This window comes from Mycobacterium sp. (assembly GCF_046330795.1).
GTDB lineage: Bacteria > Actinomycetota > Actinomycetes > Mycobacteriales > Mycobacteriaceae > Mycobacterium.
Window position 1 is genome coordinate 57,672 of sequence record NZ_JAXLSA010000009.1, and the last position, 56,090, is coordinate 113,761.

Consider the following 56,090-nt stretch of genomic DNA (forward strand, 5'->3'; position numbering starts at 1 on the left):
GGCGTAGGTCCGCCGGTAGGCCGTCGGCGCCATCAGTGCGCGGGCCCGGCCGGAGGTGGCCTCGGCGTCGGGCACCTGCAATCCGATCGCGGCCACCTGCGGGCGCTGATCGCGGGCCTGCTGCTCGTTGAGTACGACACGGGCCTGACCCGCGCACCACAGCGACACCGGCTTGCTGCGGTGCCGCCCGCGGGGCGTGAACCCGAGCTGCCCGAGCAGGACCTCGACCTCGCCGGTGTCCTCGGCCTTGATCTCGACGAAGTCGAATCCGTTGGGCGGCTTGGCATCCGGGATGTCGATCAGGTGCAGTTCGTCCTGCAGCCAGCGCAGGGAACGCAGTGCGTGCACGGCAGTGCGCTGCGGGTCGGTCTGCCGGAAGGTGTCATTGAACACCTCGAGCGACAGCGGGCCGTCGTAGCCGGTGGCCAGCACATGCCCGACGAACGCCGTCAGGTCGAAGGCGCCCTCGCCGGGGAACAGCCGATGGTGCCGGCTCCAGGACAGCACGTCCATGCGCAGCGCGGGGGCGTCGGCCAGTTGCAGGTAGAAGATCTTGGCGCCGGGGATGTCCTCGATACCGGCCGGGTCGTGGCCGCGGGAGAGGACGTGGAAGCTGTCCAGGCAGACGCCGACGGCCGGGTGGTCGGCCAACTGCACGATGCGCCAGGCGCGCCGGTAGTCGTCGACGAAGCGGCCCCAGGCCAGGGCCTCGAAGGCGATCCGGATGCCATAGGTCGCGGCCAGGTCGCCGATGCGCCGCAGCTGGCTGGCGGAGACGTCGTCGTCATCGACGGTGGCGGTGGCCCCAGCGTTGCTGCACACCAGGACGGTGTCGATGCCGAGGCGCTGCGCGGTGACGAAGGTGGCGCGGGCGCGGCGCAGGTTGTCGGCGAAGGTGGTCTCGTCGACGCCCTCGAGATCGCGCAGCGGTTGGTAGAGATTCAGGGACAGGCCGAGCCGCGTCGCCAGGGCGCGGATCTCCTCGGGTGAGTGGTCACCCGCGATCAGATCGGGCTCGAAGATCTCGACGCCGTCGAAGCCGGCGGACGCGCACGCGTGCAGTTTCTCCACCAGTGAGCCGGACAGCGACACCGTCGCAATGGAGGTCCTCATCACAGCAATGTACCAATTAGTTAATTTGATGGGAAGGGTGCGCTGCGCCCGGTAAGCTCCCCGTCGTGGTCAAGGAGGTGAAAGCGTCCCGAGACGCCGAGCGCACGAGGGCCGAGCTGTTGGCGGTGGCCACCGAAGTGTTCGCCGAGGCCGGGTACTCCGGCGCCCGGGTCGACGAGATCGCCGAGCGCACCCGCACCACCAAGCGGATGATCTACTACTACTTCGGCGGCAAAGAGGGCCTCTACCTGGCCGTTCTGGAAAACGCCTACCGCGGCATCCGCGACGCAGAGCAGAAGCTGCGGGTCGATCACACTGATCCGGTGGAGGCCATCCGGCGCCTGGCCGAGGTCACCTTCGATCACCACATCGCCCACGACGCGTTCATCCGGCTGGTGTCCATCGAGAACATCCACCGGGGTGAGTTCATCCGCCAGCTGCGCGAACTGCCCGAGCTCTCCCGGCCGGCGACGTCGCTGCTCGACGAGATCCTGCGCGACGGCCGGGCCGCCGGGGTGTTCCGTGACGACGTCAGCGCGCTGGACGTACACCTGGTGATCAGCTCGTATTGCGTGTTCCAGGTGGCCAACCGGTACACCTTCGGGTACCTGTTCGATGTCGACCTGGCCGAGACGTCACAGCGCGCTCACCTGCGCCGGATGATCGGCGACGTCGTGGTGGGCTGGCTGACCCACCGCCCGTAGCCGCTCGGGCACCCCACCCCATCTGTTCAGCAGTCACCGACACGACGTGCGAGTAGACCTCGCAGCCAGCACTGAACAGATCCCGGAGACCCGGATCACATTTTCCTCTTGACGCGACGGCGGGCACAGTGCTTCACTCTTCACTAACGTACTAGTTCGTACATTAAGGACCGGGTGACCACCATGCAGAACTCCTATCTCGTCGGCCTGATCGGAACGGGCGTCGGCCCGTCGCTCACACCGGCGATGCACATGGGCGAGGGCCGGGCCCAGGGCCTCGATTACGTCTACCGGACCATCGACCTGAACACCCTGGGCATCTCCCCCGACCGCATCGGCGAGGTGCTGTCCTGGGCGCGCGACCTCGGCTTCGACGCCGTCAACGTCACCCACCCGTGCAAGCAGCTGGCACTGGCCCACCTCGATGACATCGACCCGGTGGCCGCCACCCTGGGCGCGGTCAACACCGTGCTGTTCACCGGCGGCCGCACCGCCGGATTCAACACCGACACCACCGGCTTCGCGCACGGCTTCGCCGAGGGCCTGCCCGGCGCGCAACTCGACGACGTCGTCCTGGTCGGAGGGGGCGGGGCCGGCACCGCGGTGGCCGACGCGCTGCTGCGGCTGGGCACCGGCCACCTCACCATCGTCGACCTCGACGTCGACCGTGCCGCCCGGCTGGCCGCCGAACTGGCCGGCCGACACCCGAACTCCCGGGTGGACGCATCGTCCTTCGACAAACTGTCCGCCCTGCTGCCCGACAGCAACGGCGTGGTCCACGCGACGCCCACCGGAATGGCCGAGCACCCCGGCATCGCGTTCGACCCCGCGCTGCTGCACCCCGGGCTGTGGGTGGCCGACATCGTCTACCGGCCATTGGACACCGCGCTGCTGCAGGCCGCCCGCGCGGCGGGCTGCCGGACCCTCGACGGCGGTCACATGGCCGTGTACCAGGCCGTCGACGCGTTCGCCCTGATCACCGGACGCACCCCGGATGCCGCCCGGATGACCGCCCATTTCCGCAATCTCGTCACCAATTCGTAATCCGCCCAGCACAATTCACCAACAAGGAGCCCACCATGACGACACTCGAGCCGCCGCCGGACGCGATTCCGGCCAAGACACCGCGACGGGCCGCGCTGGCCAGCTTCATGGGCAGCGCCGTCGAGTACTACGACTTCTTCCTGTTCGGGTCGGCGGCAGCGCTGATCTTCCCGCACATCTTCTTCCCGAAGGACGACACGGCGGCACTGGTCATGTCGTTCATGACGTTCGGCTTCGCCTACGTCGCACGGCCCGTCGGTGCGGTCATTCTCGGCCACTTCGGCGACCGCATCGGACGCCAGCGCGTGCTGATGTTCACCCTGGTCCTGATGGGCCTGTCGACGTTCCTGATCGGCTGCCTGCCCACGTTCTCCACCATCGGCTGGGCCGCCCCGGTGCTGCTGGTGCTGTGTCGTCTGATGCAAGGCTTTTCGGCGGCCGGCGAGCAGGCCGGCGCCAGCTCCCTGACGCTGGAACACTCCCCCGACGACCAGCGGGCCTTCTACACCTCCTGGACGCTGACCGGCACGCAGGGCGGCCTGATCCTGGCGTCGTTGATCCTCATCCCATTCATGGCCCTGCCCGATGATGCGAAGTACAGCTGGGGCTGGCGGGTGCCGTTCTGGTGCTCGGCCGTCGTGGTCGTCGTTGCGTACTTCATCCGCCGCCAGCTGCACGAGACCCCGCAGTTCACCGCGGCCAGCGAAAAGGGCGAGTTGGCCGCCGTTCCGCTGGTGCCGCTGCTGCGCAACCACTGGCGCGACGTGCTGCGCGTCATCTTCTGCGCCTTCATCGCCGCTGTCTCAACGGTTTTCGCGAACCTGGCCCTGGCCTACGGCAAGAAGGTCGGGCTGCCCGCCGACATCACCCTGTGGCTGGTGGTGGTCGCCAACGTGGTGGCCCTGTTCACCCAGCCGATGTTCGGCAAGCTCGCCGACCGGATCGGCCGCAAGCCGGTGTTCATCTACGGCGCCCTGGCGTCGGCCGTCCTGATGCCCTTCTACATGCTCTCCATGAGCGACGACAACCAGTGGGTCACCTTCGCGCTGGCCGTCGCCACCTTCTCGTTCGGCTACGCCGCCGCCAACGCGGTGTGGCCGTCGTTCTACGGCGAGATGTTCTCCACCGAGGTCCGCTTCTCCGGCATGGCGATCGGCACCCAGCTCGGGTTCCTGATGGCCGGCTTCGCCCCGTCGATCGTGACCGCCCTGGGCGGTGTGCGCGAGGGCGGCTGGACCGTCATCGCCGGGTTCACCGCGGTGGTCTGCCTGATCGCCGCCGGTTCGGCGTTGACCGCACCCGAGACCAAGGACGTCCCGACCGAACTGCTCGGCCGGTCCGCCGATGGCACCAAAGAACTTGTCCACCACTGACTTTCAGGAGTACGACATGACGATCCTCAACACCGATCCGGACAGCGCGTCGGCCAGCCAGGCCGAGATCAACACCGAGATCGCCGCCATAGGAATTGAGGCGTCCGCCCATGGGAGGTCCGGCATCGAGGAAACCCAGCCCCGGCTGAACTACGCGCCGTATCGCAGCAGCCTGCTGCGCCACCCGACCAAGGACGCCCACCACGCCGATCCCGAGGGCATCGAACTGTGGACCCCGGTGTTCGGGACCCGTGACGTGCACCGGCTGGAGTCGGATCTGACCATCCAGGGCGGCGGCGAACCGATCGGCGAGCGCACGGTGGTCACCGGGCGCATCGTGGATGGCGAGGGCCGGCCGGTGCGCCGCCAGTTGGTGGAGATCTGGCAGGCCAACGCCGCCGGCCGATACGTGCACAAGCGCGATCAGCACCCGGCACCGCTGGACCCGAACTTCACCGGCGTGGGACGCTGCCTGACCGACGACGACGGCACCTACCGTTTCACCACCATCAAACCCGGCCCTTATCCGTGGAAGAACCACCACAACGCGTGGCGGCCCGCGCACATCCATTTCTCGCTGTTCGGAACGGATTTCACGCAGCGGATGATCACCCAGATGTACTTCCCGGGCGATCCGCTGCTCGAGCTGGACCCGATCTACCAGTCGATCACCGACCAGAAGGCCCGCGAACGCCTGATCGCCACCTACGACCACGATGTCACCACCCATGAGTGGTGCACCGGCTACCGCTGGGACATCGTGCTGACCGGATCGCAGCGCACGCACTTCGAAGAGGAGAACGACCGATGACAACGTTGCTCGCCCCAACGCCGGGCCAGACCATCGGCCCGTTCTACGGTTTCGCGCTGCCGATCGACCGCGGCAGCGAGCTGGTGCCGCCACGGAGCCCGGGCGCCATACGTTTTCACGGTCATGTGCTCGACGGCGACGGCAAGCCGGTGCCGGATGTGATGCTCGAGATCTGGCAGGCCGACGGGGACGGGAACGTGCCCCGCGAGCCGGGTGGGCTGCGCCGCGACGGCTGGGGGTTCAGCGGTTGGGGCCGGGTATCCACCGACGACGACGGGCATTTCAGCTTCAGCACCGTCGAACCCGGTCCGACCGAGGGCAGACCGGCGTTCATCATGGTCACGATATTCGGCCGCGGACTGCTCAACCGCCTGTTCACCCGCGCCTACGTCCCCGCGCCGGCGCTCGAGAGCGACGCATTGCTCGACAGCCTGCCCGAGGACCGCCGCGACACCCTGATCGCCGAACGCGATGCGCAGGGCCTGCGATTCGACATCCGGCTACAGGGCGAGCGGGAGACGGTGTTCCTGAGTTACCCGGGCCAGTGAGCGACCTGTTCTGGCCGGGCGACCAGCGGGCCGGCGACCTGATGAGCGACGCGGCCTTCCTGGCCGCGCTGATCGGCGTCGAAAATTCCTGGCTCGCAATACTTGTCGAGTCCGGGGTTGCTCCCCGTGCGGCGGCCGCCGATCTGAGTCGGCTGGTCGGCCCGGGCGACCGCGACGCAGTCGCGGCGGCGGCCGAGCACGACGGCAATCCGGTCACCGCCCTGGTGCGGCTGTTGCGCGAGCGGGCCGGCGCCGAGACGGCGCGCTGGCTGCATCGCGGGCTGACGAGTCAGGACGTCGTCGACTCCGCGTTGATGTGCTGCCTGCGCGACGCGCTCGGGGCCGTCGACTTGCAACTCGGCCAGCAGATCACCGCGTTGGTCACGCTGATCGAAACCCACCGGGACGCACCGGTTCTGGCCCGGACGCTGACCCAGCCCGCGCTGCCGTCGACCGCGGGCCTGAAGTTCGCCACCTGGCTGACCGCCGTCCTCGACGTCTCGGAGGTATTGGGCGGCATGTCGGCTCTGCCGGTGCAGGCCGGCGGGGCGGCCGGCACCATGGCCGCCGCCACCGAGCTCACGGGTTCTCCCGAAGGCGCACTGGCACTTTCGGATGCGCTGGCCGACGCGCTCGGGCTGGCCCGCGCCACGCCCTGGCACACCACCCGCGGTCCGCTCTCCCGCGTCGGCGATGCGCTCGTCGGTTGCTGCGACGCGTGGGGACGCATCGCCAACGACGTCGCCACCGGCGCCCGGGCCGAGATCGCCGAATTCGCCGAGAGTTCCGGTGGCGGTTCGTCGACCATGCCGCACAAGAGCAATCCGGTGCTCTCGGTGCTGCTGCGCCGCACGGCGCTGGTCGCCCCGCCGCTGGGGGCCACGTTGCACGCGGCCGCGGCGGCCGGCGTCGACGAACGCGCCGACGGCGGCTGGCACGCCGAGTGGGCCACCATCCGCACCCTGGCCCGCCGCACCGTCGCCGCGGCGGGGCAGTGTGCCGACCTGCTGACCGGCCTGCGGTTCGACGCCACCCGCGCGGCCGCCAACCTGTCCGCCGCGAGCGGCATCCTGGCCGAACAGCAGGCGATGGTTGAATTGACCGGTCGCCCAACATCTCCCAGCTATCTGGGGACCACCGATCTGTTGGTCGACGCCGCCTTGCGGCGGGCCCGCGAACACCTGAAGGGATCCCAGTGAGCACCTACGACGAGGGCATGACGGTTCGCCGGGAGGTACTCGGCGACGAGCACGTCGACCGCGCGACCGCCAACGCGACCGAGTTCACCGCGGACTTCCAGGAGCTGATCACCCGCTACGCGTGGGGCGAGATCTGGACGCGGCCGGGCCTGGACCGCCGGTCCCGCTCGATGGTCACCCTGACGGCACTGGTGGCCCGCGGCCATCACGAGGAACTCGCCCTGCACCTGCGCGCCGCGCTCCGCAATGGGCTGACTGCCGACGAGATCAAGGAAGTCCTGCTGCAGACCGCGATCTACTGCGGGGTGCCGGATGCCAACACGGCGTTCCGGATCGCCGCACAGGTGCTCGCGACACCCGAGGGTGCATAGAAGTACGGCCCACGCGGTGTGTCGGCGGACCGACACGCACACTCGGCGGGGAAATGGCGTGCGCGCCACTAGGCTGGGGCCTCGTGCGCGCCGTGCTGATCGTCAACCCGAATGCCACCTCGACGTCGGCGTCCGGTTTGGCGCTGTTGGCCCACGCGCTGGAGAGCCGGGTCGAGCTGACGGTGGAACGCACCGACCACCGCGGCCACGCCATCGAGATCGCTCAGCGGGCCGCACAGGACGGCGTCGACGTGGTGATCGTGCACGGCGGCGACGGCACGGTGAACGAGGTGGTCAACGGCCTGCTGGGGCCGCCGGGGCGGCTGACGGCCCGGAGGGTGCCCGCCGTGGCGGTGGTGCCGGGCGGTTCGGCCAACGTGTTCGCGCGCTCCCTGGGCATTCCGCACGACCCGATCGAGGCGACGAACCTGCTGATCGACCTGCTCGGCGAGTACCGCCAGACACACGCCTGGCGGCGGATCGGGTTGATGGACTGCGGCGAGCGCTGGGGCGTCTTCACCGCCGGGATGGGCGTTGACGGCGAGGTGGTGGCCAGCGTCGAGGCCCACCGTAAGCGGGGCCGCAAGCAGAAGGGCGTGACCGCGACGAGGTACATCCGCTCGGCGATTCCGACCGTCCTGCGCAGTGCGCGACGGGAGCCGACGCTGACGCTGCGATTGCCCGATCGCGACCCGGTCACCGGTGTGCATTTCGTCTTCGTGTCGAACGCGAGCCCGTGGACGTATGCCAATGCCCGGCCGGTGTACACGAATCCGGATTGCCGATTCGAAACCGGGCTGGGGGTTTTCGCCACGACCAGCATGAGTGTCTGGCGGAATCTGGGGCTGGTGCGCCGGATGTTGTCGAAGAAGGGCAAGGTCAAGGCGGCCCATCTGGTGCGCGACGACGACGTCGCCTGGCTGCAGGTCACGTCCGACACGCCGATCGCGACACAGATCGACGGGGATTACCTCGGGTTGCGCGAAGAAATGATGTTCCGGTCGGTACCCGACGCCCTCGACGTTGTAGCCGTTGTCGCTCCCCCGCAGAAACCTTCGTGACCTGCGGTAATGGCGCATATCGTGCAAATCTTGGGCACAACTGGTTTTAGTGTAGTACAACTGGGAAGCAGTTCCGGTAACGGATCCGGCCAGTGACATTGACCACGTGTTAACGAAGTTCTATTGACATCTGTCCAGGCTCTGGAACGATCGTACGCAACAGTGCAGAAACATTTGTGTGCACGCGTTAACAGCCGAAGACACAAAACCGGTGTGCATTGCTGCGCGCCCAGATAGGAGTAATAGCCATGGATTGGCGGCATAAGGCGGTCTGTCGTGACGAGGATCCGGAACTGTTCTTCCCGGTGGGAAACAGCGGCCCGGCCATCGCCCAGATCGCTGACGCGAAGCTGGTGTGCAACCGGTGCCCCGTGACCACCGAGTGCCTGACCTGGGCGCTTGATTCGGGTCAGGACGCCGGCGTGTGGGGCGGCATGAGCGAGGACGAGCGCCGTGCGCTCAAGCGCCGCAATGCCCGCACCCGGGCGCGCAGCGGGGTCTGAACCCCAAAGGCATTGACAAGAACGGCCCCGGTGAATTCACCGGGGCCGTTCTTCGTCAGCAGGGTCAGGCGGCGTCGCCGCCGCTGCTCGAGCTCTTGGACGCCGACGAGCCCGCGTCGTTGCTCCCGGAACTCCCCGTGCTGCCGGTGCTCGACTTCTCGCTCGCCGCACCGGCCTTGGCCGAGTCCTGGTCCGGAGTCGCCGTCGAGGACGCCGACTTGTCGCTGGATGCGCTGCTCTTGTCCGACGCACTGTCGTCCGAAGTGCTGTCGTCCGAAGCACTTTCGGCGGCCGCCTTCTTGGCCGCGGCGGTCCCGGTGGACTTGGTGGCGGGAGCCTCGTCGGCCGCGCTCGAATCCGAATCCGCCGTCGCCGTTGACTTCTCGTCTGCCGCCGTGGACTTCTCATCCGACGACTTGTCGGATGTCGCCTCGGGCTCCGCGGTCTGCGCCTCCGTCTCGGCGGCGTTGCTGCGGGCCACTGCGGCGGCGGTGGTCACCGTCGACGAGTCGTCGCCGTAGAGCGGGCCGGGATCGATGCCGATCGACTTGTAGAAGTTGTAGAACGTCGGCGCCAACGAGCTGGGGTTCCAGCCGGTGTTCACGTACTCGTCGGACAGCGGCGCTTCGTTGAAGTCCCAGAATTCGGAGCCTCGCCGGTAGAGCTCGATGTTCCGGTCGATGTTGTGCTGCGTCGGAACATTCGCCGTGCCGTTGTCGTAGGACTCCAGCCACTGCTCGAGCGTCGTATTGCCGGGCCAGGCGGTGCTGATCGCCCGCACGATCGCCGGGTAGGCGTCGTCCTGCGACATGCCCTCGCAGGAGTTGGGGCACATCGGGCTGCCCGGAGTGATCGGGTCGAACGCGATGACCATGCCCGCCGTGTAGGTCTGCATCATCCGGCCGACCTGCTCGAGGGTCGGGATCTTGATCTGGTTCTCCGCCGGATCCGACATCAGGTGCGCGAAGTAGTTCTCGAACGGTGCCGTCGGCTCCAACGTGAACGTGGTGTTGGACCACGGCATGTAGCTCTTGCCGTCCTCGCCGTCGACGGTTCCGGTGATGCCCAGGCCGTCGTAGACCTTGCCGCTGGAGTTCTCGACATCGCCAAAGGTGTAGCCGTTCAACATGTCCAGCGGCGAGACCTTCCAGAAATTGCGGATCAGCGGCATGTCAACGGCGCCGGTGAGCATCAGGAAGTTCCAGAGGTTCTGGTCGAAGCCGCGGAAGCCGGTGATGGGGCTGACCGGGGTGTTGGGGAAGCAGCCGTCGGCGTCACACGCGGGGTCCACCGGCATCTCGGCCGCCAGGAACTTCGCGAACTGCTGGGCGAACCCGTTGCCGGTGTACATGTCGTCGTCGGCCCCGGACAGCGCGGGGAAGGGAACCGCGGAGGCGGCGACACCGAAGAACCGGGCGTAGTCGGCCGGATCGATCCCCCAGATGTTCGACGCACTGGTGACCAGCCAGGGTCCGCCGTAGACGAATCCGGTGGCGGTCATATTGTTGGCCTCGACCTCGCTGTTCGGGATGTTGATGAGGTCGATCAGCAGGTTGATCGGCACGTTCGTCAGTGACGTAGAAGACACAGCCGCGGTGAGTTGCACGTCGGCGTCGACGATCCCCGCGTGCGAATCCCGGTCCGCGAGTCCGGACGGAGCCACCTGGCTGCCGACCGCGGTGAGCGCCGTCGCCAGCGCGACACCGGCGGTGACCTGCGTCAGCAAACCCGAACGCGCCCCCGAAGCTTTGCGTCCTTTTTGATTGCGGCGGCGTGCATGGCGTGCAGCACTCATTTTCGGTGTCCTCTAACTCTCGTGACTATGGTTGCCCGACCCGTGATGCGATCGTAGTCTAGCTAACACCAAAATGCACCGCCAGCTCAAGCATTTCAGCAAATCTCCATTGTTTCTGCACGTCAGGCCCCGATATTGGTGGCGGCTCAGCAAATTTCTGACGCAATGGCAAATTATTTCCCGGCCATTTCGGCGATTGCTGAAATAGCCAATCCACTAACGGCACAACGAATATCGTTGCCGCGCAGGAGAACTACGGGCGAAAACCTCACCCACAGGCAATTTCAGCGGTGGATACTATTGCGGCACACGGGCATTGGCGCGCCGCCCGATGGGAACCCGTAGCACCACGTCCGTCCCGCCGCCCTCGGCGGCGTGCATGCCCAGCGAACCATCGAGCTCGGCGGCGATCAGCGTGCGAACGATCTGCAAACCGAGCCGGTCGGATTTTTCCAGACTGAAACCGTCCGGCATCCCGCGGCCGTCGTCGTGGACGATGACGTCCAGCCAGCGCGCCGAGCGCTCCGACCGGATCACCACCGAGCCCTGCCGGCCGACCGGGTCGAAGGCGTGCTCGATGGCGTTCTGCACGAGTTCGGTGATCACCATGATCAGTGCGGTCGCCCGGTCGGCGTCGAGCACCCCGAGCGCTCCCGTCCGGCTGATCTTGATCGGGGCATCGACGGAGGCCACGTCGTTCATGATGGGCAGGATCCGGTCGATTACCTCGTCGAGGTTGACCTCCTCGTCCACCGACATCGACAGCGCGTCGTGCACCAGCGCGATGGAGGACACCCGCCGGACCGATTCCATCAGCGCCTCGCGGCCCTCGGCGTTGTTGGTGCGCCGGGCCTGCAGGCGCAGCAGCGCCGCGACGGTCTGCAGGTTGTTCTTCACCCGGTGGTGGATCTCGCGGATGGTGGCGTCCTTGGACAGCAGCGCCCGGTCGCGCCGCTTGACCTCGGTGACATCGCGGATGAGCACCGCCGCGCCGTCCGCCCGGCCGTGCACCACCAGCGGCAGCGTGCGCAACAGCACCGCCGCGCCGCCGGCGTCCACCTCGAGGCGCATGCTCGACCCGCCGGACAGCGAGTCCCGGACGTGGCCGGCCAGCTCCTGGGCCTCGAACGGGTCCGAGATCAGCGGGCGGGTGATGGCGACGAGGTTGTGCCCCTCGAGCTCGGACGTCAGCCCCATCCGGTGATAGGCCGACAGCGCGTTCGGGCTGGCGAAGACGATGACGCCGTTCTCGTCGAGGCGGATGAAACCGTCGCCGACGCGGGGGCTGGACCGCGACATCGCCAGGTCGCCGACGTTGGGGAACCGGCCCTCGGAGATCATGTGGGCCAGGTCGCCGGCGCAGTCCAGGTAGGCGCGTTCCAGCGGTGAGGATTCGCGGGTCGACGCCAGGGCCGTCTGATGGGTGAGCACCGCGACCACCGCGGCGTCGTAGCGCACCGGGACGGCCTCCACCTTCAGGTCGGCGCGCCGCAGCCCCAACCGGGTGTGCGGGTCCTCCTCGCGTTTGATCGCCCCGGACCGGAACGCCTCGGTCACCAGGGGTAGCTCCGAGGCGGCCGCGCAGGTGCCCACGGCGTCGGAGAGCAGGACCGTCGGCGCGGTGTTCGGGCGGCACTGCGCCACGCACACCAGAGCGCCGTCGTCGCGCTGGACCCACATCAAGTAGTCGGCGAAGGACAGGTCGGCCAGCAGTTGCCACTCCCCGACCACCGCATGCAGGTGGTCGACGGCGTTGCCCGGCAGGATGGTGTGCTCGGCGAGCAGATCACCGAGCGTCGACACGACTAGCCGATCACGGCAATGAGGTCACCGGCCTGGATGACGTCGCCGACCGCGACGGCCACCTTCGTGACCGTGCCCGCGACCTCGGCGAGCACCGGGATCTCCATCTTCATGGACTCGAGCAGAACCACGGTGTCGCCCTCGCTGATCGGGTCACCCTCACGGACGACCACCTCGAGCACACTGGCCACGATCTCGGCGCGCACATCCTCGGCCATTTCCACCTCTTTGTCTCTCCCCCAGCCCTCACCGGACTGCCGTCCTATCGAACCACAACCCGCTGATTACAGAGCAGCGGCGTGCGCATGAGACACTGGGGACAATCCGCAGCAAAATCTGGAGGTAGATCATGGCCAAACGAGGCCGGAAGAAGCGCGACCGCAAGCACAGCAAGGCCAACCACGGCAAGCGTCCCAACGCCGGCGGCTGCAAGTAACACGCCCCACCGAATACGAACGACCGCCCGGAGCTCACGTGAGCCCGGGCGGTTTTTCGTTGCCCTTTACATCTGCTCAGCGCTGCCGGCGAACTCCACTCGCACAACGTCGCGCTGACGGCTGAACAGATCGGGGGGCGACGTACCTCACCCGCGGATGATGGTGGTGCGGGTGATCTCGATGCGCAGCCGCTGGCGCAGGCCCTCGGGGGCCCGCTCGCCGCTGCACTTGGTGGCGATCAGCGCCTTGATGCGCTCCTCGACGCCGTAGTACCGCAGGCAGGTGGGGCACTCGTCGAGGTGCTGGCGCAGTTTGGCGCGGGTGTCGTCGGTGCATTCCCCGTCGAGCAGGGTCCATACCTCGGCGATCACCGATGCACACTCGGGGTGCTCGGGGTCGACGGGGCCTACCGGCGGGTTCCAGCGCTCGTCGTCGGAGCTCACGACGACACCTCCTCACCACGGATGAAGCCCCGGTCCCGGGCCACGTCGGCCAGCAGTTCGCGCAGCTGTTTGCGGCCGCGGTGCAGGCGGGACATGACCGTCCCGATCGGGGTATCCATGATCTCGGCGATCTCCTTGTAGGGGAACCCCTCGACGTCGGCGTAGTACACCGCCATCCGGAACTCCTCGGGCAGCTGCTGCAGCGCGTCCTTGATCTCGGTGTCCGGCAGCGCCTCGAGCGCCTCGACCTCGGCCGAGCGCAGACCCGTCGAGGTGTGCTCGGCGTTGGAGGCCAGCTGCCAGTCGGTGATCTCCTCGGTGGGGTATTCGGCGGGCTGCCGCTGCTTCTTGCGGTAGCTGTTGATGTAGGTGTTGGTCAGGATGCGGTACAGCCAGGCCTTGAGGTTGGTGCCCTCGCGGAACGAGCGGAACCCGGCGTAGGCCTTGACCATGGTTTCCTGCAGCAGGTCCTCGGCATCGGCGGGGTTGCGGGTCATGCGCAGCGCGCCGCCGTAGAGCTGGTCGAGCAGCGGGATCGCGTCGCGTTCGAACCGCGCGGTCAGTTCCTCGTCGGTCTCGTCGGAACGGACCGGCGCGGACGAGCCGCCAGCGGACGACCCCGTCGGGTGACCATCAGTCTGACCAGCGCTAATCGTCGCAACTCCTTCAGAGTCGGTGAAACCGAACAGCTCCGGCGAGAGCACCGGACGCTCCAGCAACACCGTTGACACCAGATTTCTCCTCTCGATCCTAGGCTGACGTGTCCAACAGTTTTGGCCGGCCGTGCCATTCCCGGGTCCTTGTAGGGTGACGCGGTGGCACGCGCGGCAACCCCGGCAATCGCGGCACTGGTGGCCGCCGGCGTCGAGCACGAGGTGCTGGCCTACCGCCACGACCCCCGCAGCGACGCCTACGGCGACGAGGCCGTCGACGAGATGTCCACGCTCGCCGGCGTCGAGCCCGGGCAGATCTTCAAGACGCTGGTGCTCGCGGTGGGACCGGGCCGGCTGGCCGTCGCGGTGCTGCCGGTGCCCGAGCGGTTGTCGCTGAAGGCCGCCGCGGCCGCGCTGGGGGCGCCCAAGGCGGTGCTGGCCGATGCCGCGGCCGCTCAGCGGGCGACCGGCTATGTGCTGGGCGGCATCTCGCCGCTGGGGCAGCGCAAGGCCCTGCCGACCGTGGTGGACGCCTCCGCGTCGGACTGGGACCGGATGTGGTGCAGTGCGGGCAAGCGCGGCCTCGAGATCGGGCTGGCGCCGGCGGACCTGATCGCCCTGTGCGGCGCCGTCACCGCCGACATCTGCGCGTAATCGTCAGGGGAAGAACACTTTCGCCCCGGCGTACATAACCGCCGCGCCCACGATCAGGAACGCCGTCACGCAGGTCAGGTAGCCGACCACCATCCGGCCGAAACCCAGGGCACCGCCGAGGGGCGGGCCACCGCGCAGCAGGGTGGTCAGGGGCGCGCACGCGGCCAGGAATCCGGTCCCGATGAGCAGCGGCAGGCGGCCGAACACGTCGCTGATGTCGATGGTTGCGTACGCCGCGCCCAGCAGGAAGGCGACGACGCACACGATGCCCACCAGCGGCCAGCCGCCGGTGGGCCAGCGCCGGCTCAGCCGCGCGTGCACCACGGCGCCCGACGCCGCAGCCGCCGCGGTCACCAGAACCTGCAGGACGGGCGTCATGCCGGCCTGTCCCGTGCCGCGGCCCGCCCGCCGGCGTAGCCCAACGTGACGACCACGGGATAGAGCAACACGAAGGACAGCGACCACAGCGGGCGTTGCATCATGCCGAAGCCCACCACCAGCACGGGGGCGCAGGCGGTCCCGGCGGCGGTCCAGATCACTTGTGCCACCGGTCGATTCCGCATCCGGGTGGTCAGGTACCCGATAGCGGCGGCCGAGGCCAGCGCCACGATCAGCACCGCGGTGACGCGGACCGCGGGCGATCGGGTGGTCAGCACCGCCAGCTGCCAGACGCCGGCGCCGACGGCGGCACCGGCCGCGGCCGCGGCGGTCTCGCGATTCAGCGTCACCGGCCGCACTCCCCCTGGATCAGCGCCTTGAGTGTGCCGCCCACCTGGTAGGCGAAGATGTAGCTGAACTGCGCCACGGTCTGCGGGTAGCGCCGCGGGACCGCCACGAACGCGAACGACGCGCCGCTGCCGGCGGCGCACTGGTCGAAGATGAACCGGGCGCGGATCAGGTGGTAGCGCCAGCTGATGACCACGATGCGACGCCAATGATGTTCGCCGGCAAGGCGATCGGTGAACATCGCCTCGCCGCGGGTGGTCGACGGTTCGGGCTTCTCGCAGATGACCCGGACGTCGCCCTGGGTGGTGTCGCACAACCGCTTCATCACCTTGTCCTTGGGCCCGTACGGGTTGGACAGCACGACGGTGGAGGCGTGCAGCTTGGTGGCCAGCTTCACCCCGAAATCCTCGCGGCCGTCATGTTCCCCGCCGAGCACGACGACGGCGTCGGCCTTCTTGACGGGGTCGTTGGGGGTGCGCATCAGCACGAAGGTGCCGTAGGCGCCGACGGCGGCGACCAGGACCACCACGGTGACCACCACGGCGGCGATGACGCGCGAGCGCGGAAGCGTTCGATGTCGCCGAGCCATGATGGCCTGATCCTATGGCCTAACCGCAGGGGCTGCCCCACTACTGGGCCTGATACAGCAGGCCACGCCCGATCGCCTCACGCACCACCGGCAGGGCCGCCTCGGCCAGGGCACCGGCGTCCACGCCGTGATGGGTGGCCAGCAGGTCGATCAGGGTGCCCAGTGGCACCTCACCGCGGCAGCCGGCCAGCAGCGCGCGGGACACCTCGTCGACGCCCAGCACCGCGGCGGGTCCGCCCGGGCGGCGCACCACGGCCGAAATCTGTTGCCACCCTTGCTCACCCGGCAACGATCTCTCCTCCAGGAAGACCGGCGCCGTCGACAGCCGGGCGGCCAGCAGCTGCCCATCGGTGGTCTCGCGCAGGTACTCCCGGCCGGCGAAGAACGCCGCCACCTCGGGTCCGGTCAGCGCCTCCCCGACGCCGGTGATCTCCTCGAAGAACTGCTCGGGGGAACCGGGCGCCGCCCGCAGCGTGATCATGCCCATGCCGATGCCGGTGATGCCCTCGGCGGCGAACCAGTCCAGCCAGTCACCGCCGCGGCGGGCGGTCTCTTCGGGTGTTTCGCCGGCGTCGGCGGTCCACAGCGAGACGTAGCTGATCGGATCGGCCAGTTCGCGTTGCACCACCCAGGCGTGCAGGCCCGAGCCGGCGAGCCAGCCGGCAACCCGGTCGCGCCAGTCGGCACCGTCGCGCACGATCCAGTTGGCCATGATCTGGGCGGTACCACCGGGCGCCAGGTGATCGGGAACCTGCTCGATCATATTGCGGCACAACGTATCTCCGGCCATCCCGGAGTCCCGGTATTCGTAGTCGCGGGTGCCGGCGCCGACCACGAATGGCGGGTTGGACACGATCAGGTCGAAGCGCTCCCCCGCCACCGGCTCGAACAGGCTGCCGCGGCGCAGATCCCACGACATGCCGTTGAGCCGGGCGGTGGCCGCGGCGAGCGCCAGGGCGCGCTGGTTGGTGTCGGTGGCCACGATCTGCGCGCAGTGCGCGTCCAGGTGCAGGGCCTGGATGCCGCAGCCGGTGCCCAGATCCAGCGCCCGTCCCACCGGGGCCCGCACCACCGCCCGGGCCAGGGACACCGAGGCGCCGCCGATGCCGAGCACATGATCGGGCCGCACCGGTCCGGGCCGCGTCGCGGAATCCAGGTCGGAGACCACCAGGAAGTCGGCGGCGCCGTCGTTGTGCGGGCGGATATCCAGCGCGGCCCGGACCTCGCCGGGTTCGGCGAGCGGCGCAGTTCCGCGAGCGCGAGGCCCGGCGCCAACAGGCACGCCGGGTTCCAGAACTCCGTTGGCGACCAGCGCGTCGTAGGACACCGACGGCAGGGCGCGGGCGACGTCGTCGCGGGTCTCGGTGCCGCCGAGCAGGAACAGCCGGACCAGCACACCCAGCCGGCCGCCGGCCCGGCTGGCACGTTCGGCCGGCCACCACACCCCGCGGCCCAGGGCCGCCTCGGCATGCTCGCCCAGCAGGTCGGCCACCCCGGCAGTGGTGAAATTGGCCGAGCGCAGATCGCGGGCCAGCCCGTCGAGCACAGCAGGGTCGGCGAGCGTCGTCGTCAAAACAGCTCCGCCTGCTCGGCGTCGGGATCGACCGCTTCGATGAGCTCGGGGCCGTTGTTGCGGACGCTGTTGACCAGGGTGGAGACCTCCCGGATCGCGATGCGGTCCAGATCGCCGTGCCCGCGCAGCAGGCCCTGGTCGACGGGCGCGTCCGGGTCCAGCCAGTGGTCCCAGTCGCCGACGCTGATGGTCAGCGGCATGCGGTCGTGGATCTCGGCGAGCGGGCCCACGGCCTCGGTGGTGATGATGGTGCAGCTCAGCAGGGGCGGTTGGCCCTCCGGCGCGTCGGGGGCGTGCCAGGTGGACCACAGCCCGGCCATGAACAGCGGCTCACCGTCGACGGCGTGCATGTAGTACGGCGTCTTCGCCCCTTTGGAGCCGCGCCACTCGTACCAGCCGTCCATCGGCACCAGGCAGCGCTTGTGCTTGGCCGACGACCGGAACGCCGGCGATTCGGTCAGCTTCTCGGCGCGCGCGTTGATCAGCAGCGGGCCCTTGGTGCTCGGGGCACCGCTGGCGTCGGCCTTGACCCACGACGGCACCAGGCCCCAGCGCATGGAGCGCACCCGGCGCGTCGGCTCGTCCTCCGGTTCCTGATGGCGGCTGACGACGGTGCTGACCGTGGTGGTGGGCGCCACGTTGAAGTTCGGCCCCGCTTCCTTGGCCGCCCCGGTCGCTTCATCGAGGGCCTTGATCTTCTCGGCCAGCAGGGCCGGATCTGTCGTCACCGCGAACCGTCCGCACATGCCTGCCATGGTTCCAGACGGGCAGGATGAAAGAATCCAGCCGTGGCAGCGCAACAGAACTGGCCGGCCCCTACCGCCCCGGCACCCGTGCACGCCACGGTCGTCGTCCCCGGCTCCAAGTCGCTGACCAACCGCACGCTGGTCCTCTCGGCACTGGGCTCGAGTCCGTCGACCATCAGCGGCGCCCTGCGCAGCCGCGACACCGACCTGATGATCGGCGCGCTGCAGACCCTGGGCCTGCGGATCGACGGCGACGGATCGGAGCTGGCGGTGGCCGGCGGGATCGCGCCGGCGCCCAACGCCCGGGTCGACTGCGGGCTGGCCGGCACCGTGTTGCGCTTCGTCCCGCCGCTGGCCGCGCTCGCCGGTCCCGGCGGCGGATGCACCGTCGAGTTCGACGGCGACGAGCAGGCCCGCGCGCGGCCCATCGCGCCGCTGCTGGACGCCCTGCGCACGCTCGGCGTCGACATCGTCGGCGACGCGATGCCGTTCCGGGTGCGCGGCACCGGGACGGTCAAGGGCGGCACGGTGGCCATCGACGCCTCGGCGTCGTCACAGTTCGTCTCGGGTCTGCTGCTCTCGGGCGCGGCATTCGACGACGGGGTGACCGTCGAGCACACCGGCACGTCGGTGCCCTCGGCCCCGCACATCGCGATGACGGTCGCGATGTTGCGCCAGGCCGGTGTCGAGGTCGACGACGCGACGCCCAACCGCTGGCGGGTGGCGCCGGGGCCCGTCGCGGCGCGGCACTGGATCGTCGAACCCGACCTGTCGAGCGCGTTCCCGTTCCTGGCGGCCGCGGTGGTGACCGGCGGCACCGTCCGGATGCCCGGTCTGCCGTCGCCGTCCCTGCAGCCGGTCGACACTGTGGTCGAGCTGCTGGGTCTGATGAACGCCACTGTGGCACAGACTGATTCCCATTTGGAGGTGTCCGGCGACCAGGCCGGCTACTCCGGTCTTGACGTGGACCTGCACGAGGTCGGCGAGTTGACCCCGGCGGTGGCCGCGCTGGCGGCACTGGCCGCACCGGGCTCGGTGTCGACGCTGCGCGGGGTCGCGCATCTACGCGGGCACGAGACCGACCGACTGGCCGCGCTGTGCACGGAGATCAACGGCCTGGGCGGGGACTGCCGCGAGACGGCCGACGGGTTGACGATCACCGCCGCGCCCCTGCACTCCGGTACTTGGCACGCCTACGCCGATCACCGGATGGCGATGGCCGGCGCGATCGTCGGGTTGAGGGTGCCGGGTATCGAGATCGACGACATCGCAACCACTTCCAAGACGCTGCCGGAGTTCCCGCAGTTGTGGACCGGCATGTTGGCCGGCGAGTAGACCTTCATGCCCCGCGCCTACGATGAGTCCGATGTCCGGATCCGTCCGGGCAAGGGATCTCGTCCGCGCACCAAGACCCGGCCCGAGCACGCCGACGCCGAGTCGGCGATGGTGGTCACCGTGGACCGCGGCCGGTGGGGATGCGTGCTCGACGGCGACCCTGAGCGACCCGTCACGGCCATGCGGGCCCGCGAGCTCGGCCGGACCCCGATCGTCGTCGGTGACGACGTCGACGTGGTGGGCGACCTGTCGGGCCGGCCGGACACCCTGGCGCGCATCGTGCGGCGCGGCGAGCGGCGAACGGTGTTGCGCCGCACCGCCGATGACACCGACCCGACCGAGCGGGTGGTGGTGGCCAACGCCGACCAGCTGCTGATCGTGGTGGCGCTGGCCGACCCGCCGCCGCGCACCGGCTTCGTCGAGCGGTCACTGATCGCCGCCTATGCCGGCGGCCTGAAACCGATCCTGTGCCTGACGAAGACGGACCTGGCGCCGGCCGAACCGTTCGCCGCGCAGTTCGCCGACCTGGACCTGACGGTGCTCACCGCCGGGCGCGACGACGCGCTGGACGCGGTGTCACCGCTGTTGACCGACCGGCTGACGGTGTTCCTGGGCCATTCCGGGGTGGGCAAGTCGACGCTGGTGAATCGCCTTGTGCCGGAAGCGGATCGGGCCACCGGCGAGGTGTCGGGGGTCGGCAAGGGCAAGCACACGTCGACCCAGTCGGTGGCGTTGCCGTTGCGCGACGGCGGCTGGGTGATCGACACCCCGGGGGTGCGCTCGTTCGGGCTGGCGCACATCGAACCCGACGATGTGCTGCTGGCATTCTCGGATCTCGCCGAGGCGGTAAACAACTGCCCGCGCGGCTGCGGGCACATGGGTCCGCCCGCCGATCCGGAGTGTGCGCTCGACGAGCTTTCCGGCCCGGCGGCCGGGCGGGTGGCCGCGGCCCGTCGCCTGCTTGCCGTCCTGCGAGAGGGTTGACCCCTAACGGGATCTGTTCAGAGGTCCTAGGCCGCCACGTCGTCCAGTGCAGCGCGGCTTCGCTTGTCGCGCCGCCACTTTCGCACTGCCGCGACGGCGGTGAGCAGCCCGCGCTTGTTGCCCGTCGCCGGATCCAGCTCGCCGAGGTCCACCTCGAGCGCGTCGAACATCCGCTCGCTGCGCGTCTCGGGAGCGTCGTCCACGGTGTCGCGCAGATACTTGTTCGGCAGCGACAGCTTGGCGATGGTGCGCCAGGTCTTGGCGTACTGCACCAGGAACGGTCCCGTCGTGTACGGCAGGTCGTACTTCTCGCACAACGCCCGCACCTTGAACGAGATGTCGTAGAGCCGGTTGCTCGGGATGTCCGGGTAGATGTGGTGCTCGATCTGGTGGCACAGATTGCCGCTCATGAACCGCAGCACCGGACCGTTCTCGAAGTTGGCGCTGCCCAGCATCTGCCGCAGGTACCACTCGCCCTTGGTCTCACCGATCATGTCGGTCTTGGTGAACTTGTCCGCACCGTCTGGGAAGTGGCCGCAGAAGATCACGGCGTTGGTCCAGAAGTTGCGGATGACGTTCGCCAGGACGTTGGCCTTGGCCGTCGACCCGTAGGTGGCCCACGGCGACGCCGAGGTCAGTGCCGGCCACGCGACGTAGTCCTTGAACACCTGCCGACCGGCCTTCTCACCGAACTCGCGAATGCGCACGAGGGTGGCCTCGCGGTCGTCGCGGCCCTTGAAGATCTTGCCGATCTCGAGGTGCTGCAGACCCACGCCCCACTCGAACAGCGATGCCAGCATCGTGTTGAAGAGCACGTTGAACAGGTTGAACGGCTTCCAGCGCTGATCGCGGGTGACGCGCAGCATGCCGTAGCCCACGTCGTCGTCCATCCCGAGGATGTTCGTGTACTTGTGGTGCATGAAGTTGTGGGTGAAACGCCAGTGCTTGGAGGCGCCGGCGATGTCCCACTCCCAGCTCGACGAGTGGATCTCCGGATCGTTCATCCAGTCCCACTGGCCGTGCATGACGTTGTGGCCGATCTCCATGTTCTCGATGATCTTGGCCACGCCCAGCGTGGTGGCACCGGCCCACCAGAAGGCCCGTTTGGAACTACCGGCCAGCATCAGCCGGCCAGCGATCTCGAGGGACCGTTGGAAGGCGATGGTGCGGCGGATGTAGCGCGCATCCTTCTCGCCGAGGGATTCCTCGATGTCGGTGCGGATGGCGTCGAGTTCGATCGCCAGGGCTTCAATGTCGGCGTCGGTCAGATGAGCGAACGCCGGAACGTCGGTAATCGCCATGCTGCTCCTTCCGCGGTTGTCTACGAGTACGTTACCGTAACCTACGCCATCGTAGGTTACTAGTAAGTAAATGCTAAAGGTCGAGCACACAATCTCCCGACGCCGCCGAGATACAGGTCTGAACCCGTGTCCCGGGGCCGTGCTCGACACCGTTGCGCAGGTCACGAGCGTAACCGTCGATAACGCCCGCCACACAGGATTGGCAAATACCCATCCGACAGCCGAAGGGCATTTGAACACCCGCTGACTCGCCGGCGTCCATCAGCGACGTCGCGCCGTCTGCCTGCACGGTCTTACCGCTGCGCTCGAACGTCACCGCACCCCCGGCACCGTGGGCCGCCGCACGGCTGGCAGCAAACCTCTCGAGGTGCAGGTTGGCGGCAATTCCGGCGTCGGTCCAGACGTGTTCGGCATCGGCCAACATGCCCTCGGGGCCGCAGGCCCAGGTCTGCCGCTCCCGCCAGTCGGGCACCACCGACCCCAGGTCGGCCAGGTCGAGGCGGCCCTCGGTGCGGGTGGACCGCAGCCGCAGCCGGTAGCCCGGATGCGCGGCCGCCAGCTCGGCCAACTCGGCGCCGAACAGCGCGTCGGCCTCGGTGGGCGCCGAATGCACGTGCTCGACGTCGGTGATCTGATCGTGGCGGGCCAGGGTCCGCAGCATCGACATCACCGGGGTCACACCGGAACCGGCGGTCAGGAACAGAACCTTGGCCGGCGCGGGGTCGGGCATGACGAAATTGCCCTGCGGCGCGGCCAGCCGAACGATGGTGCCGGCCGGAACGCCGCCGACCAGGTGCGTGGACAGGAACCCCTCGGGCATGGCCTTGACCGTGATGGTGATGGTGTGGTCCTTGGTCACCGGCGTGGACGTCAGCGAGTAGGAGCGCCACCGCCAGCGGCCGTCCACCAGCACACCGATCCCGACGTACTGGCCCGGCTGGTAGTCGAAGCTGAATCCCCAGCCCGGCTTGATCACCAGGGTGGCCGAATCCTCGGTCTCGCGCCGGACCTCGACCACCCGGCCGCGCAGTTCGCGCGCCGACCACAACGGGTTGACCAACCGCAGGTAATCGTCCGGTAGCAACGGTGTGGTGATGCGTCCGGCCAGGCGGCGCAGGGTGTGCAGGCCGGGCCGGCGGTCCGCGCCGGCGATGGTCGGCCGGACGGTGTCGGCGACCCGCGCACTGATCTTGATGTGGTTCTTCGCCACGATGCTCCCGCTCATCGGTCGTGTGGTTCGTGCCCCGCGCCGAACCTACGCAACCGTAACCTACGTCGCCAAATCGTGCCTCACAGCAAATCGAGCAAAAACGGGAGTTCCTGGGTGGCGTACCACGCCAGATCGTGGTCCTGGGCGTCCCCGACGGCCAGTTCGGCGTCCTCGTCACCCAGGTCGGCCTCGTCGATGACGGCGATGGCGGTGCGTACGTCGGCTTCGGCCGCAGCAATGTCGACGTAGACGGCCAGCAGGTCGTCGACGGCCACGGGCGCCGACAGCCGCACCACCGCGTCGTCGAGGTCCGGGCGCTGCTTGACGGCGTCGGCGGCCACGTCGGCGACCAGCACCGCGCGCCGGGGCGGCAACGCGGGATCCTCGTGATCGACCGCCAGCAGCCGCAACGAACCCAGCGCGGCCTCGCGCAGCGCCACCTCGGCCAGTTCGTCGTCGTCGCCCTCGGCGTAGGACTCGCGCAGGGCCGGGGTGACGGCGAACGCGGTGCCGCTGACGGGGAACAGCTGACCGTCGGCGACCAGCCGCTGCAGCATCGCCAGCGTCGCCGGCACGTACACCCGCACCGGACTGGCCCCGGACTCAGCCATTGTCACCGAGCAGGCTGACCACGTGGTCGGGCACGTACGTCGACAGTTCCCGCGACGGCCGCTCGTAGTGCCCGGACTTGGCGACCCTGCTGGGCAGTTCGACCTTGGGCCGGTCCACGTCGTGGTAGTCGATGGTGGACAGCAGATGGTTCATCATGTTCAGCCGCGCATGCTTCTTGCTATCGGATTCCACGACGTACCAAGGACTCTCGGGGAGATCGGTGTGCACCATCATCTCGTCCTTGGCCCGCGAGTAGTCCTCCCAGCGGAACACCGACTCGAGGTCCATCGGCGAGAGCTTCCACTGCCGGACCGGATCGGAGAGCCGCTTGCGGAATCGGCGCAACTGCTCCTCCTCCGACACCGAGAACCAGTACTTGCGCAGCAGGATGCCGTCGTCGATGAGCATCCGCTCGAACAGCGGGGTCTGCCGCAGGAACAGCGAATGCTGTTGCGGGGTACAGAATCCCATGACCTTCTCGACGCCGGCCCGGTTGTACCAGGACCGGTCGAACAGCACGATCTCGCCGCGGGTGGGCAGGTGCGCGACGTAGCGCTGGTAGTACCACTCCCCCGTCTCGCGCTCGGTGGGCGCCGGCAGCGCGGCGATGCGGCTGACCCGGGGGCTGAGATACTCGGTGATTCGCTTGATGGTGCCGCCCTTGCCTGCGGCGTCGCGGCCCTCGAAGATCACCACGATGCGCGCACCGCTGTGCTTGACCCATTCCTGCAACCGGACGAATTCGGTTTGCAGGCGGAACAACTCGGCCTCGTAGACCTCGTTCGACAGTTTCCTGGCAGGCGGCTTCTTGCTCATCGCCGCATCGTAGACCGTCGGTGGGCTACTTTGCTGCTTCGAGCAGTTCGTCGAGCGATTCCCGCAGCAGCGACGGCAGTACCTCGACGTCGCTCATCGCCTCCCGGTCGGCGTTGATGCCGAAGTAGAGCATCCCGCAGTAGGACGTCACGCCGATCGCGAGTACCTGGTTGGCCAGCAGTGGCGGCACCGAGTAGGTCTCGAGCAGCTTGGTGCCGGCGATGTACATCTGGGCCTGCGGGCCGGGCACGTTGGTCACGAGGACGTTGAACAGCCGGGCCGAGAAGCTGGTGGCCACCCGAATTCCCATGGCGTGCAAGGTCGGTGGGGCAAAGCCGGACAGGGTGACGATGCTGCGCGCGTCGACCAGGCTGGCGGCCGTCGAGTGCGATTCGGTGGCGTGCGCGATCTGCGAGAGCCGCACGACGGCGTTGCCCTCGCCGATCGGCAGGTCGACCAGGAAGGGCGCCACCTCGCTGATCGGTTGGCCCGGCCCGGTCTGCAGATCCAGGCCGAGGTCGCGGTACACCGACATCGGGGCCATGGCGCGCACCGTCGCCGTCGGCGTCACCGGCTCGCCGCGGGAGAGCAGCCAGTTGCGCAGCGCGCCGGCGATGACGCACAGCACGACGTCGTTGATGTCGCAGTCGTAGCGCGACCGCAGCCGCCGGTAGTCCTCCAGGTCGGCCGAGGCGACGGTGAAGCGCCGGTTCCGCGACACGGTGGTGTTCAGCGGGCTGCTGGGGGCGTTGCCGCGGGCCACCGTGCGCGCCACGTCGGCGAACCGCCGGCCGGCCTCGACGAACTGTTCGGAACTGGTCAGCACGCCCGCGATGGCAGATCCCACCGCCGCGAGCTGCTGGCGCGGGCCGGCCACCCAGTCGCCGACGGCCCCCGCAAGCAGGGCGGCGGTGCCGGGCTCGCGGCCGGGGATCCAGATGTCCTCGCCGAACACCGGCTGGCGCTGGGTCCGGTCGGCGATGACGTGGCCGAGCTCGACCGCCGTCATCCCGTTGACGAGCGCCTGGTGCGACTTGGTGTAGATGGCCACGCGGTTCTTCGACAGTCCTTCGACCAGGTACATCTCCCACAGCGGCCGGGACTTGTCCAGGGGTCGCGAGCCGAGCCGGGCCACCAGCTCGTGCAGCTGGGCGTCACTGCCCGGACTGGGCAGCGCCGAGCGGCGGATGTGGTAGGTGATGTCGAAGTCGCGGTCGTCGATCCACACCGGCCGGGCCAGCCCCATGGTGACCTCGCGGACCTTCTGGCGGTAGCGCGGCACCTGCGGCAGCCGGTGTTCGACGGTTTCGAGCAGCGTGTCGTAGCTCAGGCCGCCGCGGGGTTTGCGCAGGATCAACAGCGACCCGACGTACATCGGGGTGGCGGTGTTCTCGCGGAAGTAGAACGACGAGTCCGATGCTGACAGACGAGTCACCATCGCTGCGTCGCCCTCCCTTTCAAAATCCGGTGCTATCTGTCAAAACCATACCGACCCTCCCCCACCCATCTGTTCAGCCACCCGTGCGAGCCCCACTCGCACAACGCCGCAGCCAGCACTGAACAGATGCCGGGGGTCAGCCGATGTGCAACGCCACGATCCGCCAGCCCGCGGCCGTCGGCTCCACGCGGCACGCCAGCGCGCGCGTGCGCACCCCACGCGTGTACGTGGCGGCGACCTCGAACGCCGTCTCGGCGGCATCGACCGGTTGCAGACGCATCCGCCGCAGCTGTGCGCTGTGTCCGGGCGCCCGGCGGGCGGCCCCGGCCACCGAATCGATCAGCCCGGGCGTCAGCAGCAGCCGCAGTTGTTCGGGTTTCCGCCGGCGGTCGATCACCTCGAGGATCACCCGCAGCGCCGCGTCGGCGAACATGGCCGCGCTGCGCAATCGGTCCGACGGGCCGGGCTCCTGCACCGCGACCAGGTGCCGCCGCCGGACGGGGGCCGCGGGCAGGTCGAGGGGTTCGTAGTCGGCGATGGGTGAAACGGTCACAATGCGGCCCTCCGGCGGAACGACAGATCGGCGCCTGCCGGAGAGGAGCAGGTGGGACCCCGCGATGATGGCACACCGAGGCCGGTTCAGGTGTGCACGGCGATCCCGGCCATCTGATGCCGGAAGGGGCTAGTGCTTGCGGGTCTTGCCCCGCCTCGAGGCTTCCCGACGCTCGCGGCGCGTGCCGCCACCCGTGGACGGCCCGGGCCGGGCCGGCTCGCGGCCGTGCCGCTGCACTGCCGCCGAACCATCCTCCGACGGGCCCACATAGGTCAGGGCGGGCGCTTGTTCGTCGTCGATTCCCTTGGCGCGCAAGCCAACCGGGGCGGACCCCCGCTCGGCCGACGAAGATGAAGCGGAGCGGGCCGCCGCCTCGGCGAACTCCGCCAGACCCTCGGGCGCCGCGACCGGGGCCACTTGCGGCGCCTGGGGCGCCGCCTCGACCTGGACGTTGAACAGGAATCCGACGGATTCCTCCTTCATCCCGTCGAGCATCGCCTGGAACATGTCGTAGCCTTCGCGCTGGTATTCGACCAGCGGGTCGCGCTGGGCCATGGCCCGCAGCCCGATGCCCTCCTTGAGGTAGTCCATCTCGTAGAGGTGTTCACGCCACTTGCGGTCGATCACGTTGAGCAGCACGTTGCGCTCGAGCTGCCGCATGGCGCCCGCCCCGGCCAGCCCGTCGATCTCGGCCTCGCGGCGGGCGTAGGCGCCGCGCGCGTCGTCGAGCAGGGCGTCGAGCAGTTCCTCGCGGGTCAGCTCGCCGGGCTCGCCGACGTCACCGCCGTGCATCAGGTCGTGGTGGTCGATGCCGACGGGGTACAGCGTGCGCAGTGCCTCCCACAGCTTCTCCAGATCCCAGTCCTCGGAGTAGCCCTCGCCGGTGGCGCCGTCGACGTATGCCGTCACCACATCGGCGAGCATTTCCTGGACCTGCCCCTCGAGGCTCTCGCCCTCGAGGATGCGTTTGCGCTCGTCGTAGATGACGGTGCGCTGCTGGTTCATCACCTCGTCGTACTTGAGGACGTTCTTGCGGACCTCGAAGTTCTGCTGCTCGACCTGCGTCTGGGCGCTCTTGATGGCGCGGGTGACCATCTTGGCCTCGATCGGCACGTCGTCGGGCAGGTTGATGCGGGTCAGCAGCGCCTCGAGGGTGGCGCCGTTGAAGCGCCGCATGAGCTCGTCACCCAGCGACAGGTAGAACCGGGACTCGCCGGGGTCGCCCTGGCGGCCCGAGCGGCCGCGCAGCTGGTTGTCGATGCGGCGCGACTCGTGCCGTTCGGTGCCCAGCACGTAGAGCCCGCCGGCCTCGCGGACCTCCTCGGCCTCGGCCTCGGCCTCGTCCTTGATCTGGCGCAGGGCGTCGTCCCAGGCGGCCTCGTACTCGTCGGCCGTCTCGACGGGATCCAGACCGCGGTCGCGCAGCAGCTTGTCTGCCATGAAGTCCACGTTGCCGCCGAGCACGATGTCGGTGCCGCGGCCGGCCATGTTGGTGGCCACCGTGATCGCGCCGCGCCGGCCGGCCTCGGCGATGATGTTGGCCTCCTGCTCGTGGTACTTCGCGTTGAGCACGTTGTGCGGGATCTTGCGCTTGGTGAACTGCCGCGACAGGTACTCGGAGCGCTCGACGGACGTGGTGCCGATCAGGACCGGCTGGCCCTTCTCGTACCGCTCGGAGACGTCGTCGACGACGGCGATGTACTTGGCCTCTTCGGTCTTGTAGATCAGGTCGGTCTGGTCGGTGCGGACGCCCGGCCGGTTGGTCGGGATCGGCACGACGCCCAGCTTGTAGATCTCGTGCAGCTCGGCGGCCTCGGTCTCGGCGGTGCCGGTCATCCCGGACAGCTTGTCGTAGAGCCGGAAGTAGTTCTGCAGCGTGATGGTGGCCAGCGTCTGGTTCTCGGCCTTGATCTCGACGTGCTCCTTGGCCTCGATGGCCTGGTGCATGCCCTCGTTGTAGCGCCGGCCCGGCAGCACGCGGCCGGTGAACTCGTCGACGATGATGACCTCACCGTCGCGGACGATGTAGTCCTTGTCGCGGTGGAACAGCTCCTTGGCCTTGACGGCGTTGTTCAGGTAACTGACCAGCGGCGAGTTGGCGGCCTCGTAGAGGTTCTCGATGCCGAGCTGGTCCTCGACGAACTCGACGCCGATCTCGTGCACGCCGATGGTGCGCTTGCGCAGGTCGACCTCGTAGTGGGTGTCCTTCTCCATCAGCGGGGCGATGCGGGCGAACTCGGTGTACCAGTTGGACGCGCCGTCGGCCGGGCCGGAGATGATCAGCGGGGTGCGGGCCTCGTCGATCAGGATCGAGTCGACCTCGTCGACGATGGCGAAGTTGTGGCCGCGCTGCACCATGTCGTCGGTCGAGTGCGCCATGTTGTCGCGCAGGTAGTCGAAACCGAACTCGTTGTTGGTGCCGTAGGTGATGTCGGCCGCGTAGGCCGCGCGGCGTTCCTCCGGCATCATCTGCGACAGGATGACGCCGACGTCGAGGCCCAGGAAGCGGTGCACCCGGCCCATCCATTCGCTGTCGCGTTTGGCCAGGTAGTCGTTGACGGTGACGACGTGCACGCCCTTACCGCTCAGCGCGTTGAGGTAGGCGGGCAGCACACAGGTCAGGGTCTTGCCCTCACCGGTCTTCATCTCGGCGACGTTGCCGAAGTGCAGCGCGGCCCCGCCCATCAGCTGCACCTCGAACGGGCGCTGGCTCAGGACGCGCCACGCCGCCTCGCGCGCGACGGCGAACGCCTCGGGCAGCAGGTCATCCAGAGATTCACCCTTGGCGACACGTTCCTTGAACTCGGCGGTCTTGCCGCGCAGCTCCTCGTCGGTCAGCTTCTCGACGTCGTCGGACAGCGTGTCCACATAGTCGGCGACTCCTTTGAGTCGCTTGACCATGCGGCCTTCACCCAGGCGCAGCACTTTCGACAGGACGGACACAGAGAATCCCCTAGAGCGGTTGGAGCGTGGTTTCGCGACCCATCGTAGGTGACGCGGTGTTATGCCCCGGTCAGGTCGGTCGTGCCGAGGTGGCCGGATTTGCCCCTGACGGCTTGCCCGGCGGCTGCGGGGCGGCCCGCGCCGCGGAACCGGTCGGGGCGTGAGGGGCCACTTTGTGTCCCTGGGGACGCCCAAAAGTCACCCAAGTGGCTCCTCACCGAGGCCGCGACCGGACGCTCGTCAGCGGTGATCGCTCACTCGAGGCGGATCAGCCCGTAGTCGAAGGCGTGCCGGCGGTACACCACCGAGGGCCGGTCGGATTCCTTGTCGTGGAACAGGAAGAAGTCGTGGCCGACGAGTTCCATCTCGTAGAGCGCCTCGTCCACGGTCATCGGCGTGGCCGGGTGTTCCTTGACGCGGACGATCTGGCCGGGTTCGTGGTCGTCGACGGCGTCGATCTGGGCCGGCGTGGCGACGGCGTCGGGTTCGAAGAGGTGGGGCACGACGGCCGTGGCCTCGTGCAGCGAGACCGGCGTCTTGTCGCCGTAGTGGATCTTGCGGCGGTCCTTGTGGCGGCGCAGCCGGGCTTCCAGTTTGGCGACCGCCGATTCGAGTGCGGCGTAGAAGCTATCGGCGCAGGCTTCGCCACGGACCACCGGTCCGCGCCCGCGGGCGGTGATCTCGACGTGCTGGCAGCTCTTCCGCTGGCGGCGGTTGCGCTCGTGGTCGAGTTCGACGTCGAACATGTAGATGGTCCGGTCGAAGCGTTCGAGCCGAGCGAGCTTCTCCGCGACATAGGCCCGGAAGTGGTCTGGCACCTCGACGTTGCGACCCTTCACCACCACCTCTGCGCTGGGGGCTTCGGTCTCATCCACCGCTTCGGGGGCATCCACGAATTGACTTGACATGCTTGACATCTCGATTCGTTGTCGCATGGCACGCGGGGCGTGCCCGGGCAATTCAGAACATGCGCTGCGAGCCTCGCGGATGATCACGCGTCACTCCGCGGCGCCAGGGGTCGAGTACCACCTCCTTCGCGCCCGCCGCAATCGCGTCTCGCGTTCATGGATCGTTGGCACCGAAGGTAGTCCTTGTTCACCCGCCGGGCCACCTTTTCGCGCACCTGTTGCCAGAACTTTCGGCCCTTGTTACAAGGACCTGCGGCACTATGCGGCAAGTTTGCGGTTGCGGCCGTCGACATACCGCACGCCAGCTGCTGTTTCGCGTGACATTTCCCAACACCCACGCCACGAACTACGCGGCGGCCAGCACCAACACGCCCGCTACATGGGCCCCGGCGGCGCGCAGGACACGCACGGATTCGGCCGCGGTGGCACCGGTGGTGACGACGTCGTCGATCAGCAGGACGTCGCCGGGCACCGGGCCGGTTGTCCGGATCCGGCCGGCGATGTTGCGTTCGCGGGCCGCGCTGTCCAGGCCGACGGAGTCGCGCACGCCGGCCCGGAATCGCAGCACCGGGGCGACGCCGATCCCGGGGTGCGCGCCGGTGGCCCGGATGGCCAACCGGGTGACCGGGTCTCCCCCGCGCCGGCGTGCGGCCAGCCGGCGCGTCGGTGCGGGGACGACGGTCAGCGGGGTGTCGAGGATGCCCCAGTTCAGCAGCCGGTGCAGCCCGAGCGCCAGGGCGTGGGCCAGCGGTGCGGTCAGGTCGCTGCGGCCGCGTTCCTTCAGGGCGACGACGGCCTGGCGGCGCGGTCCGGCGTGGCGGCCCAGCGCGAACACCGGGACGTCCGGGTCGACGCGGGGGGTGACGACGTGCGGCTGGTCGTCGGCGACGGTCAGCGCGGCCGCGCAGTCGGGGCACCACCGGGTGGCCGGCGCCCCGCAGCCGCCGCACTGCAGCGGCAGGAGCAGGTCGAGCATGGCGTCAGTGTGGCCCGCCGGTACGACACGGGCCGCCGTGACGGACATCAGCATTCCCTTCGATGTACGCCGTGGACATGGGCAGCTGCGGCTCCGGAACCTAACCTGCACACATGACCAACACCCTGACCCGCCTTCCGCAGGCGCGCCGGATCCGCACCGAGATCCCCGGACCACGCTCCCGCGAACTGGCGGCCCGCCGGGCGGCGGCACTGCCGGCCGGCTTGGTCAGCAGCGCCGGCGTCTATGCGGCGGAAGCCGGCGGCGGTGTGCTCGTCGACGTCGACGGAAACTCGTTCATCGACCTCGGTAGCGGCATCGCGGTGACGACCGTCGGCAACTCCGCACCGGCCGTCGCCGCCCGGGCGGGCGAACAACTGACCCGGTTCACCCACACCTGCTTCCTGGCCACCCCGTACGAGGGCTACCTCGACGTCGCCGAGCGGCTCAACGCGCTGACCCCCGGCGATCACGTGAAGCGCACAGCGTTGTTCAGCACCGGCGCCGAGGCCGTCGAGAACGCCGTCAAGTACGCCCGGGCGGCCACCGGACGGCCCGCGGTGGTGGTGTTCGACCACGCCTTTCACGGTCGCTCGCTGCTGGCGATGACGATGACCGCCAAGAATCAGCCCTACAAGAAGTCGTTCGGTCCGTTCGCCCCCGAGGTGTACCGCGCGCCGATGGCCTACCCGTACCGCTGGCCGTCGGGACCGGACAACTGTGCCGCCGAGGCGTTCGAGATGTTCGCCCAGCTCGTCGATGCGCAACTGGGCGCCGACGCGGTCGCTGCCGTGGTGGTCGAACCCATTCAGGGCGAGGGCGGGTTCATCGTGCCCGCGGCGGGGTTCCTGCCCAGGGTCGCCGAGTTCTGTCGCGACCGCGGCATCCTGCTGGTGGCCGATGAGGTGCAGACCGGGATCGCGCGCACCGGCGCCTGGTTCGCCTGCGAGCACGAGGGCCTGGTGCCCGATCTGATCACCACCGCCAAGGGGCTGGCCGGCGGGCTGCCGCTGGCCGCGGTCACCGGCCGCGCCGAGGTGATGGACGCCGCACACCAGGGCGGGATCGGCGGCACCTACGCCGGTAATCCGGTGGCGTGCGCAGCGGCACTCGGGGTCTTCGAGGAGATCGAGTCCGGTGGCCTGATCGAGCGCGCCCGCGCGATCGGCGAGCTCATGGTGTCCGAGTTGCGCGGCATCGCCGCAGCGACGGGCGTCATCGGCGAGATCCGCGGCCGCGGCGCGATGATCGCCGCCGAACTGGTGCGTCCCGGCACCCGCGAACCCGACCCGGCCGCGGTGGCCGCCGTCGCCCGGTACTGCCACGACAACGGCGTATTGACCCTGACCGCAGGAACTTTCGGGAACGTCCTGCGCTTCCTGCCTCCGCTGGCCATCTCCGACGAGCTCCTCCTGGACGCCTTCGGCGTGCTGCGCGAGGGCTTCGCCGCACTCTGAGAAAGGACCCCCACATGACTGCCACGATCGCTCCCGCCACGGACACCCGAGGCCCGCTGGAACTGTTCGACATCGACCGACTGCTGGACGCCGACGAACGTGACATCGCCGCGACCGTGCGCCGTTTCGTCGACACCCGGCTGCGCCCCGACGTCGCTGAGTGGTTCGAATCCGCTACCCTGCCAAAGGAATTGGCCAAGGAGTTCGGCGACCTCGGACTGCTCGGCATGCACCTGACCGGCTACGGCTGCGCCGGCACCAACGCCGTCAGCTACGGTCTGGCCTGTCTCGAGCTCGAAGCCGGTGACAGCGGCTTCCGCAGCTTCGTCTCGGTCCAGGGTTCGCTGGCGATGTTCTCCATCCACCGGTACGGCTCCGAGGAACAGAAGAACGAGTGGCTGCCGCGGATGGCCGCCGGTACGGCCATCGGCTGCTTCGGCCTGACCGAACCCGATTTCGGCTCGAACCCGGCCGGCATGCGCACCCGCGCAAGGCGCGACGGCGCCGACTGGGTACTCGACGGCACCAAGATGTGGATCACCAACGGCAACCTCGCCGATGTCGCAACCGTGTGGGCACAGACCGACGACGGAGTGCGCGGCTTCCTGGTGCCCACGGACACCAAGGGTTTCACCGCCAACAAGATCACCCGCAAGCTGTCGCTGCGCGCCTCGATCACCTCCGAACTGGTGCTCGATAACGTACGACTGCCCGCCTCGGCGCAGCTGCCGCTGGCGCAGGGCCTCGGCGCCCCGCTGTCATGCCTGAACGAGGCCCGGTTCGGCATCGTGTTCGGCGCCCTGGGCGCCGCCCGGGACAGCCTGGAGACCACCCTGGCCTACACGCAGTCCCGCGAGGTGTTCGACCGGCCACTGTCGAGTTATCAACTCTCCCAGGAGAAGCTGGCCAACATGACCCTCGAGCTCGGCAAGGGCATGCTGCTCGCCCTACACCTCGGGCGCATCAAGGACGCCGAAGGTGTGCGGCCCGAGCAGGTCAGCCTCGGCAAGCTCAACAACGTCCGCGAGGCCCTGGCGATCGCCCGGGAATGCCGAACCCTGTTGGGCGGCAGCGGTATCACACTGGAGTACTCACCGCTGCGGCATGCCAACAACCTGGAATCGGTGCTCACCTACGAGGGCACCTCCGAGATGCACCTGCTGTCCATCGGCAAGGCACTCACCGGGCACGCGGCGTTCCGGTCATGACGGTCGCGATCCGCCAGCTGCTGGCCGGGCAATGGCGCGACGGCGCCGGCGACCCGTTGCGCAGCCTGAACCCGGCGCGTCCCGACGTCGTGGTGGCCGAGGGCGGACTCGCCGGCGCGGCCGATGTCGACGCCGGCGTTGCCGCTGCGCGCGACGCCCTGCCCGGCTGGGCGCGGACGCCGATCCACGAGCGCGGCGCGGTGCTGTCGGCGGCCGCCGACGTGGTCGACGCCAACGCCGAGGCGTGGGGCGTCGAGCTCGCCGCGGAGGAGGGCAAGACCCGGGCCGAAGGTGTCGGCGAGGTCCGCCGGGCCGCGCAGATCCTGCGCTACTACGGCAACGAGGGCGACCGCCAGGCCGGCGAGATCTACGCCTCCCCGCGCGCCGGCGAGCAGATCCTGGTGACCCGCAAGCCGATCGGCGTGGTCGGCGTCATCACACCGTTCAACTTCCCGATCGCGATACCGGCGTGGAAGATCGCCCCTGCGCTGGTGTACGGCAATGCCGTGGTGTGGAAGCCCGCGAGTACCGTGCCGTTGCTGGCGATGCGGCTCGCGCAGGCACTCACGCAGGCCGGGCTGCCCGCCGGCGTGCTCGGTCTGCTGGTCGGCGGCACCGATGTCGGGGACGCCATTGTCGGTCACCCCGGGATCGATGCGCTGACGTTCACCGGGTCCACCGGTGTGGGCCGGCGCATCGCCGCGGCGGCGGCCGCCCGCGGGATCCCGGCGCAGGCCGAGATGGGCGGCAAGAATGCCGCCGTGGTGCTCGACGACGCCGACCTCGATCTCGCGGTCGATCAGGTGATGGCCGGCGCGTTCCGTTCGACGGGCCAGAAGTGCACCGCCACTTCACGTCTCATCGTCACCGACGGTATCGCCGACCGGTTCCTGGCGGCGCTGACCGAGCGCGCCCGAGCGCTCACGGTGGGTGACCCGACCGACGACGCCACCCAGATGGGCCCGGTCGTCAGTGCGGACGCACGGCGCACGATCCAGGCCGGGATCGACGCCGCCACCGCGCAGGGCGCCACGGTGCTGGCCGGCGGGGAGCCGTATGCCGACGGCCTGCTGGCGACGGGCTTCTTCGTCCCGCCGACCGTGGTCGAACTCGGTGCCGCGGCCGACGTCTGGACCGACGAGCTGTTCGGCCCGGTGCTCGCGGTCCGCCGGGCCAGCGGCGCCGAGGCGGCCTTCGCCCTGGCCGACGACAGCGAGTTCGGGTTGTCCGCAGCGGTATTCACCCAGGACCTCACCCGGGCACTGCAGGCCGTCGAGCACATCGATGTCGGTGTGCTGCACATCAATTCGGAGTCGGCCGGCGCGGATCCGCATGTGCCCTTCGGTGGGGCGAAGAAGAGCGGGCTGGGCCCCAAGGAGCAGGGCGGGGCAGCCCGGGAGTTCTTCACCCACACCACCACGGTGTATCTGCGCGGCGGGACGCCCGGCGCATGAGCGCCGGCGCACTGGACGGCATCGTCGTCGTCGACTTCAGCCGGGTGCTGGCCGGGCCGTACGCGACGATGATGCTGGGCGACTTCGGCGCCGAGGTGATCAAGATCGAGCGGCCCGGTACGGGCGACGACACCAGGCACTGGGGCCCGCCGTACGACTCCGCCGGTGTGGCAACGTATTTCAATTCCGTCAACCGCAACAAGCGGTCGGTGGTGCTCGATCTCGCCGACCGGGCCGATCAGCAGCGGGCCCGGGAACTGGTGGCCGGGGCCGATATCGTGGTGGAAAACTTCCGGCCCGGCACCATGGAGAAGCTGCACCTGGGCTATCCGGACCTGGTCGACCTGCGCCCTGACCTGATCTACTGCTCGATCACAGGTTTCGGCCACGGCGGCGGTGCCGCCCTCCCGGGCTACGACCTGTTGGTCCAGGCCGTCGGCGGGCTGATGAGTATCACCGGCACCGGGCCGGGCGATCCCACCAAGGCCGGCGTGGCCCTGGTCGACGTGCTGGCCGGGTTGCATGCACTCAGCGGTATCCTGGCCGCACTGGCGTATCGGGACCGCACCGGGCAGGGCCAGCGGGTGGACACCAATCTGCTTGCGGTGCTGTTGTCCTCGCTCGTGAACCAGGCCTCGGGCTATCTCGGTGCCGGGTCGGTGCCCGGCATCATGGGCAACCGGCACCCGAGCATCGCGCCGTACCAGGTGTTCGACACCGCCGACCGCCCGATCACCGTCGCGGTCGGCAACGACAAGCAGTTCGGCGCGTTCTGCGGGGCGATCGGACTGCCGGAGCTGGCGGCCGATCCGCGGTTCGCGACCAACCCGCAGCGGGTGGCCAATCGGGATGCGTTGTGCGCGTTGCTCGAACCGGCGTTGAAGGCGGCCGGCGCCGATCACTGGTACCAGCGGCTCACCGCGGTCGGCGTGCCGGCCGGTCCCATCAACGACGTCGCCGAGGCGTTCGCGTTCGCCCGTTCGCTGGGGATGGAGGCCGTCGTCACCGTTCCCGGCGGCACCGCGCCACAGGTCGCCAACCCGGTGTCCATGTCGGCGACGCCGGTGAGTTACCGCAGTGGCCCGCCGCGGCTGGGTTCCGGTGACTGACCGCGTTCGGCCAGCAGCAGATCGGCCTTGACCGCCAGCCACAGTTGCGCGCGGCTGTCGGCGGACTCCAGTTCGTCGCCCAGCAGGGCCCGAATGCGACGCATCCGGTTGCGGACGGTGTGCCGGTGGATGCCCAGATCGACGGCAGCCGAATCCATCTGACCGTTGTGGCGCAGGTATGCCGCCAGGGTGGGCGACAGTTCGCGCTCGCCACGCAGGGCGGCCAGGGGCTCGGCGAACACCCGCAGCTCCGCGGTGGTGCGGCCGCCGAGCAGCATTCCGAATGTGCTCAGCTCGTCGAATGCGGTCAGTCCACCGCCGGCGCCGGCGCGGGCCGCGGTGCGCGCCTGCTCGGCGCCCACAGCCAGCTCGGCCAGACCCACCGGCCGCGACACCCCGCCGCCGGCGGCACCCGAGAGCCGCTGCCCACTGCCGGCGGCCGGCACCACCAGCACGATGTCGTCGCCGTCGGGGGCCATCAGATACGGGCCCGCGCCGAACAGCCGGCCCACCCGCTGCTGCGCGGTCAGTACCGGACCGGTTCCCGCCAGCACGGCCACCGTCACCTCCGCGGTCGGATCGAAGCCGAAGTAGCGCAGCACCCCGTCATCGACAATGCCTGGGCCGCTGAGCAATTGGCGGGTGACCGCGGCGCGCAACAGGTCCTCGGCGTCCACCATCCGGGCGGGCTTCTCAACGGCAATCGCGACCAATGCCACCGCATGGGCCAGCAGTAGCCGGTCGGCGTTCGACATGGGTTCCCCGGTGCGCACCGCCAGGTGCCCGCGCACCGGCTGCGCCGCCCGCAGTGCCTGCACGGTCACCAGGTCCTCGCCGTCGGAGACCACCCAACCCGCCCCGGGCCGCTTCGAGTCCGCCAGGACCGACAGCAGGCGGGGCTGCGCGGGCCCGGCGCCGGCCAGTGCCGTGCCGTCGGCGCCGGCCACCACCACGGTGGCCGACAGGGCATCGGCCAGCGCGGCCACCACCGCGGGGATGCCGCCGCGCAGCGTCGCGCGGGCCAGTACCTGCTGACGGTCGGCGACCCGCTGTACCGCCGAGAGCTCCTCGGCCCGTAGCGCGTCGACGACCACCCGGGTGATCGCGATGAACGGCGTCGACGGCGGCACCGCCAGAACCGGGATGCCCAGTTCGTTCCCCGCGCGCAACACACCGGCGGGCACCGCCCGCAGGGTGGTGCCGGTGTCGACCGCCAGCGCCGCGGTGCCGGCATCGGCCAGCCGTTGGACGTAGGCGCGCTGGGCCGCCGCGTCGGCGCCGAGGTTGATGCCGGTGGTCATCACCAGTTCGCCGCCGGCCAGGTACGGCGCCGGGTCGGCCAGTTCGATGGCGTGCGCCCAGGCGATCTCGCGGTCGGCGGCCTGCGCACCCGCAGCCAGCGTCAACCCCAGGGCCTGGTGACCCGCCAGATCGCGTGCGGTGATCGCCATCCGAGCAGTTCTACTCGCTGCCCGCCCGAACGGCCACCCCCTGCAGCCGCGCGGCCGCTGCGGCCTCGCAGGCCGTGACGAATGCGTCGAACAGTCGCAGCCGGTCGGCCGCGGGGCCGTCGTCGTCCTCGGGATGCCACTGCACACCCAGATACCAGCGATCCGGGTCCTCGATGCCCTCGACGATCCCGTCGAGTGCGCGCGCCGCGACCACCAGACCGTCACCGACCCGGTCGACGGCCTGGTGATGACCCGAGCGTCCGATGATGCGGTCGGTTCCCAGGATCGACGCGAGCCGGGTTCCGGCGACGATGTCGATCGGCTCGTCGACGAATTCCGGTTCGCCCGGCGCCCCGTGGTGCAGCACGTAGTCGGCGATGTCCCCGATGATGCTGCCACCGCGGGCTACGTTGAGCAGTTGCGAGCCGCGGCAGATGCCGAACACGGGCCGGCCGGCGCGCTCGGCCGCTGCGATGGCGGCCAGCGCGTCGCGGTCGGCCCGCAGATCCACGCCGTATGCTTTCGGATTCACCGCCGCGCCGTAGCACGATCCGTCGATGTCACCGCCGCCGAGCAGCATCAGGCCATCGAATTCTGCTGCACCGGATGGGTTTTCGAGCGGCTCGGTGGTGTCCCACAGTTCATGTCGGACGCCCAGCTGCACCAGCGTGGTGAGGGCGACGCGGGTGAACCGGGTGATCAGCTCGGCGTCGGACGCGCTGATGTCGGGATAGTTCAACGAGGCCAGGACGCAGATCCGGGCGCTGGGCGTATACGGTGGCCGCACCTGTGGGATGACGTCCTCGCGACGGACCCGGAAAGTCATTGCTGCTCCTGACGTTTGGCTGCCCGGTCCACCAGGTCGGCGAACAGTGCGGCGTCGGTGGTCGACGTGGCGTGGCGGTCCTCGGGGTGCCACTGCACGGCGAGGATGTCGGCATGCCGGTGCTCGACGGCCTCGACGATCCCGTCGGGCGCCACCGCGGTGACCACCAGATCGGCGCCGACGCGGTCGATCGCCTGGTGGTGATAGGACGAGACGTCGATGCTCTCGGCCCCGAGGACGGCGTGCAGCCGGGATCCGGGTGTCACGCGAACGTCGTGAACGGCGTTGTGGTGCAACGCCTCTTCGTCGGCCACGTCCTGGTCCAGCGTGCCGCCGGTGGCGACGTTGAGGATCTGCATGCCGCGGCAGATCGCCAGGGTCGGCAGGCCCAGCGCGATCACCGCGCGGGTGACGCCGAGGTCGAGGTCGTCCTGGAAGGCCACGGTGTCGACGGTGAGGGGGGAGGGGTCGGCACCGTAGCGGCAGGGCTCGACGTCGGCGCCACCCGGCAGCAGCACACCGCCGAATCGCGACAGTCGTTCCGGTAGTTCGGCCAGCGGATCGGCGGCCGGGCCGTGTACCACCACCGGCTCACCGCCGGCGGCCCAGATCGCTTCGCACATCGCCTCGGCGGCCAGGGTGGCCGAGTAGCGCAGGATCGGTACCTGTGCGGCCCGCCGTCCCACCACGGCCACCAGCGGACGCGACATTCAGGGTCCGCCGAAGGGATAATCGAGGGTCGGCAGCCACTCCTTCCAGATCTGCTGCAGGCGACCGGATTCGACGAGCCGGCCGAGCGCGACATCGAGCTCGGCCAGGGTATCGGAGCGCTCCTTGGACACCGCGATCCCCCACTTGTTGGCGGTCGGCACGGTGAACGCCAACTCGTAGTCGGGATGCGTCGCGCCGAGGGGCACGAACACCACGTCGTCGTCGACGACCGCGTCGACGTCCTCGGCCCGCAGTGCTGCCAGCATGTCGGCGTAGACGTCGTCGGAGCCCGCGCCGAACGCGACAGGTACTGCGCCGGTGAAGGTTTCGACCAGCGCCATGTTGGTGCTGTTCTCGATCGCGGCCACCCGGCGGCCGACGAGGTCCGCGGGGGTGTGGATGCCCGCGCCGCGGCGCACCAGCACGCCCTCGTGGAACACCGCATAGGGCCGGGTGAAGTCCACCTGGGCCCGGCGCTCGGCGGTGATGCCCTGCCCGCACAGCACCGCGTCGGCGTCGCCGCGCTGCACGGCCGGGATCATGTCGACCCACGGCACCCGCACCCACTCGACGGGCCGGCCGAGTTCGGCGCCCAGCGCCGCGGCCACGGCGGGCTCGTAGCCCTGCCGGCCGTTCTCGGGCGTCCACAGCGAGAACAGCGGCGGCGCTTCGGCATCCAGGCAGGCGAGTCGCAGCGGCCCGGTCACGGCAGGTCATCCCAGTACATGGTGCGCTCCCAGTCGGTGACGTATCCACAGAACCTGGCCCACTCGTCGGCGTGGAAGTCGACGAGGAGTTCGGACAGCACGGGACCCAGCGCCTCGGTGAGCACCCCGTCGGCCCGGAACGCCTCGATGGCCTCGCCGAGCGTCAACGGCAGCGCCGGGAAGCGGACGTCGGCAGGCGTGTCGTACGACGAACCCTGCGTCGGGGCGCCGGGATCGGTCGAGTTCTTCAGGCCGTCCTCGCAGGCCGCCAGGATCACCGCGTGCGACAGGTACGGGTTCACGGCCGCGTCGGGCAGCTTGTACTCGAGGCGCCCCACCGCCGACAGCCGGACCGTGCAGGTCTTGTTGTCCAGACCCCAGTTGATCCGCGACGGCGCGAATTGCCCTGCATCCCAATACCGTTTGTAGGAGTTGACGGTGGAGCCGTTGATCAGCATGGCACCGGCCGAGTGCGACAGCAGACCGCCCAGCGCGTGCTTGCCGACGTCGGTCAGGTGCAGTTCGGTGACACCGGGGTCGGCCAGCACGTTCACGCCGTCGCGCCAGAGGCTGAAGTTGTGGTGGCAGCCGTTGCCCATCATCCCGGTGGCCGGCTTGGGCATGAAGCTGGCCTCGATGCCCAGTTCGCGGGCGACCTGCTTGCAGATCTGCCGGTAGGTGACCAGGCGGTCGGCGGTCAGGTCGGCGTGGTCGTACATGAAGTTCAGCTCGACCTGGTACTCGTCCTCGTAATCGCCCTCGACCATGTCCAGACCCAGGGCCTGGGCGTACTCGACCACCTTCTTGACGATCGGCCGGTTCCGCTCCAAATGCTCGATGTGGTAGGCGGGGCTCGACCCGGGCCGGAAGTGCGCCTCGAGACCCTCACCGCGCCAGGTCATCTCGGGCTCACACCCGGTGCGCAGTTCCAGGCCGGTGCGATCGGTGAAGCCGGCGTGCATCCGGCGCAGCAATCCGCGGGTGTCACAGGCGAATTCGGCCCCGGCACCCTCGGTCAGGTGATCCGGCTCGTAGAGCCGGCAGAACACCCGCGCAAAACTGGTGTCCCACGGCAGCACGCCGAAGGTCTCCAGGTCCGGCACGGCCGTGTACTCGGGTGCGTTGACGCCGCCGGCCAGCAGCACGCCGGCGCGAGTGCCCTGCAGGTTGGCCACCGCGGTCTGGTGCTGCTGCACACCCTTGACCGCCAGCCGCTCGAAATGCTTTGCCGGGGCTACTTTTCCGACCACCCGGCCGGTGATGGTGATGGCCTGGAAGTAGACGAACTCCACGCCGCGTTCGGCGATGGTCGTCAGGACCTCGGCCAGTTGCGCACTGGTGGCGTTGGCCTGGCGGTGGGTGTCCAGCGGTGTCGTGCTCATGGGACGGTCCTCTCGGGCGGGTCAGGGGGCGGGCGTGAAACCGATGGGCAGTCGATTGGGTCCGGTGTTGCCCGAGTCCGGCAGCCAGGTGGCGCCGGGCAGTTCATGGGGATCCGTCATGCGGCGGGCCAACAGTGGCAGCGCCTCGCTCATGTCGGCGCGGGCGACGAAGTGTCCCAGGCAGTAGTGCACCCCCGCGCCGAAGCCGAAGTGCGGCTTGCGTTCTGCGGTGATGTCGAAGCCCGGTTCGAAGACCCGCGCGTCGGTCCCGGATGATTCGGCGTAGAGGTGGACGGTGGTGCCGGCCGGCAGCAGCAGCCCTTCGTACTCGAGGTCCTCGATCACCTCGCGGGTCACCCACCGCGTGGTGGGGTTGACCCGCATGACCTCCTCGACGGCCTTGCCACCCAGATCGGGCCGCTGCGCCAGCAGCCGCCACTGGTCGGGGTGGGCCAGGAAGGTCTGCATGGCCAGCCCGAGCTGGTTGCGGGTGGTGTCGAAGCCGCCGAAGATCAGCAGCACCAGACCGTCGCGCAGTTCCTCGTCGCTGAGCCGGCCGTCCTCGGGCGCGGACGCGTTCACCAGGGCGGTGACGAAGTCGTCGCGGGGATGGGCCCGGCGGTCGGCCACCAGTGCGTCGCAGTACTCGTACAGCCGGGCCAGGGCGGCCTCGATCTTCGGCAGGTCCTCGTTGAGGGTGATGCCCATCGCCAGGCCGAGGGTCGCCGATTCGGTGGCGATGACCGGCCATTCGTCCTCGGGCAGTCCGAGCATGATCGCGATGACGCGGGCCGAGTACGGTTCGGCGAATTCGCCGACGAACTCGCAGCGGTCCGGCTCGGCGAAATTGTCGATGAGTTCGCCGGCCAGGGCCTGGAACCGCGGCACCAGGCCGGCGATCAGCTGCTGCGAGAAGGCCGGACTCATCAGCCGGCGCAACCGACGGTGCTCCTCGCCCTCCTTGTTCAGGATCCAGCTGTCCCACCACCGCGCGAACGGGCCGTCGGTGACGCCGTTGTGCGCCGGCCAGGCCACGCTGCCCTGACGCAGTTGGCGGCTCTTGAGCAGCTTGTTCATCTGCTCGTATCGCAACACCGCGATGCCGTAGGGCGTGGTGGCGTACCAGCTCTGCTCGCGGGCGGCGTGGACCGCCTCGGACGTGATCGAGAAGTGCGGATCGGTCACGTCGAAGAACGGGACCGCTCCGGTGGTGGTCGACGGGCTGACCGACATGGGGACTACCTCCAGAGCTCCGACCGGATGATCCTCAAATACTCTAAAAGTAGATTCTTTCTGTCAAGGGGTTGGCGCCAATTCGGCATTTCGATCTCGCCGGCGCCGCACCGTCAGCGGGCGACGGCCACCACCCACCCGGTACCCAGCGGCAACTCGGCCACGTCCGCGAACTCGTCCTGGTCGTCCGCGCCGACCTGCGGCAGCGCCGGCAGTCGCGAGCCGACGATCCAGCGCGGGGTGTTGGCGGCGATCACCCGGCGCTCGGTGTTGACCACCACCGCGTCGGCGCTGGTGCCGCGCAGCACCTCGAGCAGCCGGTGTTCGATCTCCCCGACCACCAGGTCGGCCCCGGCCACCCCGAGGAAGGCGCCGTCGGCCACCACCGGGATGGTCGCGGTGATCGTGTACATGTCCGACCCGCTGTAGTCGACGTACGGGCCGTAGGCCACCCGCGCCTGCCCGCCCTGGGCCAGTTGGAACCAGTCCATCTGCAGATAGTCGTAGACGTCGACGCTGCGCGGGTCGAAGTTCAGGCGCAACCGCGTCACCCGGCTGTGGTGGCGCTGCCACCAGGCCATGTAGCGCTCGAGGTCGTCGACCATGCGCGGCGCGGCGACATAACCCGCCCCCCAGATCAGCGGCTCCGCCGCGATGAGGTCGGCGAGCATCCGGTGCAACGCGGCCAGGTTGGCCTCCGTCAACGGCGCCCGCGCCGGCCGGCAGCGCAGCACTTCGTCGGCGACGCGGTCCAGCAGTGTGTAGACGGGTTCGAGGCGTCGCGACACCTGCTCGGCCAGGGCGGCCGCGGTGCTGGTCATGACGCGGCGGCGCCTGCGGAGAGGTCCAGGTTGACCTGCGTCAGCCTGGCCAGCTGGCCCATGATGTGCGCCTCGGCGAGCCGTCGGGCCTCGTCGGGGTTCTCGGCGGCCACGGCCGCGGCGATGCCGTGCAGGCCGTCGACGTAGCGGGCGACGTCGACCGTCGGTTCCAGCGGCAACCAGATCAATCCGCTGACCTCGGCCTGCAGGTTGGCCTCCCGGCGGGCCAGCCGCGCGGACTGGGACGCGATCGCGATCTGGATGTGGAACCGGCTGTCGGCGCGGATCCGGTCGCCCATCGATTCGGCCGCGCCGAGCTGATCGGTGAGGGCGAACAACCGCCGGACGGCATACGGCGCGGCCCGCTCGGCCGCCAGCCGCGCGGCCTGCCCAACGATCGCGGTGTGCTCGTCGAACAGGTCGCGGACGTCCGAGGCGCTCATCGCCGTCAGCCGCGCGGTCAACTGCGCGACCGGCGGCTCGGCGGGCCGGACCACGAACGAGCCGCCGCTGCGGCCCCGCCGGGTCTCGACCAGGCCCTGGTCGCGCAGCGTGGCCAGGGCCTCCCGCACGGTCATCGGCGCGACGCCGAACTGGGCGGCCAGGTCGACCTCCACCGGGAGCCGCTCGCCGTCGTCGAGCAGACCCAGCTGAACCGCCTCGGTGATGCGCTGGACGATCTCGTCGGCCCGCCCCAGCTGGGCCTCGGGCACCACCAGCGGCGACAGCGACGACACCAGCGCCACCTCCTCCAGCCGACCGGTCCCGACGTGTCGGCAATGTACCCGACTTCCGGGCAATTCTGCCGTTTCTGTTGCCGTTTAAACAATAGGACTGTAGTTTTTCGCTCACCGTGCTCGTGCCCACCGGCAGAAAGCAGTCCCATGGCCACATCCTCGAACCCCTCGCCTGCCGACGAGGGTTACTACGACTTCCACGACGAGGACGATGCGGCGCACCTGCACGCCCTCGGCTACACGTCGGAGTTCAAGCGGGACATGAGCCCGTGGGCGAACTTCTCGCTCGGATTCACCTACTTGTCGCCGGTCGTCGGCGTGTACACCCTGTTCGCCTTCGCGTTGGCCACCGGCGGGCCGCCGATGATCTGGAGCTTCCTCATCGTCGGCCTGGGCCAGCTGCTGGTCGCGCTGGTGTTCAGCGAAGTGGTCGCCCAGTTCCCCGTCGCCGGCGGCGTCTACCCGTGGGCGCGCCGGCTGTGGGGTCGTCGATACGCCTGGATGACGGGGTGGATCTACCTCGTCGCACTCCTGGTGACCATCGCGTCGGTGGTCTACGGGGCCGGGCCCTACATCGCGGCCGCGTTCGGCATCGAGGCCACCGTCAACAACACCATCCTGTTCGCACTGGGCCTGCTGGTGCTCGCCACGATCATCAATTTCATGGGCACGAAAGTCCTTGCCCGGGCGGCAATCATCGGCTTCACCGCCGAGATCATCGGTGCGCTGGTGGTCGGCATCTGGCTACTGGTCGCACACCGCGAACACAACCTCGGCATCATCTTCGACAGCTTCGGCGCCGGCGGTGACGGCAACTACCTGTGGGCGTTCGCGGCCGCCGCGCTCATCGGCATCTACCAGTACTACGGCTTCGAGGCGTGCGGCGACGTCGCCGAGGAAGTGCCCAACCCCGGCCGGCTGATCCCGAAGGCCATGCGGCGCACCATCTATGTCGGTGGTGCCGCGGCGACGTTCGTCTGCCTGGCCCTGGTGCTGGCCGTCTCCGACATCCCCGCCGTGATCGCCGGCGAGGACACCGACCCGGTGAGCACCCTGCTCACCGAGGCGTTCGGCACCGTCGGTGCCCGGATCGTGCTGTTCGTCGTGCTGATCTCGTTCCTGTCGTGTGCCATGAGTCTGCAGGCGGCCGCCAGCCGGCTGGCCTACTCCTACGGGCGCGACGACATGATCATGGGCAGCTCGGCGCTCAAGAAGTTCTCCGAGACCCGGCACGTGCCGCCGTATGCGCTGTTGCTGGCCGCCGCGGTGCCGGCGGTGATCGTGATCGGTTCGAAGTTCTCGACCGACGCGATCACCAAGATCATCAGCTTCGCGGCGTTCGGCATCTATCTCGCATTCCAGATGGTCGTTTTCGCTGCGCTGCGGGCCCGCCTCAAGGGCTGGGTGCCCAGCGGCAAGTACCGGTTGGGCCGATGGGCACTGCCGGTCAACGTTGCCGCCCTCGGTTACGGCGTCGTCGCGATGATCAACATGGCCTGGCCCCGCACCCCCGGCGCGCCGTGGTTCGACAATTGGATCGTCGCCCTCTCGGCGGCCGTCGTGGTGGGAATCGGGTTGGTGTACATGACGATTCACCCGCTGCACGACCGCAGCACGGCGCCCTACGACGACGCCATCCCGCGCTAGGGCGCTACTCGGCGAGCGTGCGTGTTGGTACGCGAAACGCGGGGCGGATGCGTACCGCTACGCACGCTCACGGATGGAACGGGTCCGGTCACGTCACTTGGGCGGGCGAAAGGCGAACCGACCCGGCGTGTTGATCGTGACGTCCGGACGCGCCAGGGCACCTGAGATCTGTTCGATCACTGTCTGTTTCAGCGCGGGCAGATCAGCAGGCAACCCAGGGGCGTCGCCGGGTTCCGCCAGGAGCACCACGCTGCCGGGCAGTCCCGGCACGTTCACCGAGCCCGTCATGAGCAGCAGAGTCCCCGGCAGCATGGCGATCTCCTGTTCTTCGCGGTACCGCGCGAACGGCGCCACCAGCCGACCCGTGATGCTCACGATCGCAGCCAGCCATTCGGCGGTGAAGTTCTCGCTCGCCACGCGAGGATCCATCGACGTGGGCAGGATCCCGCTGAGCGTGAAGGATGCATTTGGCCTCGGGCCAGCCATGCCTCGGTACGTGATCGCTGGCATCGCAGGAAGTTTGGAGAGTGTCGTCACGATGTCTTCGGCCACTGACTAATCCCTTTCCGCAGCTTCGATCGCAGCCAGCGTCGCCGCCGCAGCGCGCGCGACGAACTCGGCCCCACGGGCTTCGCCATGAATATCCCATTGCCAGCTGCCGACATAGATCAGTTCGCCCGACGGTTGACCTGGAAAGCCAACTTGGACTCGGTCATCGTGGATCGGTTCCGGTATCGACTGCACGAGCCGGCGAATCAGTTCGATGAGAACTTCTGGCGAGTTACCCACGTAGTCCGGACGACCGCGCTCGATTGACTCCAGCATGTAGGCCTCCGGGGGCCCGTCACCGGGGATGCTGCGATCAACCGAGACTTCGACGATTCGCTCCGGCAACTTGACTTCAACACCCTCGTCCAAAGCGCTCACAGGATGGCCCAACGCGATCAATCCAGCACCCAAGGTCTCCAGTCGATCAGTAGGCCAGTCGAATAGGGAGTGCTTCGGAAGATAGTTGGCCATCTGCAAGCTACGCACGTAGGGATGACCAAGTCCCCAGCCGACCCTCATATGCCGACGAAGCCAGTCTGCGATTTCGCCCGACGACGAAAGAACATGGGATGTCACGGAGGAACCTGCCTAACAGTAATTTTGAGTATACCGTCGTCGCCCATCACTCGCGATAGGACTTCGAAACTCGAATTGCGCGGGAACAAGACCTCACTTTCGTGGGCGAACCTTGATAATGGCGCCACGTGAACACCATCATGTCCTATGACCGTCATGAGCGTTGGCGTGGTTCCTGGTTCTGCACCGCGCGCGAAGTCATCAGCAATTGATTGGTCCAGCGTCGTGCTGTAATAACCCGGATCGTGGAATACATCGCCGACGTTCAACCGGCTGAGCAGCTCGTCCGTACCACGCATTCCCCGCCAGGTGGTGGACATCAAGTCGCTCGGATCGAGCCGATAAGGCGGCAGAGCTGCCAAACCTTCGTCGGCCTGGCTTATCCTCGCTTCCCAGAACAGACGCTGTTCGTCGGTCATTTCCACAATGGAATGAGCCTGAAGAATTGCCTCCTGGTTCGCATTCAATGGATCGATGTTTCGAAGGTAAGGGTTGATGGCTTCAAATGAATCTGTGGTGTAATTGTAGATCCCAAGGACGCCGTCCTTTGTGATCAGCGGATATTCCTCGGCCACCCGAGTTGCCCACTCAACCATTCGTCGCGGATCGATCGCGCCATTTGGTAGGCGAAACTCATTGTCGATCTCCGCCAGGTCCGGCAGATGTTCACCGGGAATGCCGTAGTTCGCAGGCGGGTCGTACAGGCCAGTGTGGGGCGGGTTGTTCGGCTGCTGGCCGCCGGGCCCACCACCGTGAGTGTCACCGTTGTGTGGCGGTCCACCGTTGTGGTCTCCGCCGACACCGCCGTCGTGCAGGCTGCCGTCGCCGTGCGGCGCTACACCGGGATGATCAACTCCGGGTGCTTCCGTCGGGAGCGCCGACAACTGCCCACCCGAAGGGGCGCTCGGAACATGGCCGGCCCCGTCCGGTGCCGCAGAAGCCGGCGAAGTCACCTCTGAACCCGCAGGGGCAGAGGGCACTTCGGCTTCTGGTGCCGGAGCGGTGTGTGTCACAGGCGGGGGCAACCCAGCGTCTGGCGGCGCCGAGACCGGCTTCCCGCCCGTCGGCGCCGACGAAGGAACCGGTTCCCGACCGGCCGGCGGAATTCCGGGCTCGGGTAGCTTCGGCAGCGGGCCGGGGCTACCGGACGGTGGTTTGCCGCCGCCCAGGCCGGTGCGCTCGAGGTCGTCGAGCTTGCTGGTAATGCCCTCGACGTCGCGGGTCAGGCCCCGTAAACCCGTTGTTGCCGAAGCAATTTCACCGAGCTCGCCAGCAGCTCGCTCGGCCGCCCCCACCTCCGCACGCGCGGCTGCTCCTTCGGCCACGCGGGCACCGGAAGCCGCCCTGACCCCCGCTCCGCCCGGAACGATGGCCGTGCCGATATCGAAGAGCGATTCGCCAATTCCGATGAAGGGCCGATTGCGGGTGAACGTATCGTCGAAATGGGTGACGTTCTTGACCATGTCGAGTGTGCCCTGGGGGTCCATCGCAATTGCCGCGGGAGCCGTCATCGGGTTGAACGTCAGCGCCATCTTGCCCAGGCCCTCGACCATGGCCCACGTGCCCTTCGGATCGCCGACGGGATCGAATCCGGTCACCAAACCGCCGACGGTGTTGACCGCGCCGAGCGTCACACCCACACCGGCGTCCGTGACCGCGTCGTAGACATTGGCCGTGACACGTCCGGCGTCCTCCCCGAGGTACTGCACCATCTCGACGCGCATGAAGATCTCCATGGCGCGCGAATAGTTCTTGATCCCGCTGACCAGGCCGGCGAGCAGTTCCTTGCGGGCTGCGGACTGCTGCTTGTGTCTGTCGATAAGGGCCTTGATGTCGTTGGCGACCTCGTGGATCTTCTCCTCGGCGTCACCGGTCACCAGGTTGATGACGGTGCCCAGGATTCCGTTGTCGACAATCGATCCCACTACCGACTCGAGCCTGCGGAGCAGATCACGGACCGCATTCTGGGTGCGTTCGACTTCGGTTGCGAACCCGCTCAATTCGCCGGCGATCGTCTGCGCCTCACCGGCCAGTGACGACAGGGCGGTGCCCACATCACGCACGGCCGTCTTCATCGGTTCCTTGCACGGCATCTGTTGTGCGTCGATCACCCCGTAGGGCCCGGCGTTCTGACCTGTCACACCGTAGAGCGGGCCGACGAGTGCATTCCATGCGGCAGCAGCGGCGTGCAGCTGGTTCGGCTCCCCATTTGGCCAAAAGTCGCCGACGAGGAACTCGACCAGGTACCACAAGACGGGCGGGGTTCGGCCGGGCCCGTTCACATCGGGATCACCGCCCGGCTTGGTGAATTCCGTTGGTGCGACCGGCTCCGGAAGCGGTGACGCCCCACCCCGGATATCGGCGGCGGCCTCCGCCCGGGAGTAGATGGTAGCCGAGCCCTGGATCAGGTAACCGATGTGGCGTAATGCGTTGACTCCCTTGGCCACACTCTCGACCAGGGCGCGGGCCGAATCCTGGTAGGCGAAGCCGAAAGCGGTGCCGGCCGCGTCCTGACCGGTGTTGGCGTCATAGGCGTTGGTCAGGGCGCTCAGCGCGGCGATCAGCCCACTGCTGAGGTCCGCGACCGCAGATCCTGCGCCCGAGAGCGCCGCAGGATCCACCCGTAACGGATCACCCATGGCTGCTAGCCCCAGATCTTCTGGTTCGCCTCGATCGCACCGCGGTAGGAGTTGTGGGCGCGGCCACCGGCGATTCGTAACTGCGCCAATGCGTTCCGCATCATGTCGGCGCCCGCCTTCCACTGCTTGTGGACGTCTTCGTGAGCATCGCTGGCAACGCCGTGCCAGTTCGCATGCAGGTTGACCACAACGGCGTCGCACTCCTCCACCATGGAGTCGACCGTCGCCTGATAGGACGTCATCCGGTCGACGATGTCGGCCAGCCGGTCCAGGTCGACGGCGAATGGGTCAGCCACCGTGCACACCTCGCAACTTCGCCGCGGAGGCCTGCTCGTTGGCCGCGAACTCCTGCCCTGCCTGGCCGAGCCGTTCGGCGATGGTCGCCAATGCCTGCTGCACCTTCAGCGAGCCGTCGTGCCACTGGCGCCACGCGGCCGCGTAGGAACCGCCGGCCGAACCCTCCCAGGTACCCAGCACCTGCTGAGCTTCGCTGTCGAGATCTCGCAGCCCGGCCTGCAGATGTTGCGCACCGGCGGTCAATGCCTCACAAGCGGCTCGCAGGGATCCGGGGTCCACATTCAGGACGCCACCATCACCTGTTCCACTCACGGAGCAAACGCTAGCGGCTCAGTGAGTCGTCAACAATTCACCCGCCTGAACTGCAAATTATTCGACAGGACAGCGAAAACGGGAACCGATCCGCTATCGGCTCAGCCGGGCAGCACCGGCATGGCGCCGGGGGCGATGAAGGGCCGCACGTCGGTCCAGCTCTGGTCATCCTCGGCGCCGGATCCCGAGAGCTGCATGACCCCGCGCGCGTCGGCCAGGTAGACCGCCGACGGGTTGGCCGCGACGATGCCGACGGGCGCCGACAGATTCCGGCCGGGGCCGTCGGAGTTCACGCCGTCGAGGTTGACGTAGGCCACCGGGTTGGCGGGGTCGTTGCGGGTGACCACCATGTCGTCACCGGTGCGCCACGACACCGACACCACCGACGGGCCCAGCCCGTAGGCCAGTCGGCGCGGGTAGGTCAGAGCGAACTCGCCGCCCGCGGTCTGTTCCACCGACGCCAGCGTCAGCTGCCCGTCGATCACCATGGCCGCACGGGTGCCGTCGCGGGACAGCTGCAGTTCGTCGATGACGCCCGGGAAGCGGGCGGTGACGGCGGTCAGGTCGACCGGGATGCGGGCCGGCTGGCCGGACGCGGCCTCCTGGATGACGCGCACGACGTTGTTGCCGTCGACCACCACCCAGACCGCTTCGTCGAGTGCCCATGTCGGCCGCGACATGCTGCGGCCGTCGGCGCCCTGGACCGCGCCCTCGCCGATGGCGCCGATCCACAGCGACGACGCACTGTCGGGTGCGCCGGGACGCAGGGTGACCACCGAGGCGACGTCGTGGCCGTCGCGGGACAGCGCGGCCGAGGCCTGGTCGGTCATGGAGCCGAACGACCCGGGCACCCGGGTGGACCGCTGGCCGTCGAGGAACATCAGCGATCCGCCGACCAGGGCGTGCAGTCCGGCCGAGGCGCCGTCGACCACACCCGGGTCGGTGGCGGCGACGTCGGTGGCCTGCCAGCCGTCGGCGAACCGGTCGTCGAGCGGCCCGCCGTCGGCGTTGATGATGTAGGGGCCCTTGATGTCGCTGCGCGCCAGCGTCCAGATGATCTGTGCGGCAAGCAGTAACCGGCTGTGCTGGTCGGTGGTCGGCAGGCTCTGCAGTTCGACCCGCGCGCCGCCGTAGCCGCGGCCGACGCCGGTCTTGCCGCCGTCGGCGCGGGTCACCGGTCCGAGCATGCGCAGCGGGGCGGCGAGCATGTTGCGGACGGACTTGGCCATCTCGGGGCGCGGTCCGGCGATCAGTTTCGAGACCAGTTCGGTGGCAAGCTGATCCGGGTCGGACACCGCGACATAGCGCGGATCGGGCACGGTGGTCTTGCCGGTGGGGTCGACGAAGTACAGGGTATGTCGCTTGTAGGTCTGCTGGAACTGCTGCCAGTCCAGGAAGACGCCGTTGGGCAGCTTGTCGATCCGCCAGCCGTCGGAGGTCTTGACCAGTTCGATCTGTCCCGGGTCGGGCAGCGCGCCGTCGGCGGTCTCGAAAACGCCGATGTCCGAGAGGGATCCGAGGATGTCGGCCCGCATGTTCACCGAGACCCGGTCGGAGCTGCGGGTTTCGACGAACACCACCTTGTCGATCAGCAGTGCGCTGCCGGCGTCGTCCCAGTTGGCCGATGCCGAGTCGGTGAGGAACTGCCGGGCGGCCAGGTGCCGGTTCGCGGGATCTGCTGTGGCCTTGAGGAATTCGCGCAGCAGCAGGTCGGGTTCCATGCCGGGGGTGGGTTTGGGCAGCGACTGCGGGGCGGGGCGTTCGACGGTGCCGATTGCCTGCGGCGCCGACGAACTGGGCACGCCGGCGCACCCCGTGAGCAGCAACAGCAGCACCGTCAGCAGGAGGCGCGAAAGCCCGCGCGAGGGTGCAGCCATATGTGTTTTCGCGTCCCGATTCTGCATATGAGTGCACGCTCGCGGGTGTTGGCCGCTCACACCGTCACCTTCGGATCCTTGCGCTCCGGCGCCATTGGTTTGAGCGGCAGCGGGCTGGTGGTCACCTTGTGTCCACGCACCAGCGGCAGGGTGAGCCGGAAGCAGGCGCCCTTGCCGGGCTCGCCCCAGGCCTCGAGCCGGCCCTGGTGCAGCCGGGCGTCCTCGATGCTGATGGCCAGCCCCAGCCCGGTGCCGCCGGAACGCCGGACGCGCGACGGGTCCGAGCGCCAGAATCGGCTGAAGACCAGTTTCTCCTCACCGGGTTTGAGGCCCACCCCGTAGTCGCGGACGGTGACGGCGACGGTGTCCTCGTCGGCGGCCATCCGGATGCGCACGGGTTTGTGTTCGGCATGGTCGATCGCATTGGCGATCAGGTTGCGCAGGATGCGTTCCACCCGACGGCCGTCGATCTCGGCGATGACGTCGTCGGCGGGCATGTCGACCAGCAGCTCCACGCCGGCGTCGTCGGCCAGGTGGCCCACGTTGCCCAGCGCGCTGTTGACGGTGGCGCGCAGATCGACTGCCTCCACGGACAATTCGGCCACACCGGCGTCGTGGCGGGAGATCTCGAGCAGGTCGTTGAGCAGTGACTCGAACCGGTCGAGTTCGTTGACCATCAGTTCGGTGGAGCGCCGCAGCGCGGGGTCCAGGTCCTCGCTGTGGTCGTAGATCAGGTCGGCGGCCATCCGCACGGTGGTCAGCGGGGTGCGCAGTTCGTGGCTGACGTCGGAGGTGAAGCGGCGTTGCAGGTTGCCGAATTCCTCGAGCTGGGTGATCTGGCGGGACAGGCTCTCGGCCATGTCGTTGAACGACACCGCGAGCCGGGCCATGTCGTCCTCGCCGCGCACCGGCATCCGTTCGGTCAGGTGGCCCTCGGCGAATCGTTCGGCGGTACGGGAGGCGGTGCGGACCGGCAGCACCACCTGCCGCGAGACCAGCCAGGCGATTCCGGCCAGCAGGAGCAGCAGGACCAGGCCGCCGGTGGCCATGGTGCCGCGGACCAGCGAGATGGTGCTCTCCTCGTTGGTCAGCGGGAAGATCAGGTAGAGCTCCATGCCGGTGGTGCCCTGCGCCGACGCGGGGCTGCCGATGATCAGCGCGCGCCCGTCGAAGCCGTCGGTACGGACCTGGGAGTACTGGTAGGACACCTGGCCGGCCTTGACGAAATCCCTGAGCGCCGTGGGGATTTGGTCAGCGGGGCCGACGGAGGTGGCGGCCCGCGGGCCGTCGCCGGGGACCAGCAGGACCGCGTCGAACGTGCCGGCCAGGCCGGATCCCGACGAAGGACCCGTCTTGGAGGTCAGGGTGTTGCGGGCCAGTTGCAGGCTGGAGTCCAGGGAGCGGGCCTCTTCACCGCCGACGATCCCGCCGACGGTGGTGCGGGCCCGGTCCATCTCCTCGGTGGCCGCGCGCACCTTGACCTCGAGCACGCGGTCGGTGATCTGACTGGTCAGCACGAATCCGAGGACCAGCAGCACCGCCAGGGACATGCCGAGGGTGAGCACGACGACCCGCAGCTGCAGCGAGCGCCGCCACGCGACGGCCACCGCGCGGCTCAGCGCGCTGAGCCCACTGACCACCGGGCCCGTCCGTCCCCAGGGGCCGCGGGATCGTCGTTTCGAGCGCAGGATCACGAGCGCCGCTCCTCCTCATCGCTGCGCTCCGCATCGTCACGGCGCGGGATCATGGGCTACGGAGGTCCGGCCTTGTATCCCACTCCTCGAACGGTCAGCACCACCTGCGGATTCTCGGGATCTTTCTCGACCTTGGCGCGCAGGCGCTGGACATGGACGTTCACCAGCCGGGTGTCGGCGGGATGACGGTAGCCCCACACCTGTTCGAGCAGCACATCCCGAGTAAACACCTGGCGCGGTTTGCGTGCCAGCGCGACCAGCAGGTCGAATTCCAGCGGGGTGAGTGAGATCTGTTCTCCGCCGCGGGTGACCTTGTGGGCGGGCACGTCGATGTCGATGTCGGCGATCGAGAGCATCTCGGCGGGCTCGTCGTCGTTGCGGCGCAGCCGGGCGCGCACACGGGCCACCAGTTCCTTCGGCTTGAACGGCTTCATGACGTAGTCGTCGGCGCCGGACTCGAGACCCAGGACGACGTCGACGGTGTCGGTCTTGGCGGTGAGCATGACGATCGGGACGCCCGAGTCGGCGCGCAGCACCCGGCAGACGTCGATGCCGTTCATGCCGGGCAGCATCAGATCCAGCAGCACCAGATCGGGGCGCAGCTCCCGGACCGCGGTGAGCGCCTGGGTGCCGTCGCCGACCACGGCCGTGTCGAAGCCCTCGTTGCGGAGCACGATCGTGAGCATCTCGGCCAGTGAAGCGTCGTCATCGACGACAAGGATCCGTTGCCTCATGGCGTCCATGGTGTCACTCGATTGCGACATTTTCGGGCTGCCACACCCGCGCGGAGCCTCTTTTTGCATCTGTTCAGCGCTCACCGCGACGGTTACTCGAACTTTTTCGCAGCCGGGGCTGAACAGATCGGGTCAGGGCGACAGGCTCGCCGCGACGTCGGCGGGAACCGTGTCCGGCCCGAGCGTCAGCCACGGTCCGGCCCAGCCGGCGGCGGCCAGCTGCGCGTACACCGCACCCGTCCGTTGCTGCAGTCCCCCGTCGCGCTCGTAGGCGTCGCGGGTCCGGGCCGCATCGTCGGCGGCGCGCTGCCGAGCCCGCTGCCCGGCAAGTTCGACCGAAACATCAAGCAGCAGTTGATGATCCGGCTTCGGCAGACCGAACCGGCCGAACTCGAGCTCCCCCACCCAGGAAACCACGTCGCCGTCGCCGCCCTGATTCAGCCGCGCGGCGCTGTAGGCGGCGTTGGACGCCACGTAGCGGTCCAGCAGCACCACGTCATGACCCGACCGCAGCCGGTCGAGGTCCTCGCGCGCGCCGGCCCGGTCCAGCGCGAACAGCAGCGCCATCGCGTACACCGATTCGCTCAGGTCGCCGTGCTGGCCGTGCAGCGCCTCGGCGGCCAGATCGGCATGGACCGACTGGCCGTAGCGGGGAAATGCCAAGGTGGCGACGGACTTTCCGGCGGCCTCGAATGCGCTGCGCAGGCCGTCGGTCAGCGTCCGCTTGCCCGCGCCGTCGAGGCCTTCGATCACGATCAGCACGCCCAGCAGCGTAACCGGGCTCAGGCCCGCACGATGATCAGGTAGGCCAGGTAGGCCGCGTAGGCCAGCACCATCAGGACACCCTCGACGCGGGTCACCCGGCGTCCGGTCAGGAAGATGGGCAGGCACACCAGCGCGGCGGCCACCATCACCGGCAGGTCGACGGTGATCAATTCCGGATCCACCGCCACGGGTTCGCGGGCGAACAGCAGCGAGGTCCCCAGGATGAAGGTCACGTTGTAGGTGCTCGACCCGATCAGGTTGCCGATCGCGATGTCGCGGTTGCCGCGGAACGTCGCGACCATCGTGGTCGCCAGCTCGGGCGCACTGGTGCCGATCGCCACGACGGTCAGACCGATCAGGGCATCCGACACGCCGAGGTCGCGGGCCAGCCCGACGGCGCCCTGCACCAACAGGTGCGCGCCGACGAGGATCACCGCCAGTCCAGCGGCCAGCAGAACCACCTGCCACGCCACCGGGCCGGATCGCTGCGCCGGATACTCGGCGTCGTATTCGGCCACCACGGACGGGTTTTCGCGCCGGGTCTGCCGGATCAGCAGCAGGGTGTATATCACGGCGGCGGCCAGCAGGACCGCGCCCTCCACCGCGGTCAGGGTGCCGTCGCGGCCGAACACGTAGAGCAGCAGAGCGGCCAGGGCCATTGCCGGCAGGTCCAGGCGCAGGG

At 68.8% G+C, this 56,090-nt stretch carries 56 protein-coding genes (1 of these 56 only partly in view); 18 read left to right on the forward strand and 38 right to left on the reverse strand.

The window, feature by feature from the left end; all coding sequences use genetic code 11:
* Positions 1 to 1,113: the 5' portion of a sugar phosphate isomerase/epimerase and 4-hydroxyphenylpyruvate domain-containing protein gene (locus U0R18_RS20550; RefSeq protein ID WP_526371939.1), read on the reverse strand. 717 nt of this gene lie to the left of the window's left edge; the window shows 1,113 of its 1,830 coding nt (coding positions 1-1,113); the start codon lies at positions 1,111 to 1,113; its stop codon lies beyond the left edge, outside the window.
* 65 nt (positions 1,114 to 1,178) lie between these two features.
* On the opposite strand from U0R18_RS20550, the gene U0R18_RS20555 reads away from it, so the two are divergent.
* From U0R18_RS20555 to U0R18_RS20595, 9 genes are all read left to right on the forward strand, one after another.
* The gene (locus U0R18_RS20555) at positions 1,179 to 1,817 is read left to right on the forward strand and encodes a TetR/AcrR family transcriptional regulator (RefSeq protein ID WP_526371941.1); all 639 of its coding nucleotides are present in this window, start codon (positions 1,179 to 1,181) and stop codon (positions 1,815 to 1,817) included.
* A 183-nt stretch (positions 1,818 to 2,000) separates the two neighbouring features.
* Positions 2,001 to 2,861 carry a shikimate dehydrogenase family protein gene (locus U0R18_RS20560; RefSeq protein ID WP_526372043.1) on the forward strand — a complete coding sequence of 287 codons (861 nt, stop codon included), beginning with the start codon at positions 2,001 to 2,003 and terminating at the stop codon, positions 2,859 to 2,861.
* Positions 2,862 to 2,896: 35 nt separating this feature from the next.
* Positions 2,897 to 4,234, forward strand: coding sequence for an MFS transporter (locus tag U0R18_RS20565; RefSeq protein ID WP_526371943.1), 1,338 nt, complete (start codon positions 2,897 to 2,899; stop codon positions 4,232 to 4,234).
* A 16-nt stretch (positions 4,235 to 4,250) separates the two neighbouring features.
* Entirely contained in the window at positions 4,251 to 5,045 is a 795-nt protein-coding gene (pcaH, locus tag U0R18_RS20570; RefSeq protein WP_526371945.1) for a protocatechuate 3,4-dioxygenase subunit beta, read from the forward strand.
* On the forward strand, positions 5,042 to 5,593 hold the full coding sequence (gene pcaG, locus U0R18_RS20575; RefSeq protein WP_526371947.1) for a protocatechuate 3,4-dioxygenase subunit alpha: 552 nt from the start codon (positions 5,042 to 5,044) through the stop codon (positions 5,591 to 5,593). The genes pcaH and pcaG overlap by 4 nt, the downstream gene beginning before the upstream one ends.
* Complete coding sequence (locus U0R18_RS20580) at positions 5,590 to 6,792, forward strand: lyase family protein (RefSeq protein WP_526371949.1); 1,203 nt, start codon at positions 5,590 to 5,592, stop codon at positions 6,790 to 6,792. The genes pcaG and U0R18_RS20580 overlap by 4 nt, the downstream gene beginning before the upstream one ends.
* Complete coding sequence (gene pcaC / locus U0R18_RS20585) at positions 6,789 to 7,163, forward strand: 4-carboxymuconolactone decarboxylase (protein ID WP_526371951.1); 375 nt, start codon at positions 6,789 to 6,791, stop codon at positions 7,161 to 7,163. Before U0R18_RS20580 ends, pcaC begins: the two co-directional genes overlap by 4 nt.
* Before the next feature lie 83 nt (positions 7,164 to 7,246).
* Entirely contained in the window at positions 7,247 to 8,224 is a 978-nt protein-coding gene (locus U0R18_RS20590) for a diacylglycerol/lipid kinase family protein (protein WP_526371953.1), read from the forward strand.
* Between the two features lie 248 nt (positions 8,225 to 8,472).
* Positions 8,473 to 8,727, forward strand: coding sequence for a WhiB family transcriptional regulator (locus U0R18_RS20595; protein ID WP_243072936.1), 255 nt, complete (start codon positions 8,473 to 8,475; stop codon positions 8,725 to 8,727).
* Positions 8,728 to 8,791: 64 nt separating this feature from the next.
* On the opposite strand, the gene U0R18_RS20600 is transcribed toward U0R18_RS20595, so the two are convergent.
* The 3 genes from U0R18_RS20600 to U0R18_RS20610 form a co-directional block, all read right to left on the reverse strand.
* On the reverse strand, positions 8,792 to 10,453 hold the full coding sequence (locus U0R18_RS20600) for a hypothetical protein (RefSeq protein ID WP_526371956.1): 1,662 nt from the start codon (positions 10,451 to 10,453) through the stop codon (positions 8,792 to 8,794).
* A gap of 366 nt (positions 10,454 to 10,819) precedes the next feature.
* A complete protein-coding gene (pdtaS, locus tag U0R18_RS20605) occupies positions 10,820 to 12,325 on the reverse strand; it encodes a two-component system sensor histidine kinase PdtaS (protein ID WP_526371957.1) in 1,506 nt (501 codons plus the stop codon).
* Between the two features lie 2 nt (positions 12,326 to 12,327).
* Positions 12,328 to 12,543, reverse strand: coding sequence for a biotin/lipoyl-binding carrier protein (locus U0R18_RS20610; RefSeq protein WP_526371959.1), 216 nt, complete (start codon positions 12,541 to 12,543; stop codon positions 12,328 to 12,330).
* A gap of 131 nt (positions 12,544 to 12,674) precedes the next feature.
* Here U0R18_RS20610 and U0R18_RS20615 point away from each other — a divergent pair, with 131 nt between their 5' ends.
* Positions 12,675 to 12,761 (forward strand): 50S ribosomal protein bL37, encoded by an 87-nt coding sequence (locus U0R18_RS20615; protein ID WP_500045567.1) that lies wholly within the window; start codon positions 12,675 to 12,677, stop codon positions 12,759 to 12,761.
* A gap of 147 nt (positions 12,762 to 12,908) precedes the next feature.
* Here U0R18_RS20615 and rsrA read toward each other — a convergent pair whose 3' ends face one another.
* Both rsrA and U0R18_RS20625 read right to left on the reverse strand, forming a co-directional pair.
* Positions 12,909 to 13,205, reverse strand: coding sequence for a mycothiol system anti-sigma-R factor (gene rsrA / locus U0R18_RS20620; protein ID WP_526371961.1), 297 nt, complete (start codon positions 13,203 to 13,205; stop codon positions 12,909 to 12,911).
* Entirely contained in the window at positions 13,202 to 13,858 is a 657-nt protein-coding gene (locus tag U0R18_RS20625) for a sigma-70 family RNA polymerase sigma factor (protein ID WP_526372046.1), read from the reverse strand. The genes rsrA and U0R18_RS20625 overlap by 4 nt, the downstream gene beginning before the upstream one ends.
* Before the next feature lie 162 nt (positions 13,859 to 14,020).
* Here U0R18_RS20625 and U0R18_RS20630 point away from each other — a divergent pair, with 162 nt between their 5' ends.
* Positions 14,021 to 14,512: a YbaK/EbsC family protein gene (locus U0R18_RS20630; protein ID WP_526371963.1), complete on the forward strand. Its 492-nt coding sequence runs from the start codon at positions 14,021 to 14,023 to the stop codon at positions 14,510 to 14,512.
* A gap of 3 nt (positions 14,513 to 14,515) precedes the next feature.
* Here the strand turns inward: U0R18_RS20630 and U0R18_RS20635 are convergent, their stop codons facing one another.
* The 5 genes from U0R18_RS20635 to U0R18_RS20655 are packed head-to-tail and all read right to left on the reverse strand — an operon-like array spanning position 14,516 to position 18,146.
* Complete coding sequence (locus U0R18_RS20635) at positions 14,516 to 14,890, reverse strand: hypothetical protein (RefSeq protein WP_526371965.1); 375 nt, start codon at positions 14,888 to 14,890, stop codon at positions 14,516 to 14,518.
* The gene (locus U0R18_RS20640) at positions 14,887 to 15,240 is read right to left on the reverse strand and encodes a hypothetical protein (protein ID WP_526371967.1); all 354 of its coding nucleotides are present in this window, start codon (positions 15,238 to 15,240) and stop codon (positions 14,887 to 14,889) included. The genes U0R18_RS20635 and U0R18_RS20640 overlap by 4 nt, the downstream gene beginning before the upstream one ends.
* A complete protein-coding gene (locus U0R18_RS20645) occupies positions 15,237 to 15,827 on the reverse strand; it encodes a YdcF family protein (protein ID WP_526371968.1) in 591 nt (196 codons plus the stop codon). Before U0R18_RS20645 ends, U0R18_RS20640 begins: the two co-directional genes overlap by 4 nt.
* A gap of 40 nt (positions 15,828 to 15,867) precedes the next feature.
* Positions 15,868 to 17,400, reverse strand: coding sequence for a DUF7782 domain-containing protein (locus U0R18_RS20650; protein WP_526371970.1), 1,533 nt, complete (start codon positions 17,398 to 17,400; stop codon positions 15,868 to 15,870).
* Positions 17,397 to 18,146, reverse strand: coding sequence for an SOS response-associated peptidase (locus tag U0R18_RS20655; RefSeq protein ID WP_526371972.1), 750 nt, complete (start codon positions 18,144 to 18,146; stop codon positions 17,397 to 17,399). Before U0R18_RS20655 ends, U0R18_RS20650 begins: the two co-directional genes overlap by 4 nt.
* A 42-nt stretch (positions 18,147 to 18,188) precedes the next feature.
* Here U0R18_RS20655 and aroA point away from each other — a divergent pair, with 42 nt between their 5' ends.
* Positions 18,189 to 19,481, forward strand: coding sequence for a 3-phosphoshikimate 1-carboxyvinyltransferase (gene aroA, locus U0R18_RS20660; protein ID WP_526371974.1), 1,293 nt, complete (start codon positions 18,189 to 18,191; stop codon positions 19,479 to 19,481).
* A 6-nt stretch (positions 19,482 to 19,487) separates the two neighbouring features.
* Positions 19,488 to 20,465: a ribosome small subunit-dependent GTPase A gene (gene rsgA / locus U0R18_RS20665; RefSeq protein WP_526371976.1), complete on the forward strand. Its 978-nt coding sequence runs from the start codon at positions 19,488 to 19,490 to the stop codon at positions 20,463 to 20,465.
* A gap of 26 nt (positions 20,466 to 20,491) precedes the next feature.
* Here the strand turns inward: rsgA and U0R18_RS20670 are convergent, their stop codons facing one another.
* From U0R18_RS20670 to U0R18_RS20710, 9 genes are all read right to left on the reverse strand, one after another.
* On the reverse strand, positions 20,492 to 21,766 hold the full coding sequence (locus U0R18_RS20670; protein ID WP_526371978.1) for a fatty acid desaturase family protein: 1,275 nt from the start codon (positions 21,764 to 21,766) through the stop codon (positions 20,492 to 20,494).
* Positions 21,767 to 21,839: 73 nt separating this feature from the next.
* Positions 21,840 to 22,976, reverse strand: a complete 1,137-nt coding sequence (locus U0R18_RS20675) for a ferredoxin reductase (protein WP_526371980.1) — start codon at positions 22,974 to 22,976, stop codon at positions 21,840 to 21,842.
* A gap of 80 nt (positions 22,977 to 23,056) precedes the next feature.
* Positions 23,057 to 23,587: a DUF6912 family protein gene (locus tag U0R18_RS20680; protein WP_526371982.1), complete on the reverse strand. Its 531-nt coding sequence runs from the start codon at positions 23,585 to 23,587 to the stop codon at positions 23,057 to 23,059.
* Positions 23,580 to 24,404: a polyphosphate kinase 2 gene (gene ppk2, locus U0R18_RS20685; RefSeq protein ID WP_526371984.1), complete on the reverse strand. Its 825-nt coding sequence runs from the start codon at positions 24,402 to 24,404 to the stop codon at positions 23,580 to 23,582. Before ppk2 ends, U0R18_RS20680 begins: the two co-directional genes overlap by 8 nt.
* Positions 24,405 to 24,429: 25 nt before the next feature.
* On the reverse strand, positions 24,430 to 25,842 hold the full coding sequence (locus U0R18_RS20690) for a WS/DGAT/MGAT family O-acyltransferase (RefSeq protein ID WP_526371986.1): 1,413 nt from the start codon (positions 25,840 to 25,842) through the stop codon (positions 24,430 to 24,432).
* Between the two features lie 136 nt (positions 25,843 to 25,978).
* Positions 25,979 to 26,395 (reverse strand): Rv3235 family protein, encoded by a 417-nt coding sequence (locus tag U0R18_RS20695; RefSeq protein ID WP_526371988.1) that lies wholly within the window; start codon positions 26,393 to 26,395, stop codon positions 25,979 to 25,981.
* Between the two features lie 129 nt (positions 26,396 to 26,524).
* Positions 26,525 to 29,338, reverse strand: coding sequence for a preprotein translocase subunit SecA (gene secA, locus U0R18_RS20700; RefSeq protein ID WP_526371990.1), 2,814 nt, complete (start codon positions 29,336 to 29,338; stop codon positions 26,525 to 26,527).
* Positions 29,339 to 29,592: 254 nt separating this feature from the next.
* Entirely contained in the window at positions 29,593 to 30,246 is a 654-nt protein-coding gene (gene hpf / locus U0R18_RS20705; RefSeq protein WP_526371992.1) for a ribosome hibernation-promoting factor, HPF/YfiA family, read from the reverse strand.
* Positions 30,247 to 30,592: 346 nt separating this feature from the next.
* The gene (locus U0R18_RS20710) at positions 30,593 to 31,222 is read right to left on the reverse strand and encodes a ComF family protein (RefSeq protein WP_526371994.1); all 630 of its coding nucleotides are present in this window, start codon (positions 31,220 to 31,222) and stop codon (positions 30,593 to 30,595) included.
* Between the two features lie 113 nt (positions 31,223 to 31,335).
* Between U0R18_RS20710 and gabT the strand changes: the two genes are divergently transcribed.
* Genes gabT through U0R18_RS20730 form a run of 4 tightly spaced genes read left to right on the forward strand, consistent with a single transcriptional unit; the run spans position 31,336 to position 36,450 of the window.
* Complete coding sequence (gabT, locus tag U0R18_RS20715) at positions 31,336 to 32,679, forward strand: 4-aminobutyrate--2-oxoglutarate transaminase (RefSeq protein ID WP_526371996.1); 1,344 nt, start codon at positions 31,336 to 31,338, stop codon at positions 32,677 to 32,679.
* 14 nt (positions 32,680 to 32,693) lie between these two features.
* Positions 32,694 to 33,887, forward strand: a complete 1,194-nt coding sequence (locus U0R18_RS20720) for an acyl-CoA dehydrogenase family protein (protein WP_526371998.1) — start codon at positions 32,694 to 32,696, stop codon at positions 33,885 to 33,887.
* Complete coding sequence (locus tag U0R18_RS20725; protein ID WP_526372000.1) at positions 33,884 to 35,341, forward strand: aldehyde dehydrogenase family protein; 1,458 nt, start codon at positions 33,884 to 33,886, stop codon at positions 35,339 to 35,341. Before U0R18_RS20720 ends, U0R18_RS20725 begins: the two co-directional genes overlap by 4 nt.
* The gene (locus U0R18_RS20730) at positions 35,338 to 36,450 is read left to right on the forward strand and encodes a CaiB/BaiF CoA transferase family protein (protein WP_526372002.1); all 1,113 of its coding nucleotides are present in this window, start codon (positions 35,338 to 35,340) and stop codon (positions 36,448 to 36,450) included. Before U0R18_RS20725 ends, U0R18_RS20730 begins: the two co-directional genes overlap by 4 nt.
* On the opposite strand, the gene U0R18_RS20735 is transcribed toward U0R18_RS20730, so the two are convergent.
* From U0R18_RS20735 to U0R18_RS20770, 8 genes are all read right to left on the reverse strand, one after another.
* Entirely contained in the window at positions 36,411 to 37,901 is a 1,491-nt protein-coding gene (locus U0R18_RS20735) for a PucR family transcriptional regulator (RefSeq protein WP_526372004.1), read from the reverse strand. The two genes, U0R18_RS20730 and U0R18_RS20735, sit on opposite strands and share 40 nt — an antisense overlap.
* A 10-nt stretch (positions 37,902 to 37,911) precedes the next feature.
* Positions 37,912 to 38,727 carry a gamma-glutamyl-gamma-aminobutyrate hydrolase family protein gene (locus U0R18_RS20740; protein ID WP_526372006.1) on the reverse strand — a complete coding sequence of 272 codons (816 nt, stop codon included), beginning with the start codon at positions 38,725 to 38,727 and terminating at the stop codon, positions 37,912 to 37,914.
* Entirely contained in the window at positions 38,724 to 39,437 is a 714-nt protein-coding gene (locus tag U0R18_RS20745; protein ID WP_526372008.1) for a gamma-glutamyl-gamma-aminobutyrate hydrolase family protein, read from the reverse strand. The genes U0R18_RS20740 and U0R18_RS20745 overlap by 4 nt, the downstream gene beginning before the upstream one ends.
* Positions 39,438 to 40,145 (reverse strand): ABC transporter substrate-binding protein, encoded by a 708-nt coding sequence (locus tag U0R18_RS20750; RefSeq protein WP_526372011.1) that lies wholly within the window; start codon positions 40,143 to 40,145, stop codon positions 39,438 to 39,440.
* A complete protein-coding gene (locus tag U0R18_RS20755) occupies positions 40,142 to 41,527 on the reverse strand; it encodes a glutamine synthetase family protein (protein ID WP_526372013.1) in 1,386 nt (461 codons plus the stop codon). The genes U0R18_RS20750 and U0R18_RS20755 overlap by 4 nt, the downstream gene beginning before the upstream one ends.
* 21 nt (positions 41,528 to 41,548) lie before the next feature.
* Positions 41,549 to 42,760, reverse strand: a complete 1,212-nt coding sequence (locus U0R18_RS20760) for a cytochrome P450 (protein ID WP_526372015.1) — start codon at positions 42,758 to 42,760, stop codon at positions 41,549 to 41,551.
* Positions 42,761 to 42,873: 113 nt separating this feature from the next.
* Positions 42,874 to 43,581 carry a cache domain-containing protein gene (locus tag U0R18_RS20765; protein ID WP_526372017.1) on the reverse strand — a complete coding sequence of 236 codons (708 nt, stop codon included), beginning with the start codon at positions 43,579 to 43,581 and terminating at the stop codon, positions 42,874 to 42,876.
* Positions 43,578 to 44,318 (reverse strand): FadR/GntR family transcriptional regulator, encoded by a 741-nt coding sequence (locus U0R18_RS20770; protein WP_526372019.1) that lies wholly within the window; start codon positions 44,316 to 44,318, stop codon positions 43,578 to 43,580. The genes U0R18_RS20765 and U0R18_RS20770 overlap by 4 nt, the downstream gene beginning before the upstream one ends.
* Before the next feature lie 147 nt (positions 44,319 to 44,465).
* Here U0R18_RS20770 and U0R18_RS20775 point away from each other — a divergent pair, with 147 nt between their 5' ends.
* Entirely contained in the window at positions 44,466 to 45,965 is a 1,500-nt protein-coding gene (locus U0R18_RS20775) for an amino acid permease (protein ID WP_526372021.1), read from the forward strand.
* Positions 45,966 to 46,058: 93 nt separating this feature from the next.
* Here U0R18_RS20775 and U0R18_RS20780 read toward each other — a convergent pair whose 3' ends face one another.
* The 10 genes from U0R18_RS20780 to U0R18_RS20825 all read right to left on the reverse strand — a co-directional run.
* The gene (locus U0R18_RS20780; protein WP_526372023.1) at positions 46,059 to 46,517 is read right to left on the reverse strand and encodes a hypothetical protein; all 459 of its coding nucleotides are present in this window, start codon (positions 46,515 to 46,517) and stop codon (positions 46,059 to 46,061) included.
* A gap of 3 nt (positions 46,518 to 46,520) precedes the next feature.
* On the reverse strand, positions 46,521 to 46,985 hold the full coding sequence (locus U0R18_RS20785; protein WP_526372025.1) for a hypothetical protein: 465 nt from the start codon (positions 46,983 to 46,985) through the stop codon (positions 46,521 to 46,523).
* 101 nt (positions 46,986 to 47,086) lie between these two features.
* On the reverse strand, positions 47,087 to 49,729 hold the full coding sequence (locus U0R18_RS20790; RefSeq protein ID WP_526372027.1) for an ADP-ribosyltransferase: 2,643 nt from the start codon (positions 49,727 to 49,729) through the stop codon (positions 47,087 to 47,089).
* 5 nt (positions 49,730 to 49,734) lie between these two features.
* Positions 49,735 to 50,025, reverse strand: a complete 291-nt coding sequence (locus U0R18_RS20795) for a WXG100 family type VII secretion target (protein ID WP_526372029.1) — start codon at positions 50,023 to 50,025, stop codon at positions 49,735 to 49,737.
* On the reverse strand, positions 50,018 to 50,338 hold the full coding sequence (locus tag U0R18_RS20800) for a WXG100 family type VII secretion target (RefSeq protein ID WP_526372031.1): 321 nt from the start codon (positions 50,336 to 50,338) through the stop codon (positions 50,018 to 50,020). Before U0R18_RS20800 ends, U0R18_RS20795 begins: the two co-directional genes overlap by 8 nt.
* Positions 50,339 to 50,439: 101 nt before the next feature.
* Positions 50,440 to 52,215, reverse strand: a complete 1,776-nt coding sequence (lpqB, locus tag U0R18_RS20805) for an MtrAB system accessory lipoprotein LpqB (RefSeq protein WP_526372033.1) — start codon at positions 52,213 to 52,215, stop codon at positions 50,440 to 50,442.
* 56 nt (positions 52,216 to 52,271) lie between these two features.
* Complete coding sequence (gene mtrB, locus U0R18_RS20810; protein ID WP_526372035.1) at positions 52,272 to 53,909, reverse strand: MtrAB system histidine kinase MtrB; 1,638 nt, start codon at positions 53,907 to 53,909, stop codon at positions 52,272 to 52,274.
* A 56-nt stretch (positions 53,910 to 53,965) separates the two neighbouring features.
* Positions 53,966 to 54,652, reverse strand: a complete 687-nt coding sequence (gene mtrA / locus U0R18_RS20815; RefSeq protein WP_526372037.1) for a two-component system response regulator MtrA — start codon at positions 54,650 to 54,652, stop codon at positions 53,966 to 53,968.
* Between the two features lie 123 nt (positions 54,653 to 54,775).
* On the reverse strand, positions 54,776 to 55,405 hold the full coding sequence (locus tag U0R18_RS20820) for a dTMP kinase (protein WP_526372039.1): 630 nt from the start codon (positions 55,403 to 55,405) through the stop codon (positions 54,776 to 54,778).
* Between the two features lie 20 nt (positions 55,406 to 55,425).
* Positions 55,426 to 56,090, reverse strand: a 665-nt coding sequence (locus U0R18_RS20825; RefSeq protein ID WP_526372041.1) for a sodium:calcium antiporter, incomplete at its 5' end; no start/stop codon positions are given.

Excerpts from the sequence above, each read along its gene's own strand:
- U0R18_RS20560 (WP_526372043.1), top strand. The coding sequence starts at position 2,001 with ATGCAGAACTCCTATCTCGTCGGCCTGATCGGAACGGGCGTCGGCCCG.
- U0R18_RS20565 (WP_526371943.1), top strand. The coding sequence starts at position 2,897 with ATGACGACACTCGAGCCGCCGCCGGACGCGATTCCGGCCAAGACACCG.
- pcaH (WP_526371945.1), top strand. The coding sequence starts at position 4,251 with ATGACGATCCTCAACACCGATCCGGACAGCGCGTCGGCCAGCCAGGCC.
- pcaG (WP_526371947.1), top strand. The coding sequence starts at position 5,042 with ATGACAACGTTGCTCGCCCCAACGCCGGGCCAGACCATCGGCCCGTTC.
- U0R18_RS20595 (WP_243072936.1), top strand. The coding sequence starts at position 8,473 with ATGGATTGGCGGCATAAGGCGGTCTGTCGTGACGAGGATCCGGAACTG.
- U0R18_RS20610 (WP_526371959.1), bottom strand. The coding sequence starts at position 12,543 with ATGGCCGAGGATGTGCGCGCCGAGATCGTGGCCAGTGTGCTCGAGGTG.
- U0R18_RS20615 (WP_500045567.1), top strand. The coding sequence starts at position 12,675 with ATGGCCAAACGAGGCCGGAAGAAGCGCGACCGCAAGCACAGCAAGGCC.
- U0R18_RS20635 (WP_526371965.1), bottom strand. The coding sequence starts at position 14,890 with ATGACGCCCGTCCTGCAGGTTCTGGTGACCGCGGCGGCTGCGGCGTCG.
- U0R18_RS20645 (WP_526371968.1), bottom strand. The coding sequence starts at position 15,827 with ATGGCTCGGCGACATCGAACGCTTCCGCGCTCGCGCGTCATCGCCGCC.
- U0R18_RS20655 (WP_526371972.1), bottom strand. The coding sequence starts at position 18,146 with ATGTGCGGACGGTTCGCGGTGACGACAGATCCGGCCCTGCTGGCCGAG.
- rsgA (WP_526371976.1), top strand. The coding sequence starts at position 19,488 with ATGCCCCGCGCCTACGATGAGTCCGATGTCCGGATCCGTCCGGGCAAG.
- U0R18_RS20670 (WP_526371978.1), bottom strand. The coding sequence starts at position 21,766 with ATGGCGATTACCGACGTTCCGGCGTTCGCTCATCTGACCGACGCCGAC.
- U0R18_RS20680 (WP_526371982.1), bottom strand. The coding sequence starts at position 23,587 with ATGGCTGAGTCCGGGGCCAGTCCGGTGCGGGTGTACGTGCCGGCGACG.
- ppk2 (WP_526371984.1), bottom strand. The coding sequence starts at position 24,404 with ATGAGCAAGAAGCCGCCTGCCAGGAAACTGTCGAACGAGGTCTACGAG.
- U0R18_RS20690 (WP_526371986.1), bottom strand. The coding sequence starts at position 25,842 with ATGGTGACTCGTCTGTCAGCATCGGACTCGTCGTTCTACTTCCGCGAG.
- hpf (WP_526371992.1), bottom strand. The coding sequence starts at position 30,246 with ATGTCAAGTCAATTCGTGGATGCCCCCGAAGCGGTGGATGAGACCGAA.
- U0R18_RS20710 (WP_526371994.1), bottom strand. The coding sequence starts at position 31,222 with ATGCTCGACCTGCTCCTGCCGCTGCAGTGCGGCGGCTGCGGGGCGCCG.
- gabT (WP_526371996.1), top strand. The coding sequence starts at position 31,336 with ATGACCAACACCCTGACCCGCCTTCCGCAGGCGCGCCGGATCCGCACC.
- U0R18_RS20720 (WP_526371998.1), top strand. The coding sequence starts at position 32,694 with ATGACTGCCACGATCGCTCCCGCCACGGACACCCGAGGCCCGCTGGAA.
- U0R18_RS20725 (WP_526372000.1), top strand. The coding sequence starts at position 33,884 with ATGACGGTCGCGATCCGCCAGCTGCTGGCCGGGCAATGGCGCGACGGC.
- U0R18_RS20730 (WP_526372002.1), top strand. The coding sequence starts at position 35,338 with ATGAGCGCCGGCGCACTGGACGGCATCGTCGTCGTCGACTTCAGCCGG.
- U0R18_RS20735 (WP_526372004.1), bottom strand. The coding sequence starts at position 37,901 with ATGGCGATCACCGCACGCGATCTGGCGGGTCACCAGGCCCTGGGGTTG.
- U0R18_RS20740 (WP_526372006.1), bottom strand. The coding sequence starts at position 38,727 with ATGACTTTCCGGGTCCGTCGCGAGGACGTCATCCCACAGGTGCGGCCA.
- U0R18_RS20745 (WP_526372008.1), bottom strand. The coding sequence starts at position 39,437 with ATGTCGCGTCCGCTGGTGGCCGTGGTGGGACGGCGGGCCGCACAGGTA.
- U0R18_RS20755 (WP_526372013.1), bottom strand. The coding sequence starts at position 41,527 with ATGAGCACGACACCGCTGGACACCCACCGCCAGGCCAACGCCACCAGT.
- U0R18_RS20760 (WP_526372015.1), bottom strand. The coding sequence starts at position 42,760 with ATGTCGGTCAGCCCGTCGACCACCACCGGAGCGGTCCCGTTCTTCGAC.
- U0R18_RS20765 (WP_526372017.1), bottom strand. The coding sequence starts at position 43,581 with ATGACCAGCACCGCGGCCGCCCTGGCCGAGCAGGTGTCGCGACGCCTC.
- U0R18_RS20775 (WP_526372021.1), top strand. The coding sequence starts at position 44,466 with ATGGCCACATCCTCGAACCCCTCGCCTGCCGACGAGGGTTACTACGAC.
- U0R18_RS20785 (WP_526372025.1), bottom strand. The coding sequence starts at position 46,985 with ATGGCCAACTATCTTCCGAAGCACTCCCTATTCGACTGGCCTACTGAT.
- U0R18_RS20790 (WP_526372027.1), bottom strand. The coding sequence starts at position 49,729 with ATGGGTGATCCGTTACGGGTGGATCCTGCGGCGCTCTCGGGCGCAGGA.
- lpqB (WP_526372033.1), bottom strand. The coding sequence starts at position 52,215 with ATGGCTGCACCCTCGCGCGGGCTTTCGCGCCTCCTGCTGACGGTGCTG.
- mtrA (WP_526372037.1), bottom strand. The coding sequence starts at position 54,652 with ATGGACGCCATGAGGCAACGGATCCTTGTCGTCGATGACGACGCTTCA.